A 57,671-nucleotide genomic window follows, 5' to 3' on the forward strand; every position below is an offset into this window, starting at 1 on the left:
AGAGCCGGCGCCGAGGGCGACGGCGCGGGGACCGAGAGCGATGGCGCGGGGGCCGGGGTGTCCGTGGCGGTCGGCTCCGAGCCGGGGTCGGCGGTGGGCGACGGCGAGCGGAACGGGTTCGCCTGCGGGCAGTGCGGGTAGCCACGCTGCCAGCTGGTCCACGACTCGCCGGTCTCCGGGTCGGTGCAGTTCGAGCCGCCGAGCTGCAGCGGGGCGCCGTTCTGGTCGTAGAGCTGGGCGTCCTCGACGAGGTGCCCCTGCGAGTCGTAGACGAAGACGTCCCGGATGTTGTCGTACTGACTGTTGCCCGTGTAGGTGGCGTCGAAGGACGGCGCGAACCGGGCGCTGCTGTCGGCGCCGACGAAACCGGCCAGCGAGATCAGGATCAGGACCGCGGTGCCGGACCACAGGGCGTACCGCGGCCAGGGCTTGTCGGGCAGGTCGCGGCGGCCCAACCAGATGGACCCGACGACGCACCCGGCGAGCAGGAGCAGGGCGACCACGTCGCTGCCACCGACCCGGGGCAGCAGGCCGATCGGCGCGGAGCCGCCGTCCAGCAGGTGCGCGAGCAGCATGGCGACCAGGTAACCGCGCAGCACCCACCAGGCCGGGCGCAGCAGGACCAGGAACTGGCTCGCCCGCTCGTAGCCGAGGACCGGGCCGACCCGGGCGTCCGCGACCCGCAGCCACGGCAGGACCCGGTCGCGCAGCTCCTCCCGGGTGACCCAGGGCGACGGCGGCTTCGCCGATCCGGGCAGGCCGGCCGCGGCGAGCAGCTCGGCGGCGTACGCCGACGGGGAGCCCAGCCGCTCCTGGAGGGTGCCGGCCCCCTCGGCGAGCACCTCGGCCAGGTGCTCCGGGAGATCGTCGAGCAGCTCCTCCCGGGTGGCCTCGGGTATGTCGCCGAGGGCCAGCCGCACCTCGGCGACATACCCGGTGATCTCGTCCGCTGCGATGTCGTTCACGCGGTCCCCCGCTCGCGAGTCAAATCGTCCATGATCGATGCGAATGCGCGCCAGGTCTTGCCGTTGCGGTCGAGCTCGGCCCGGCCGGCGGCGTTGAGCGCGTAGTACTTGCGGTGCGGGCCCTCGTCGCTGGGCACCACGTAGGTGTTCAGGAAGCCGTTGGCGTAGAGCCGGCGCAGCGTGCCGTACACCGAGGCGTCGCCGACCTCCTGCAGGCCTGACGCGCGGAGCCGGCGCAGGATGTCGTAGCCATAGCCGTCCTCGTCGCGCAGGACGGCCAGCACGGCGAGATCCAGTACGCCCTTGAGGAGCTGGGTCGTATCCACGCACGGCACAGTACTGCGCAGTGCGAAGTACCGTCAACGCCGTCGTACCGTTCGCCCGAAGTCCGCTGGTCGCGGGGTCTGGGGCTGCTGCTGCCGCGACCCGGGGCCCGGTGGCTGGTCGGGGTCCGCAGGCGACCAGGGTGGTGCCAGCTCCCGGCATGCCGTCGGAAACCCACGGCTGGTCCTGGTGGTGGTGTCCGGGCTCGGGAGACCACCGCCACGACCAGCCGAGACCGACCGGCTGGCACTCACGGTGGTCTCACCGGCCCGGACACCACCGCCACGACCAGCCAGCACCGACCGGCTGGCACTCACGGTGGTCTCACCGGCCCGGAGAGCACCACCACGACCAGCCGGGCCCCCCGATCGTGGCAGGCGTGGGGACTTGACGTCGACGAAGTCGCGGGCGGCGGCGGGTGAGCGGGAGCAGAACGGGCAGCGCCGCGGGTGACCGGGGAGCAGGACGGGCGCGGGAGTGGGTGGTCGGGAAGCAGGACGGGCGGCGCCGCGGGTGCGGCGCCGCCCGGGTGGGTCAGGTCGGAACGGTGGGCTGGAGGGGAGCGGTGGTCACACCGAGGCGGGTTCGGCGGCGCGGGCCGCCTTACGCTCCAGGGCCGCACCCTCGACGTCGAGCTCCGGCAGCCACCGCAGCCAGCGCGGCAGCCACCACGCCGAGCGGCCGAGCAGGGCGAGGGCCGCCGGGACGGCGATCATGCGGATCACGAAGGCGTCGAAGGCGATGCCCACCGCCAGCGCGAAGGCGATCGGCTTGACCGTGTCGTTGCCCTGTGGCACGAACGCGGCGAAGACCGCGAACATGATCGTCGCGGCGGCCACCACGACCGGGGCGGCCTGCCGGAAGCCGGTGACGATGGCGTCCCGCGGCGCCGCGCCGTGTGCGTGCGCCTCGTGCATCCGGGACACCAGGAAGACCTGGTAGTCCATGGCCAGGCCGAACAGGATGCCGACGATGATGATCGGCGCGAGGCTGATGATCGGGCCGGTCGAGCCGGCGTTCACCACGTCGGCCAGCCAGCCCCACTGGAAGACGGCGACGGTGGCACCGAACGCCGAGCCGATGGTGAGCAGGAAGCCGAGCACGCCGACGACCGGCACCAGCAGCGACCGGAACACCAGCACCAGCAGCACGAACGCCAGGCCGACGACGAGCGCCAGGTAGACCGGGAGCGCGTCGTTGAGCTTCTGCGAGACGTCGATGCTGATCGCGGTCTGGCCGGTGACGTACACCGTGGCGCCGTCCTCGTCGGCGACCTTGTCCCGGATCGCGTGCACCAGGTCGACGGTCTTCTGGTCCTCCGCGCCGGAGGCCGGGATGACGGTGATCAGCGCGGCCGTCTGCCGCTGGTCCGGGCGCGGCGGCTGGGCCAGCGCGACGCCCGGCAGCGCGGCGATCTGCTTCTGCACGGTGGCCGCGTACGCCACCGACTTCGGCCCGTCGATCAGGATCAGCAGCGGGGCGGAGACGCCGGGGCCGAACCGCTGGTCGATGATCGCGTCGGCCCGGGCCTGGGTGCTGCCCTCCGGCGAGCGCTGCGCCAGCGTGGTCTGCATCTTGAAGAACGGCAGCGCGACCACGGCGAGCGCGAGCACCGCCAGGACCAGGCTGATCACCCGCTGGTGGGTGACCATGGCGGCCCAGCCGCGGATGAAGCCCCGGCCCTCGGCGATGGTCTCGTCGCTGGGCGCGGCCGAGCGGAGCTTGCGGGGCAGCGCCTTGCGGCCGATGAAGCCGAGGATCGCCGGGACCAGGGTGATCGCGACGAGCACGGCGACCACGATGGTGGCCGAGGCGGCCAGGCCCATCTCGGTGAGGAACGGGATGCCGACCACCGCGAGGCCGGCCAGCGCGATCACCACGGTGAGGCCGGCGGTGACCACTGCCGAGCCGGCGGTGCCCACCGCGTACGCCGCTGCCGACTCGACGTCCTTGCCGGCGCGCAGTTCGTGCCGGAACCGGGTGACGATGAACAGCGCGTAGTCGATGCCGACCGCCAGGCCGAGCATCACCGCCAGGATCGGGGTGGTCGACTGGAGCTGGACGAAGCCGGACAGCGTGGTGATGCCGGCGACGCCGATGCCGACCCCGACGATCGCGGTCAGCAGGTTCATCCCGGCGGCCACCAGCGAGCCGTAACTGAGGGCCAGCACGATCAGGGCGACCAGCACGCCGACGCCCTCCGAGGCCCCGCCGACGTCGGCCGCGTTGCTCAGCGCCTCGCCGCGCGCCTCGACGGTCACGCCGCCCTTGCCGGCCTGCTCCAGCGCGCCGGTGATCGCGGCGCGCTCGTCGTCGGTCACCTCGGACGGCTGCACCCCGTAGGTGACGGTGACCAGCGCGGTGCTCAGGTCCCGGGAGACCGAGGGCGCCCGCTTGTCGAACGGGTCGTTGGCCGCCACCACGCCGGGCAGCTTGCCGAACGTGGCCACCGCCTGCGCGACCTGGCCGGCCACCGCCGGGTCGGTGATCTTCTGCCCGGCCGGCGCCTGGAACACCACCTGCACGTTGGCACCGGCCGAGGCGTCGCCGAACCGCTGCTTCATCAGGTCGAGCGCGGTGGTGGACTCCTGACCCGGAATCCGGAACGTGTTGACGGTCTCGCCGGACAGCTTGACCGCGCCGAAGGCCACGGCCAGCAGGGCGAGCAACCAGGCGACGGTGACGATGATGCGATGCCGGACGGCCCCGAGGCCGAGGCGATGCAGCAGCGTTGCCATGAGGGGGTTCCCTTGTTCAGTGGGTGTGAGAATGCCCGAGAGCGTCGTAGGCGACGTCGACGAGCGTGGTGACCGCGTCCGGGGTGAAGCAGTCGCGCAGCGCGACGCTGGCCACCGCGAGGGCGCCGAGCGCGCCGGTCACCCGGATCGCCCGCTCCGGCTTGGTGAGCTGCCCGGAGCCGAAGGTGTCGCCGGTGAACGGCTGGTCGCCGAAGGCGTCGGCCACCTCGTCGCCGATCGTCTGCAGCGCCGAGCCGAATTCGCTCTCCGGCTCGGCCAGCAGACAGGACAGCATCAGCGCCACGACGCCGGGCTGCCCGAGGGCCAGCCGGGCCATGCCGTCGATCACCGACCGGTCGCGGTCCGGGCCGGGCGGCAGCGGCGCGGCGGCCGCCGCGACCTCCCGGATCTGCCCCACGCAGCGCCCGATGACCGCCTCCTGCAGCGCCTCCTTGGTCGGGAAGCGGTGTAGCAGGCCGGTCTTGGAGTAACCCACCGCGTCGGCGATGCGCTGCACCGAGGTCTCCCGGAAGCCGTGCCGGGCGAAGAGGCCGGCCGCGGCGTCGAGGATCTCGTCGTCGATCTGCTGCTTGGTGGGGCGGGGCATAGGACCACCGTAGACCGTAATGGACCAGACCGGTCCGTCAGGGACCGTGTTAGTCCCCACAACTCTCCGGGGTTTGATCTCCGGTTGGCACGAGAACCCCGCCGAACCGCAGTGTCCCGAACTCCCGCCGGCGGCAGGCGGGATTCGGCAAAGGTCGGACGTCACGTGCCTCGCGTGCCCACCGTTCGTCTGCCCCGCCCAGAAGATCTTCCGGCGGTTGACAGGGGGTGGCGGAGCCGGGAAACACCAGCGGGAAAACGCCCGCGACTTGCCACATGTGCCCGGAGCTGGACGAGACCGCGACCCGCGCGGTCGCCGACCGGTCGGTTGACTTTCTGCTGGCTCACGCCCCGTGGACGGGCACGCCGTCCACGAAGGTCATCGCGACAGTGGCGTCCCCGATCTCGGCGGCCGGGGCCCGGAACGGGTCCCGGTCCAGCACCACCAGGTCGGCGCGGAAGCCGGGGCGGATGCTGCCGGTGTCGTCGAGGTGGTTCACGAACGCCGACCCGGCGGTGTACGCGGTCAGCGCCGCCGCCAGGTCCAGCCGCTGCGCGGGCAGGAACGCGGGGTACCCGCTGCCGTGGTGTGCCCGGTTCACCGCGACGTGGACGCCCTGCAGCGGATCCGGCGTGGTGACCGGCCAGTCGCTGCCGGCCGCCAGGTGCACCCCGGCCCGCAGCAGGTCACCGAACGGGTACTGCCGCTCGGCGAGGGCCGGCTCCAGGAACGGGATGGTCAGCTCGTCCATCTGCGGCTCGTGCGACGCCCAGAACGGCTGCAGGTTCGCGCTCGCTCGCAGTTGCCGGAAGCGCGGGATGTCGTCGGGGTGGACGACCTGCAGATGTGCCAGGTGCGGCCGGGTGTCCCGGAACCCGTTGGCGGTGCGAGCCGCCGCGACCGCGTCCAGCGCCTCCCGGACCGCCCGGTCGCCGAGCGCGTGGAAGTGCGTCTGGAAGCCGTGCGCGTCCAGCTCGGTGACGTAGCCGCGCAGCGCGGCCGGGTCGATGAACGAGAGGCCGGCGTTCGTCGTCGCGCAGCCGCACGCGTCGCGGTACGGCCGGGTCATCGCCGCGGTGAAGTTCTCCGCGACGCCGTCCAGCATCAGTTTCACGCTGTCCGCGCGCAGCCGGCCGACGGTGTGCTTGTCCCGCTTGGCCAGCAGCTCCGGGATCTGCTCGGCGCCGCGGTCGCGGTCCCACCACAGCGCGCCGACCACGGTGGCGGTGAGCCGGCCGGTGCCGGCCGCCTCCAGATAGGCGTCGGCGACGTCCGGGTAGCCGTTCGTGGCGCACAGCATGGCGTCCTGCCAGGCGGTGACGCCCAGCGAGTGCAACAGGGCCTGCGCGCGGAGCAGCCCGGCCAGCCGCTCGGCCCGGGTGACCTCGGGCAGCAGCCGCGCCACCAGTCGCATGGCGCCCTCCTGCAGGCCGCCGGCCGGGACACCGTCGGGGCGGCGGTCGATCCGGCCGTCGACCGGATCCGGGGTGCCCGCGTCGATGCCGGCCAGCTCCAGCGCGCGGCTGTTCACCCACGCGCCGTGATGGTCCCGGTTGATCAGGTAGACCGGGCGGTCCGGGACGACCCGGTCGAGCAGCTCCCGGCCGGGCACCCCGCCGGGGAAGACCTCCATGGCCCAGCCGCCGCCGCTGATCCACGCGAGGCCCGGGTGGGCGTCGGCGTAGTCGCGCACCCGGCGCAGGTAGTCGTCGAGGTCGGGGGCGCCGGTCAGGTCGCACTGGCCGAGTTCCACGCCACCCATGACGGCGTGCACGTGCGCGTCCTGGAAGCCGGGCAGCAGCAGCCGCCCGGCCAGGTCGATCGTCTCGGCGCCGGGACGGGCGAGGTCGCGTACGTCGTCGGCGCCGACAGCGAGAATCCGCCCGTCCCGGACCACCACCGTGGTCGTGGCCCCGCGCAGCGGGTCGGCGGTGAAGACGGAGCCGTTGGTGAAGACCAGATCTCCCGACATCCGCCCATGCAATCACGCCCCGAGCGCCACCAGGGGGTCACCCGCCGCACCGATCGGCGCGCGGCCGGCGGCGGCCGGGGCGGACCGCCGGGAACCCGCGGCCAGCAGGGCCGCCAGCACCACGAGACAGGCCGCCGCGCCCGGGACCTGCCGGCCGGCCAGCCCGGCGAGGACCGCCGCGTAGCCCAGCAGCAGCGCCAGCAGCTGCCGCCGGGAACCCTCGGTGCTCAGCGCGAACGCCAGCAGGGTGGCCACCGCGACCGGCCCCCAGTAGTACTGCAACGTCACCGGGTCGACGAACATCCGCACCAGCAGGGCGGTGGCCGGCGCCGCCGCGTGGACGACCCGCTGCCCGCGGCACCGCCAGGCGACCGCCGCGCAGCCACCCGCCACCAGCACCGCCTGCACCAGCCGCAGCGGCCAGCTCACCGCCGCCAGGTCCGGCAGGATCAGGTGCACCAGGCTGTCCGGATCCACGTTCCACACGTGGCGGAACATCCCGAAGTGCCCGGCAGCCACGAACGGCAGGTACCCCGCCACCCCGATCAGCCCGGCCGGCACCCCGGTCCGCAGCGCCCGGCGCAGCCCGCCCGACGCCAGCAGGCAGGGGAAACCCAGAATCGCCCAGGGGGCGATGGCGACCGAGACACCCAGGAGCGCGGCGGCCGTCCCGGTTCGCCCACGGCTGTGCCAGAGACTTGCGTACGCCCACAGCGCCGGGATCGCGAGCTCGACCGGATGCCCCCACCACGGCACGGGTACCTCAAGCCAGATCAGGGCGAGATGGCCGGCCGCCACCTCGCGCAGCGCCGCCAGTTGCCAGCCCGCTCCGGGTCGCCCGTCCGGTCCGGTCCCCTGACGGCCTCCGCCGGGCCGACCGTCCGGTCCGGTCCCCTGACGGCTTGCTCCGGGCCGACCGTTTGCTTCGGTCCCCCGCCGGCCGGCCGGGCCGAATCGGCGGCACAGCGCCATCGCGCCGAGCACCAGGCCCACGTTCACCGCCACGCGGACCGGCAGGGCCGGCGTGTAGTCGTGGCCGCCGATCATCAACACCCGGCTGAGCAGTAACTGCAGCGGCCCGGCCTGGTTCCACCCGGAGTCGTAGACACCGTCGAGATGCCCGTCGAGGATCCGCTGCCCGGCGGCGGCGAACTCCATCATGTCCAGCGGCTCGGCCGGCAGCAGCACGGCGAACCCGGCGGCGAGCAGCGCCACGGCGACCCAGCGAGCCCGCAGCAACGGCTCCACCCAGCGAGGGAGAGTCATGACCGTCTGATCGGCAGCGGCCCGGCCCAGCCGGTTGCGCTTCCGGGGCCGCTCCGGAGCCGATCAGGTGCGAGGCCGGGAACACATCCCCAGCCCCCATCGTCGGGGAACTGGGTGAAGAGGGGTGCGTCCTGTTGGTCATTCGCGGGCCAGTACAGCACCTTCCTGGATGGCGCTCGCAAGATCCGACTCGACGGCGACCGTGGTGTGCGACGACGCCGCGTGAAGTTCGATGGATCGCACGACCGCGAGGCCGGCGGCGACACCGCCATCCCAGACAGTCAGCTCGTCACCGATCCGCAAAGCCTCCCCTTCCAGACGCCCCGTGACGAATAGCCACGGGCGGCTCGAAAGGTGGTGGACTCTCTCCACGATGAGCCGAGTCATGTCCGGTTCCTCCTCCAAGTCTCGACGAATCGCTCCTCCGCTTGGTAGGCCTCATCCTCCAACGGCCCGGTCATGGTCGTGATCCGGCCCTCCTCGTGTTGACGGACGTGCACACTCTCATGCCCAAGAGTCCGGACCAGGGTCTCCTCGTCCTGGAACGCCGCAGGGCCCAACTGGACCCCGAGCGAGTCGGTCCTGGCCACCGCACCCTGAAAGTCGAGGTAGGCGACGTCGTCGGCGCTCTCGACGACCTCGACCGGAACTCCCCGGAAATCGACGCCCGCGAGTTCGCCGTAGGTTTGCACGGTCTCCGCCGTTCGCGGCAACCCGACGCCCTGATCGAGAACCTCACGATTCGACAAGGCGCCGGAACGCGAGTACAGGCCAGTGCCACGCCGCGGTGCCGGATTCGCCGGATCGGCTCGGCTCAACCGACCGAGCAACTGCTTGAGACGGTCCAGAATGCCGGCGAGTTCGGCGAGCCTGCCGTTCAGGCGGCGCAAGCTGTTCAGCAGGGCCCGGATGAAGCGCTGGATCCGGTTGGCCCAGGTGGCGACCAGGGCAGCGACCTGCCCGGCTACCACCGGGGTGGCCAGACCAAGCGTGACGCCTTCCTCAGCCAGCCACTGCGGCAACCGAACCGCAAGCGTCGCCACGAACTGCGCGATCAGGTCACGAACGATCTCGCGGACCATTCCCACCAGGAGGCCGGCGCCTTCGACCGCGTACGAGATCGCGTTCGTCGCGGTTGCGATGCCCTCGATCGCAGCGAGGTGCTCGGCGGCATGAGCGCGGTAGGCGTCACCGGACGCGCCATCCCAGCCGGCGACCTGTGTCCGGATCGCTGCCGCGTACTGCTGATGGGTCTGCGTCGCAGCGGCTGAGACGTTACGCCAAGTCGCCGCGTGCGCGGCGATCTCACCGGGCCTGCCGGCCAGCCAGTCGAGCGCGTCTTTCAGCGGCTGGACATGCTCCATCAGCCAGCCGACACCCCAGGCGAACAGCGAGCCGAACGGATCGACCGCCACCGCCAGAGCGTCGAGACTCCCGCCGACACCGCCCAGAGCGGCATCGACCCAACTGTTGCTCTGAATGCCATCGCTGATCTGCCGGACATCCTCGGCCAGCCCCAGGCCGGTGGACCAGGTGGTCGTGCTTTGCGCCGGCGCGACCAGCGGATCGTGGCTCACTACGGCGACCCGGGACCACGGGCCGATTCGGTCAAATGCCGGGCGCTCTCGAAATCAGCATTCTCGATGACCTCTGCGGCCGCGCGAAGCTTGAAGGCCGTCTCGGACAGCGCGTCCACCGCGCCGTTCAACACCTCGACCGCGCCACCGAACAAAGGACTCAACAGGCCGGGGAGGAATCGACACACCTCCCCGTACGCCTGGCTGTCCATGGTGACCTCACGCACCGTGGATCTGGCCAGCTCCAGCTGCCCGGCAGCCTCGCTGACCGCGGCAGCGTGCTGCCGGACCGCCTCGGCCGGGAACCGCATCCCGGCGGTCATCGGTCTTCCCGCCTGCCCGAGGACGGGAAACGGGAGCCGAACGAGCCGATCACCGCCCGGCCGGTCTCACTGTCCGACCCGACCGTGACCCGCACCGCCTCGTCACAACCGGTCGCCGATCCGGTCGACGTCGCCACCCGCCGAGCCAGGTCAACACTGCGCTCGGCCTGAACGTTCACTTGCGAAACCCACGAATCCAGCCACTGCTCCGCAGCACCGAGATCACTCACCAGGCGGCCCGCTTTCATCGATGTCCATCGACACCCTAGCGGCCACCGGCCCGTCAATAAAGGAATCGCGCCGCCACCGGGTCCGCCCTCCGGCTCGTCGACGAGCAGGGTGGGCTGGGGGCCCGTTCAACGCGATGTTGCTGCAGCCCGCGCCGGGTGGCGCCCTGCAGGAGCTGGGCAGCGCGGTGCGCTGACCACCCGGGCCCGGGAGGCGGAAGGTGAACTGGTCGCACCCGGTGCACAAGGGCATCGGCCCGGAAGGGCTGACCAGGGAGCTGGAGCTGGCCGTGATCATCGGCGGGTCCGGGGACTGGTTGGGGCCGGCGGAGGCCGGTGCCACATCGCCGGGTTCACCGTGCTCAGCCAGGTGGACGGGATCGGGGAGATCCGCCGGCGGTTCGTGCGACCAGGGCGTACCGGAAAAGCGCAACGGTCCGGACCAGCGGCGGTCCGGACCGTTGTGAGGCGAGTCAGTCCTCGTCGTCGGCCTCGGCGTGGCCGTGCCGGGGGGCGGCCTCGATCTCCTCGGCGATCGGCTCCTCGTCGATCACCTCGGCGGTGACCTGCGGCGCGTCGGCCCAGAGGGCGCGCAGCTGGCCCTGCATGAACTGGGTGAGCCGGCCCCGGTACTCGCGGTCGAAGTTCTCCAGCGCCTCGATCTGCTGCTGGAGCGCCTCGCGCTTGGCGCCCAGGCTGCCCACCACGTCGTCGTAACGCTGCTGGGCCTGCAGCTTCAGCTGCTCGGCGCCGTGCAGCGCGTCGGCGCCGATGGTCTCGGCCCGCTGCCGGGCGTCGGCCACGATCTTGTCGGCGGCGCGGCGGGCCTCCTCCGCCCGGGCCTGCGCCTCGCGGGCCATCTGCTCCGCCGCGGCACGCGCCTCGGTGAGCACCCGGTCGGCCTCCTGGCGCACGTTGCTGGCGTGTGCCTGGGCGTCGCGGGCGATCTGCTCGGCGGCCGCCAGCGCGTCGGTGCGGATCTTGTCCGCGTGGTGCTGAGCGCTCGCGACGTGCTCCTCCGCGGTGCGCTGGGCCAGCGCCAGCACCTGCAGTGCCTGGTTGGGCAGTCCGGGGTTGGGTGCGATCACCTTGTGCTCCGAGGTCTCACCATCGGTCCCATTGAGCAGCACTTCGACACGTTCCTTATCTGATTGTCGGTGTTCCCACGGACCGGTCCCGCTGCGGCCGCCGAGGGGTCGTCAGCCATGATCGGCGGGATGCTACCAAGGTTGGCGAGGCTCGGAGAAGACCCCGCGGACGGGGATTTGCCTGGTTGATGGCTTATGAGGGTTTTCTGGCCATTAGTCTCATAAGGATTCCGTCCCGAAACCCCTCAAGGACCGCCATGCGACGTCGTTTCGCGCTGCTCAGCCTCCTGACCACGGCATCTCTGCTGACCGTCGCACCGATGCCGGCCCGCGCCGCGTACCCTTCCGACCTCGCCTCCTGGGCGATGGACGAGTCACCCGGCGCCCATTGGATGTCCGACAGCAGCGGAAACGGACTTGACGGGCAGATCGGCGGCGAGGTCGGCACCGGCCTGACGCTGAACGGCGCGACCGGCTACCGCTTCGACCGACTGCAGCCGGACACTCCGCCGGCGCACCCGGGCCACCTGGTCGTGGTTCCGGACGCTTCGGCGCTCAATCCCGGCGACCGGGACTACGCGGTGACGCTGCGGCTGCGCACCGTCAACCACTTCGGCAACATCATCCAGAAGGGCCAGGCCACCACCGGCGGCGGCAGCTTCAAGCTGGAGATCCCGAACGGGCGGGTGACCTGCTCGTTCCGCGGCGACCGGGGCATGCTGAAGGCGATCGCGCCGTCCGCCATCAACGACGGCGCCTGGCACGTGGTGACCTGCGTGCGGGTCAGCACCGGGGTGGCGCTGGCGATCGACGGGCGACGGGTGGCCGGGCGGCAGGGGTGGACCGGCACGATCCGCAACAACTGGCCGTTGACGATCGGCGGGAAGCTGGACTGCGACCAGCGGACGGTCGGGTGCGACTACTTCGCCGGCGACCTGGACTACGCGAAGATCCAAACCGCTTAGACCCGATCTTTCGTACGCCCTGAGCACCCGCCCGCGAGGCCGGGCCGGAACCCCGGACCGGCCTCGCGTCGTACCAGGTCAGCGGCCGAAGCCGCGCGCCAGCCGGTGGTACGCCTGGTTCCAGCGCACCTCCTTGGTGAACTGCCGGGTCGTCGTGTTCTCGTCGATCAGCAGCAGCTCGGTGCCCACCATGTCGGCCAGGTCGGCCAGCTCCTCCGCGCCGACCGCGGCGGAGAGCACGGTGTGGTGCGGTCCGCCGGCGGTCAGCCAGCACTCGGCCGACGTGGACAGCGACGGGGCCGGCTTCCAGACCGCCCGGGCGACCGGCAGCTTCGGCAGCGGCGCTGTCGGCGGGACCACCTCGACCTCGTTGGCGACCAGGCGGAACCGCTCACCCAGATCGGCCAGGCCGAGCACTATCGCCTTGCCCGGCTTCGCGTCGAAGACCAGGCGGACCGGGTCCTCGCGGCCGCCGATGCCGAGCGGGTGGATCTCCAGCTTCGGCTTGTCGGCCGCGATCGAGGGGCAGACCTCCAGCATGTGGGCGCCGAGGATGACCTCGTTGCCCGGCGTGAGGTCGTAGGTGTAGTCCTCCATGAACGAGGTGGCGCCGCCCGGGACCATCGCCTTGAGCGTGTGCACCAGCACCGAGGTCTTCCAGTCGCCCTCGCCGCCGAAGCCGTAGCCGTCGGCCATCAGGCGCTGCACGGCCAGGCCGGGAAGCTGCCGGAGCCCGCCGAGGTCCTCGAAGTTGCTGGTGAACGCCTTGAAGCCGCCCTCGGTGAGGAACTGCCGCAGCCCGAGCTCGATCTTCGCCCCGTAGCGGAGCGACTCCTTCCGGTCCGCCTTCAGCTCTTCCGAGATCTCGTAGGTGTCCGCGTATTCGGACACCAGCTTGTCGATCTCCGCATCGCCGACCTGGTCGACCACCGCGACCAGGTCGTTGACGCCGTAGGTGTTGACCGAGACGCCGAACTTGAGCTGCGCCTCGACCTTGTCCCCCTCGGTCACCGCGACGTCGCGCATGTTGTCGCCGAACCGGGCCAGCTTCAGGTTGCGCATCGCGGAGTAGCCGCGCGCCGCCCGCACCCAGGTCGCGATCCGGGCGACCACCGCCGGGTTGCTGACGTGCCCGGCCACCGTCTTGCGCGGTACGCCGAGCCGGCTCTCGATGAACCCGAACTCCCGGTCGCCGTGCGCGGCCTGGTTCAGGTTCATGAAATCCATGTCGATCTCGGACCAGGGCAGCGCCACGTTGTGCTGGGTGTGCAGGTGCAGCAGCGGGGCGCGCAGCGCGTCCAGGCCGGCGATCCACATCTTGGCCGGCGAGAACGTGTGCATCCAGGTGATCACGCCGAGCACGCCGGGCGTCGACGAGGCCCGGCGGCAGACGTCCAGGATCTGCTCGGCGCTGGTCAGCACGGGCTGCCAGACGACGTCGGCGTCGAGGTTGCGGTCCAGCTGTGACGCGATCTCCCGGGACTGCGAGGCGACCTGCTCCAGGGTCTCCGGCCCGTAGAGTCCCTGACTGCCGGTCAGGAACCAGATTTCCCCGTTGCTCATCGAGCCCTCCGTGTAACCAGTCGCTGCAGAACAATGAAGCCGAAGAGCAGGATGCCGACCACGATCCGGGTCCAGGCCGAGTTCAGGTTGCCCTGGAAGTTGATGATGGTCGAGATCAGGCCGAAGACCATCACGCCGAGCAGGGTGCCGAAGACGTAACCGGAACCGCCGGTCAGCAGCACCCCGCCGATGACGCAGGCGGCGATCGCGTCCAGCTCGGTGCCGGCGCCCTGCAGCGCGTGGCCCGAGGTGGAGTTGATCGTGTACAGCAGACCACCGAGCGCCGCGCAGAAGCCGCTGATCGTGTAGACCAGGACCCGGGTGCGGGCCACCGGCAGGCCCATCAGCAGCGCCGAGTCGGCGCTGCCGCCGATCGCGTAGACGTTGCGGCCGAACCGGGTCCAGGCCAGCACGCCGGCCGCGATCAGCACCGACACCAGCGCCACGACGGCGATCGGGGTGGTCTTGACCCCCTCGGCGAGCGGGATCCGCATGTCGGACAGCGTCCGCCACAGTTCGTCGCGGATCGGGATGGACTCCTGGTTGATGAACAGCGCCAGGCCCCGGGCCAGGAACAGCCCGGCCAGCGTGGCGATGAACGGCTCCACCTTGAAGTAGTGGATCACCGCGCCCATGCCGGCGCCGAGCAGCGCGCCGAGCACCAGCACCAGCGGCAGGACCACCAGCGGCGGCCAGCCGCCCTGCAACAGTGTCGCGGTGAGCGTGGTGGTGAGCGAGATGACCGCCCCGACCGACAGGTCGATGCCGCCGGTGAGGATCACGAAGGTCATCCCCACCGCGACGACCAGCAGCACCGCGTTGTCGCGGAACAGGTTGACCACCACGCTGGGCTCGTCGAAGTGCGCCAGGTTCGCCACCCCGCCGAGGTACATGGCGACCAGCAGGATCAGCGTCGCGAGGATCGGGATGTACTTGGTGTTCGGCCGGTAGACGCGGCGGCGCGGGTTGACCGGCGCGTTCTGCGCGACCTCCGGCGACACGTCGATGGTGGTTTTCATGCGGGAACCTCGGCTCGCACGGCGGGACGCGACTTGAATCGCCCGAACACCTTCTCGCGGAAGACAGGCGACTGGGACAGGCAGAGCGCGACCACGATGACCGCCTTGAACAGCAGTGTCGCCTTGGCCGGCACGCCGATGCCGACCACGGTGACCGTCAGGGTCTGGATCAGGATCGCGCCGATCACCGTGCCGATGATGGAGAACCGGCCGCCGATCAACGCGGTGCCCCCGATCACCACGGCCAGGATGGCGTCCAGCTCGATCAGGTTGCCGGCGTGGATGCTGTCGGCGCTCTTGATGTCCGCGGAGACGATCAGGCCGGCCAGCCCGGCGAAGGCGCCGGACACGATGTACACCATGACGGTGATCCGCCGGGCCCGGATGCCGGCCAGGCGGCTGGCGCTCGGGCTGCCACCGACCGACTCCAGCAGCAGGCCCAGCGCGGTCCGCCGGGTCAGCACCGTGGTCAGCGCGACCGCTGCCATGGCGATCAGGAAGGCCACCGGGAGGGTGAGGAAGAAGCCGGTGGCGATGGTCGCGTACGGGCTGGACTGCACGTTGATGATCTGCCCGTCGGTGATCAGCTGGGCCAGACCGCGGCCGGCCACCATGAGGATCAGCGTGGCGATGATCGGCTGGATGCCGACGACCGCCACCAGCGCGCCGTTCCAGAGGCCGAGCAGGGCCGAGACGGCGATCGCGACGAGCACGATGAGCAGCACCGCGCCGATCGCGTTCTGGTCGCTCAGGTCCTTGATCAGCAGACAGGCCACCGCACCGGAGATCGCCATCACCGAGCCGACCGACAGGTCGATGCCGCCGGTCGAGATGACCAGCGTCATGCCGAGCGCGACAAGCATCAGCGGGGCGCTGCCCCGGATGATGTCGATCAGCGTCCCGAACAGGTGCCCGTCGTGGATGGTGAGGAACTGGTGTGACGTGAACACGTTGACGATCAGCATCGCCACCAGGATGGCGATCGGCCAGAACAGCCGGTTCTTCAGGATGGTCATGAGCTTGCTCCGCTGGCGATGGTCTGCATGATGCGGTCGGCGTCGACCTCGGCGGTGTTCTCCAGCTCCTCGATCAGCCGCCGGTCTCGCAGCACCTCGATCTTGTGGCTGAGCCGGAGCACCTCCTCCAGCTCGGCGCTGACGAAGAGCACCGCCATGCCGCCGTCGGAGAGCTCGGCGACCAGTTTCTGGATCTCCGCCTTGGCGCCGACGTCGATGCCCCGGGTCGGCTCGTCGATGATCAGCAGCCGCGGCTCGGTGATCAGCCAGCGGGCCAGCAGCACCTTCTGCTGGTTGCCGCCGGACAGGTTGCGGACCGGGCGCTCCGGGTCGGCCGGGCGGATCTGCAGCGCCTTGATGTACTTGTCGACGATCTCGTCCTGCCGGCGACGCGGGATCGGCCGGGTCCAGCCGCGCGACGCCTGCAGCGCCAGGATGATGTTCTCCCGGACGCTGAGGTCGCCGATGATGCCCTCGGTGCGGCGGTTCTCCGAGGAGAAGGCGATCCCCCGCTTCATCGCCACCTGCGGGTCGCGCAGCGTGACGGGCTTGCCGTCCACGCGGAGCTCGCCCTGGTCCGGCTTGTCCGCGCCGAAGAGCAGCCGGGCCAGCTCGGTGCGGCCGGAGCCGAGCAGGCCGGCCAGGCCGACCACCTCGCCCTCGTGGATGGTCAGGTCGAACGGGGCGATCGCGCCCGTCCGGCCGACACCCTTGGCCTGCAGGACCGGCTCCGCGCCGGCGCTCCTGGTGCGGGACCGCTGGGCCTTGTCCTCCAGGCCCTCCAGCGTCGCGAGCTCCTTGCCGATCATCTTCTCGACCAGCTGCACCTGGGACAGCTCGGCGGTCTTGTACTCGCCGATCAGCTGGCCGTTGCGCAGCACGGTGAGCCGGTCGGAGATCTCGTAGATCTGGTCGAGGAAGTGCGAGACGAACAGGATCGCCACGCCCTCGCCCTTGAGCCGGCGCATCACCCGGAACAGCTGCTCGACCTCGGAGGCGTCCAGGCTGGAGGTCGGCTCGTCGAGGATCAGCACCCGGGCCTCGATGTCGACGGCCCGGGCGATCGCCACCATCTGCTGGATGGCCAGCGAGTAGGTGCTCAGCGGCGCGGACACGTCCAGGTCCAGGTCGAGCCGCTTGAGCAGCTCGGCGGCCCGGCGGCGCATCTGGCCCCAGCGGATCTTGCCGAAGGTCCGCGGCTCCCGGCCGATGAAGATGTTCTCCGCGACGGTGAGGTTGGTGCAGAGGTTGACCTCTTGGTAGACGGTGCTGATCCCGGCCTTCTGGGCGGCCAGCGGCCCGGTGATCCGGACCTGCTTCCCGCTCAGCGCGATGTCGCCGCCGTCGATCTCGTAGACGCCGGTGAGCACCTTGATCAGCGTGGATTTGCCGGCGCCGTTCTCGCCCATCAGGGCGTGCACCTCGCCGGGGAACAGACGGAAGTCGACGCCGTCCAGGGCGACGACGCCGGGGAAGACCTTGCGGATGCCGGTCATCTCGAGGACCGGTTTTGTGGTGGGTTCGCCCATCGTGCGCTCCGTTCCGCGCGGTGCGGTCCACCCCGAGAGCCCCGGGGTGGACCGCACCTGCCGTGAATCAGTACTTGCGGTCCGGGAGGGCGGCCTTGGCCTGCTCCTGGGTGAAGGTGGTCTCCTCGGTGAGGACCCGCTGCGGGACCTCCTCCTTGTTCTTCACCTTCTTGGCCAGGTCCATCAGCTGCGGGCCGAGGAGCGGGCTGCACTCCACGATGTAGTTGATCTTGCCCTCGGAGAGGGCGGTCATGCCGTCCTTGACCGCGTCCACCGTGATGATCTTGATGTCCTTGCCCGGCTTCTTGCCGGCCGCCTCGATCGCCTCGATGGCGCCGAGACCCATGTCGTCATTGTGCGCGTAGAGAACGTCGATGTCCGGGGTGGACTGCAGGATGCTCTCCATCGTCGTCTTGCCCTCGGCCCGGGTGAAGTTACCGGACTGCGACTTGACGACCTTGATGTTCGGGTTCGCCTTGATCGCCTCGGCGAAGCCCTTCTGCCGGTCGATGGCCGGCGCCGCGCCGACGGTGCCCTGCAGCTCGACGACGTTGACCGGCTCGTTCTTGCCCTCGTACTGCTTGACCAGCCAGTCGCCGGCCTCCTTGCCCTCCTTGATGAAGTCCGAGCCGAGGAAGCTCTTGTAGAGCGAGGTGTCCTGCGAGTCGACGGCGCGGTCGGTCAGGATCACCGGGATGCCGGCGTCCTTCGCGTCCTTGAGCACCGAGTCCCAGCCCGAGGTGACCACCGGCGAGAAGGCGATGACGTCGACCTTCTGCGTGATGAAGCCGCGGATGGCCTCGATCTGCTTCTCCTGCTTGCCCTGGGCGTCCGAGAACTTCAGCTCGATGCCCTTTTCCTTGGCGGCGTCCTGGATCGACTTGGTGTTCGCGGTCCGCCAGCCACTCTCGGCACCGACCTGGGAGAAGCCCATGACCAGCTTGCCGTCGCTGGAACCGGAGCCGCCCGAGCCGGCGTCGTCGCTCTTGCTGCCACAGCCGGCGAGCGCCGACACGGCCAGCAGGCCCGTCAGCGCCGCCGCCATCATCTTCACGCGCACCATTACCTCCGTAACTGTTACCGTTAACAAACAAGCCAGCGAACGACAGCACGTGACGTCGCTGGGGAGATTGCCGAGTAGCTGCGACCGCTGTCACAGCTTGCGTTTCGTGAGTGTTACCGTTCTCAACGTGCCCGTCAAGAGATCAGGTTCGCTGTTTCAGACAGATTGCAAGAACGGCGTTATCACTCGCAGCCATCACCCGGTCACCTGGTAGACACGTCCAATGCCGACCTCGGACCACGCACCGGACCTCGAACCGGCTGCCCAGATGCCCTCACCCGCCCTTCGGCCGCGATCCGGCAAGGAGCGGGGAAGCGTCATGCGGGACGTCGCGAAGCTGGCCGGCGTGTCCCACCAGACCGTCTCCCGGGTGATCAACGATCATCCCAACGTCCGGGCGGAGACCAGGGAACGCGTGCTCGCCGCGATGCGCTCGCTCAACTACCGGCGCAACCTCGCGGCCCGCACCCTGGCCACCCGGGAGTCACGCACGCTCGGCATCATCGGCTTCGAGACCACACTCTTCGGTCCCGAGTCGATGCTTTACGGCATCGAGAGCGCCGCCCGCGCCGCCGGATACCTGGTCAGCGTCGCCACCGTCCGCGAACTGGCGCACCGCCCGGTCCTCGAGGCGGTCGACCGCCTCGCCCAGCACGACGTCGACGGCATCATCGCGATCGCCCCGAAACCCGCCGTCACCACCGCCCTCACCCACGCCCCGACCGGTCTGGCGTGCGTCGCGGTGGGCGGCGCCGGTTCCGGCGCCGATCCCTTTCCCACGGTACGCGTGGACAACGCGGCCGGGGCTCGCATCGCCACCCAGCACCTGCTCGACCTCGGCCACGCCACCGTGCACCACGCGGCCGGGCCACCCGACTGGCCGGAGGCGCAGGCCCGGGTCGACGGCTGGCGGGAGACGCTCTACGCGGCCGGGGCCGTGGTGCCGCCGGTGACGCCGGGGTGGTGGGACGCCGCTGCCGGTTACGAGCAGGGGCGCCGGCTGGCCGCCGACCCGTCGGTGACCGCGGTGTTCTGCGCCAACGACCGGATCGCGCTGGGCATGCTGCGGGCGCTGCACGAGGCCGGGCGGCGGGTGCCGGAGGAGGTGAGCGTGGTCGGTTTCGACGACATGCCGGACTCGGGGTATTTCCTGCCGCCGCTGACCACTGTGCACCAGGACTTCGCCGAGATGGGGCGGCGGGCGCTGGCCCTCCTGCTGCACCACATGGCCCACGCGGACGGCGAAAGCCCGCCGTCGAACGTCATCGTCGCCCCGGAGCTGGTCCGGCGCGCGAGCACCGCTGCCCGCTCCTGATCCATCCCGGTCACCGCCCCGGCTGCCGGTCACCTCGGCGTGTTCTCACGTGGTCACGCGACTGCGGGCAGGGGTTGATCCGCCTCACCCGCAGTGGTGAATGAACCCGCCTCGCCGCACTCATCGCCGTTACAGTCCGAGAGGTGTTCGACGGCGACACAGGATCATCGATCCACCCGGCACACCGCCGGGCTCACCGAGCGCGCCGGTTGTCCGCTATCGTCGGCCCCTACGCCACTCGCTCGCCGTCCTCGCCTCACCTGACGGCTCCCCCGGCGGCGCGCCTCGTCCCCGCGTCGGGTTTCGCCGTTTCCGGCCGCACCCCGGCCAGCGCCCCGTCAGTTCCGACCATCCCCGCCGGACCCGGCCGGCGTCTCCGACCCGGCGAGCCACTGGCTCACGCCGCGCACCGGGCGGCATTCGTCACCACCCGGAGATATCCGGACATCAGCACCGGCCGCCGATTCCGAGGGTGGACCAGAGACCGCTGAACTGCCTGCGTAGAGCTGATCTGTCGTAGGGAGCGACGAAAGGACAGGTGATCGGATTGGGAACGCGATCCGGGTTCTCCGGAAACGTCCCGGGATGGCTGCGCCGCCGACGGCACCCCCGGCTCTCCGGCACTCTCCGCATCCGTGACGCCGTCGGCCGCGACCTCACCATCCCGCTCCGCGGCCGAGCCGCCGTCCTCACCACCGGCGGCACCGGCCTGACCGGCCACGGCGAAGTCTGGGCCGTACACACCGACCCGGACGCCACAGTGACCAGCTTGATGATCTGCTACGGCCGGACCGACTCCCCCGGCGACCGCGAATCCGGCCTCTGTCCATCCGGCGCCACCGTCACGCTCGCCGGAACCCAGTTCACCTGGCACTGCCCCACCACCAGCCCGGAACCCGGCCCGGCAGCCGCGAGCATCCCGCACCCCCGCCCAGCCGCCACAGCGCCCAGGCCCGACGGCGCGACCGCCGAAGTCAGCGACACGGCCGACGCCGCAGCCGGCGGGACGGTGAACGCGGCGACCACGGGCAGCCACCGCGCAGCGAGCAGCGGCGCGGACGGCGGGAGCCGCGACACGGACAGCACCACGACCAACCGGAGGCGCGACACCGACAGCGCCGCGACCAACCAGAGCCGGGACACGGGCAACATCGCCCCGTCGGCCGGGCGGGATCCTGGTTCGGGTCGCAACGTACGGCCACCGCTTCCCCGCACCGGTAACAGCCGGGTCACCCCGTCCGGGCTGCGCCAGCCCTCGCCGGAGACATAGTGCCTTCCGGCCGGAGCGCCGGAGATCGCCCGACCCACCGTGAGCCACGGAGCCGGCCCGTCCCGCCACCCGCGGGCGTGGTGCGGGAGACGGGGCGAGCGCTCCGCGGCGTACCGAAAGGGTGGAGTGCTTGGCGCGGCCTGGGACGGTGGGCGGACCTCGGGCCGAGCGGACCTGAGCGACTCGCGTGCGACGAAGCGACCGCGACGGAGCGGCACGGGTGGTCAGGCGAGTTGCGCGATGAGGTCGCGGAAGGTGGCGAAGGCCGGCTTCGGGGTGTAGTCGTCGCGGAGGATACCCAGCTGGAAGAGCGGGTCGGGGGTGGCGGAGTTGGCGTCGCGGAGAGCGTGGTGCTCGTAGGTGTCGATGTTGAGGGTGGTGGCGTGGGCCGACACCAGGTCGACGACGAGGGCCAGCACCTCGGCCTGGCGGGACTCGGGACGGTCCGGACCGGTGCCCCAGCCGTGCTCGCAGATGTGGATCGGGAGCGTGCCGGGCAGGCCGGCGGCGGCCAGGCTCTGGGTGCGGAAACCGGTCAGCGCGGCGGCGACGACCTCGGACAGATCGCCGGGCGCGATGGGGCGGAAGACATCCGGGAAGAAGTCGAGGCCGGCGTAATCGAGGGCGTCCCGGAACTCGTCGCCGCCACGTTTGCCGAGATCGGTCCAGAACTCCTGGGCGGGGTCGAAGTCCAGGGTGGAGTTGCAGCCGATGCGCACGTCGAGCCCGAGACGGCCCGCCTCGCGTCTGGCCTCGATGACGCCGGCGACCACAGCGTCCCGGACGACCGGCGAGCCGCCGTCACCGCCCAGACCGGCATGGTTCGGCTCCTCGGCGATCTGCAGGCAGGCCAGACGGTCGCCGTGCCGGCGCAGCTGGGTGCGGAGGAATTCGAGCCAGCCGGTGAGATCCGGGTTGTCCGAGCGGAAGCAGGTGACCAGGTCCAGGCGGCGGTGACCGGTGGCGAACTGGACCGGCTCGGGCGGGGCCTCGGGCACCCGGGGCGGCTCGTCGGCGTAGTGCACATAGCCACGGACCAGGGAGACCCCCAGCTCGTCGAGGGCGGCCACGATCCTGGCGGGATCGTCGGGCGGGCCCTGGGTCTCCGGGTCGTCGGTGAGGTGGCCGCCCGGGTAGATGCCGAAGGTGAGAGTCATGCCGACACCATAGGCGATTCTTGGTGTCACACCAAGTTTTAAGTGACGCTAGGATTCGCTCCATGGGACTGCGCGAGGAGAAGAAGCGTGCGACGCGGACCGCGATCGCCGACGTCGCACTGGGGCTGTTCCTGGAGCGCGGATTCGACCGCGTGACGGTGGCCGACGTGGCACGGGCGGTTCCGGTCTCGGTGAATACGGTGTTCAACTACTTCCCGACCAAGGAAGATCTCTTCTTCGACCGACAGGACGAGGTCGTCCAGCGGCTTCCGGCGGCGATCCGCGCACGGGCCGCCGGCGAGTCCGTGGCGGCCGCGGCACGGCGGGCGTTCCTGGCCGAGATCGATCGCGAGGACCCGACGCTCGGGCTGCAACCGGGCATCGCCGAGTTCTGGCGGGTGATCGACGAGAGTCCGGCGCTGCAGGCACGACTGCGGCACCTGCGGGACCGGACGGAGTCAGCACTGGCGGAGGCGTTGCGTGCGGTGACCGGCACCGGCGCTGACGATCCGATGCCGCGTGTTGCCGCCGCCTTGCTGGCCGCGGCGGATGCCACCCTGCATGCCGAGGTGCGCCGGCGGGTTCGCGCGGGAGACGATCCCACGTCCATTCGGGATCACCTGCGGCAGATGGCCGGGCTGACCTTCGACGCGGTGGAACGTGGCCTGCCGATCTGAAGCCGTAAGGCTGGAAGTACACCGGCGAGGGACGACCCACATTGACGGAGAGGATCTGCGAGATAACGTTCAGTGAACGTAGCTGACGAGAGGACGACGATGGATCCCACAGCATTGGCGTTCGCGACCGCGCTGGTATCAGCGATGGCCACCCAGACCTGGTCGGACGCTCGGGCCGCCGCTCTCGGCGTGTGGCGGCGGCGTAACGCGGCTGCCGGCACCGAGTCCATCGCCACCGACCTCGACGTCACCCGTGAGCGAGTGGTGACCGCGGGCGAGGCCGGCGACCCGGACACCGTTGACGCTGTCGTCGACGTGTGGCGGGGCCGGGTGCAGGAGCTCCTGCTCGACCACCCGGAACTCGCCACCGACCTGCAGGACGTCCTCACCACGACGCTGCTGCCGATGCTGACAGACACCCAGACTTCTCGCGTGCGGAGCATCATCATGACCGGCACCTCGCGCGACACCAGCACCTTCCATCAAATCGCCGGCAATCAGTACAACCATCGCTGATGACCGGACCCGAGGGGCGGCAATACGGCACCGCCGCCGATCGCAGCACCTTCAACCAGGTCCACGGTGATCAGTTCATCCTGCGAGACGGTCCCGACACCACCACCACCTTCCACCCGGTTCGCTCGCTGCGAGCAGACACGGTGTCGTTCACCGGCCGGGCCGACCAGGTGGCGATCCTGGTGCGTGACGCCGAGGCCAGCCGCGGCGTCACGATCTATGCCATCGACGGCATGCCCGGAGTGGGGAAGACGACGCTCGCGATCCATGTCGGGCACCTGCTGAGCACCCGGTTTCCGGACGCCCAATTCTTCATCGAGTTGCACGCGCACACGCCAGGCCGCTCACCGGCGCGTCCCGAGGATCTGCTGACCGACCTGCTGCTGGCAACCGGCATGACCGCGGAGCAGATCCCGGAAAGCCTCGATGAGCGAGCGGCGCGATGGCGGGATCGCATGGCAGGACGCCGTTTCCTGCTGATTCTGGACAACGCCGCCGCAACAGACCAGGTGGCGCCGCTGATTCCCGGCGCATCCGACTGTCTCGTGCTCGTCACCAGCCGGCGCCGCCTGACCGGGCTCCGGCGCACGTTCGGCGCCTCGCTGCTGCCACTCACGGTCTTCTCCGAGGCGGAGGCGACAGATCTTTATGCTCGCTTGCGCGGACCGGCGGCGGACGAGGCGGAGGAGACGGCCACCGTCCAGATCGTTCGCCTGTGCGGCTACCTTCCGCTCGCCATCACCATCCTCGCCGCCGGTCTGGAAACAGCGAACGCGCCCGGCACCGCGGAGGTGCTGACGGATCTGGAAACAGCACAGGATCACCTTTCCGCCATCGACTCGCGGCTCGACGACCAGGAACTCGGCGTGGCCGCCGCGTTCGACCTCTCCTACCAGCGATTGCCGGCCACCGAGCAAAGGGCGCTACGCCTGCTCAGCCTCTCGCTGGGCGATGACTTCGATACTCACGCCGCCGCCGCGCTGGTCGACGTCTCCCTCACCGACGCACGGCGGCTCCTGCGCGGCTTGCTGACCCAACGCCTGCTGAGCCAGCCGACCTCCGGCCGGTTCCGTCTCCATGATCTGATCGCCACCTACTCCCGGAGCCGGACGACCGGCGAAGAACGGACGCCGGCAGTTCACCGCCTCTTCGACTACTACCTGCACATGACGGCACGCTGCGACCCATGGCTGCCGCAGCACAGCGGCCGGCGCTCGGCGGCAGTCCCACCGGCGCGGCCGCTGACCACGCCGGCGCCGGCGATCACCACCCGAGCCGAGGCGGTGCGATGGCTCCGCGTCGAGCGCACGAGCATCCTGGCATCGCTGGAGTACGCCCGCGCCGAGCAGGAGGACGAACGTGTCGTCGAGTTGACCCGGTCCATCATCGCCCTCCTGCACATGGACGGGCCATGGTCCCAGGCCATCCACCTACTGGACGCCACGCTCGACATCCTGTCGGGGCGGAACGACCTGGCCGGGATCGCCTGGACATATGGCGAGACCGGCGTCTTCGCGCAACGGACCGGTGACTATCGCCTGGCCGCGGAGTTGCAAGAAAACTCCCTGCGGCTTTGCCGCGAACTCGGCGACCGCCACGGTGAAGCCGCCGCCCTCGTCGAAATCGGCATCCTGAAATTGCTCACCGCCGACTTCGCCGGCGCCGAGGCAGCCGAGGAGCAAGCGGTGATCGTCTATCACGACATCGGCTACTCCCGCGGCGAGGCATGGGCACTCGCGCAACTCGGCGTGCTCCGGCGTATCGCCGGTGACTGGCCGGCGTCCGAGGAATTCCAGGAGAGGGCCGCGGGCTTGCTCGAGCTCGCGGGCGATCTGTACGGCACCGCCTGGACCAGTGCCGAACTGGGTGTCATCCGGGGTAGATGGAAGAAATATCCGCAGGCCACGGAACTGACGGAACGCGCCATGTCGATCTACCGAGAACTCGGCGATCGCCGGGGCGAGGCTTATGGCTTCAATCAGATGGCCAGCATCCGTATCTGCACCAGGGATTTCGAGCATGCCGCCGGCCTGCTGGACCGTGGCCTGACGATATTCCTGGAGTTCGGCGACCGCCACGGCGAAGCCGAGGCGTACAACATCCAGGGCGCGCTGTTCCTGAAGACCCACCGGGCCGGCGAGGCCCGGGCCGCATTCGAGCGAGCCATGATCATCGCGCAGGAGATCGGGAATCCGTGGGAGCGAGCCAAAGCACTCGCCGGAACCGCCCTGTGCGGCTTCGCCCTGGGCCGGGTCGACGAGGAACGGTTTCAGCAGGCCGTCACCATGTGCCGGCAGGTCGGTGCGACCGCCCGGGTGGAGAAGCTTCTCGCCGAGCGCGGCAAGGTCCGGCAGGGACTCACGGCCGGCTTCGACGATGACGACTGGTGGCAATGAGTGGGGCGGGTTTTTGCCGGCCCGGGCGATGCTCCCAGCCACGCCCGGGCCGGCGGGTCACGCGATCCCCGCCAACTCAGCAGAAGTCGGGGAACGGTGGCCCGAGAGGCCCACCCAGAGACGCACCGCGTTCTGTTCGGTGCTCGCCGGTCGCTGCCGCGACGACGGGCAACGGGTGCGTCCGGGGTGGGTCAGGACTTGGTGGACGGGTTGCCGTAATAGGCGCCCGGGCCGTGCTTGCGCTTGAAGTGGCGCTCCTGGAGGTGCTGCGGCGTGGCGGCGGCCGGGTTCAGCGCCAGCGTCTTGATCGCCATGTCGGCGACCGCTTCGACGATGATGGCGTGCTCGACCGACTTCTTCGGCGAGACGCCCCAGGTGAACGGGCCGTGGTTGGCGACCAGGGCGGCCGGCATGGCGGCGGCGGCCTCGTCGTCACCGATCAGTTCGATGATCACCTGGCCGGTGTTGAACTCGTAGTCGGTGGCGCACTCCTCCGGGGTCAGCCCCCGGGTCACCGGCACCGGGCCGTTGAAGGTGTCGGCGTGCGTCGTGCCGAGCACCGGGATGTCCCGGTTGGCCTGGGCGAACGCGACAGCGTTGGCGGAGTGGGTGTGGGTGATGCCGCCGATCGACGGCCAGGCCAGGTAGAACGCGCGGTGCGACTCGGTGTCGACCGACGGGCGCAGGTCACCGTCGAGCACCTTGCCGGTCGCCAGGTCGACGGGGACCAGCATGTCCGGGGTGAGGTCGTCGTACGACACGCCGGAGGGCTTGATCAGGAAGTAGCCGCCGGCACGGTCGACGCCGCTGACGTTTCCCCAGGTGAGCTGGGCCAAGCCGGCCTTCGGGATCACCTGGTTGGCCAGCCACACGTCCTGGCGCAGGGCATCCGACCCGATCGTCACGTCGCGCTTCCTCTCCCGAATGTTAGCGCTCACCATACTGGATCGTGGCTGCGGAGGTAATGCCTTGACAATCACCTTGTGAGCGCCAACACCCAGGGTCAGCCCAGGTGGGCGGCCGCCGCGAAGACCCGCTCACGCAGCGTATCCGGGAGCGGCGCGAACCCGGCACCGGACACGGCGCGCTGGCCGGCCGGGCTGGCGGCGTAGGAGAGGAAGCCGCGGGTGACCGCCGAGGCGCCCCGCCGGCAGACGATCTCGTAGGTCACCTGCACCAGCGGGTAGGCGCCGCCGGGCAGGTCGTAGTCGAGGTCGAGGCGTAGATCGTTGTCGCCGGTGATCCCGGCTGAGGCGATCGCGGCGGTGGCGGCCTCGTCCGTGGCCGGGACGAAATCGCCGTGGGAGTTGCCGACATGTGCCATCGCCAGCTCGTTGACCCGGGCATAGGACGCCTCGACGTAACCGATCGCGCCGTCGGTGCGGGCGATCGCGGCGGCCAGCCGATCGCTGCCCCGGACCGCGAGGGCACCCGGCACCGGCCAGGTGGCGCCTGCGGGGAAGGGCCAGTCGGCGGTCGCGGCCAGGAACCGGGTGAAGTTCGCCGTGGTGCCGGAGTTGTCCTCGCGGTGGACCGTTCGGATCGGGGTGGCGGGCAGCGCCGTCCGCGGATTGTCGGCCGCGATCGCCTTGTCGTTCCAGGTGGTGACCTTGCCGGCGAAGATCTTCGCGATGGTCGCCGGGGCCAGGCGCAGGTCGCTGACGCCGGCCACGTTGTAGGCGAGCGCGATCGGCCCGATCACCAGCGGCAGGTGCACCGGCGGCGCGCCGCCGCACCGGGTGGTCGCGGCCGCCTGGTCGGCATCGCTGAGCACCGCGTCGGTACCGGCGAAATCACCCGTCCCGGACGTGAACGCCTTGACCCCCGCGCCGGAGCCGTTGCTGGTGTAGGCGACGGCCGCTCCGGCGCAGGCGATCTGGTACTGCTCGATCCACTCGTTGACGGCGTTGGCCTGCGCGGACGAGCCCTGCCCGCCGGCCTCCCCGGACGCGCAGGACACCGGGTCGTCGGCCCGTCGCGGTCCCTCGCAGGCGGTCAGCAGCAGGAGGCCGGCGAGCGCGGCCGCCGCCACCGGCAACGTCCGCGCGGCGCGGACGGGCACCGCCGCGAGAGACTTCTTCATCGCCGGGCTCCTCATCGGTACTCCGCCAACCGGCGCCGCACGCCGAGCGGCACCAGCAGGATGACCAGGGCCAGGACCAGCACGGGAAGCACCACCCAGCCGCGCAGCGTGCGCTCCGCGGCACGCAGTTCACGAGCGAAACCCTGCTTTCGTACGTCGGTGACAGCGCCCACCGCCGCGTCGAAGTAGGCGAAGTCGAAAGCCGCGTCGCCACGCCGGATGCCGGTCAGGGCGTCGACCGCCGCGCCGGTCCGGCCCGCCTCGGCCAGCGACAGCACCTTCTGGTGATCGCGCCGGTAGGCCTCCCAGCGCCGCAGCGCCTCGGAGCCGGCCAGCCATGTCAGGCCGTGCCCGCACCGGTACTCCACCTCGAACGTCGGGGAGGTCAGGCACTCCGACTTGCCGGTGAAGTCGTCCCGGTAGAGGGCCAGGTTCGCGGAGACGACGTAGCGGCTGGTGTCGGCGGCGGCGTCGTATCCGACCGCGCGCAGACGGGACAGTTCGAGGTACGGCGTCAGGTGCTCCTCCCGCGCGGCGGACATCCGCCCGGCCTGGCTGCCGAGCACCACCATCGCGGCGAGGGCGAGCACCAGGCTGAGCGCCGTGGCGCCGAGCAGTGCCGGGTTCATCGCGCGGCGGAACCGGCGGGCCAGCCAGATCTGGAGCATGATCAGCAGGGCGATCAGGGCCCCGCCGAGCAGCACGATCAGCGTGTAGCCGGTGGCCTCGGTGGCGTGCTTGCCGGAGTAGGCCCGGTCGAGCCGGGCGGTGGCCGCGTCCCGCAGGTGCTGGGCCGCCGGGAGCAGGCGCTGGTGCAGCACGTTCGTCGCCTGGGTGTAATAACCGAGCGCCTCGGCGGGAAGCCGGCCGGCCGGCCGCCGCTCGACCCGGTCGGCCGCGGTGATCGTCTGCCCGATCCGCTGGTGGTAGACGGCCAGGCCGTTCAGCAGGTCGACGACGACGGTCCGGTCGGCGGCGCCGGCCGCGAGCACCTGCTCCAGGTCGGCGTCGACCTGGTGGGACCGCTCGCGGTAGGCGCCCAGGGCGTCGACCCGGGTACCCGCGAGGGCGTCCGCGTCGCCGGTCAGCAGCAGGCGGGTGGCCTGCGCGTCCATGTCGCTGAGGGCGAAGTAGAGGTCGGCGGCGGTGGCCGCCTGCGGGGCCGCCTCCCGGCCGATGACCCGGATCTCGCCCCGCACCCGGGCCATCACCAGGCTGGTCGCCGCGAGCAGGGCGGTGGCCGCGAGGACCACCAGCACCGACCACAGGCGCAGGCGGGCGGGGGTTTCCTTCCGGACCAGATTACGTGCGGTATTTCTGGTCGCTTCCAAAACCGCTGGCACATCGGCCACGGTAACCCATGGCCGCAAAATTCCTGGCGTTTACCTGGCGTTCATTCAAATGACGTTTTCGCAGGTCAGCAGCATATCGGCCGATTTCCGGAATTGCCTTTCATGGGATTCGCGAGACGCATCGGAAAAGGGATCAAGGGTGGCGGCCAAGGGCCTGTCGGGGCCGCGCCGGCAACGGACCGCGGCGGAGGCCGGAAGGTGACGAGAGCGGCGGGAGCGGCGTGGACGACCGGACCGGAGCGGTGCTCAGGCGGCGGCGAGGGCCGCGTAGATGACCGGGTCGTGGGCGGAGAGGAGGGTCAGGTCCGGTTCGGCGCGCTGGTGCAGGGCGGCCAGGCGGGCGTGGTTGGCGCGGACCTGGGAACGGTCGAAGGCCACAGCGGTCTCGGCGATCCGCAGGCCGAGCGGGACCCGGGTGCCGTCCAGGGTGCCGCGGTGGTAGAACGCGTCACCGCAGTGCAGCAGCCAGCGGGAACCCGCGTCGACCGCCACGCAGGCGTGCCCGCGGGTGTGCCCGGGCAGCGCGATCAGCACGATGCCGGGGGCGATCCCGGTCAGCTCCTTGGCCGCCGCGAAACCCCGCCAGCTCTCGCCCTGCGGGGTGTGCTCGACCAGGTGGGGGCCGTGCGACCACTGGGCGCTGCGGAACCGGCGGCGCTCGCCACGGGTCGGCGGGCGCAGGGCCCCCTCGGCCTCCGCGGCGGTGACGTGGACCTGGGCGTGCGGGAAGTCGGCCAGGCCACCGATGTGGTCGATGTCGAAGTGGGTGACGACGATGTGGCGTACGTCGGAAGGCCGGAAACCGAGCCGCTCCACCTGGACCACAGCGGTCTCCTCGCGGTCCAGGGCGGGACGCAGCAGGTGCCGGGGCGGGCCGAGGCGGGTCGCCGGGTCGGCCAGGTCGCCGAGGCCGAACCCGGTGTCGACCAGGACCAGGCCGTTGTCGGTCTCGGCCAGCAGCACGTGGCAGACCAGGGCGCCGCCGGGGGCGCGCATGGTGCCGCAGTTGAGGTGATGAACACGCACGCCGCGAAGGTACGCCGAAGCGCGCCGGAAAGCGATCACCCCGGACCGCCGAGCGGAGGGACCTGGTCGATGGCGGACAGGCGGCGCAGCGGACAGGCGGCCGGGCGGCCGGGTGGATCAGTGGCGGTCAGTGATGGGTGGGATGGTGAGCCAGGCGGCGGGCCGAGTCGTGGTGCGGGAGCGACGTCGCGTCAGGGAGGCCGTGCGCCGCGGAGAGGCCGTCCGGCTGCTGCACCAGGTGCCCCTCGGCGACCAGATCGGCGAGCAGACCGGTGAGCCGGGCGTCGAGTTCGGTCGACCGGCGGGTGGACCAGCCGTAGAGCCTGGTGACGGCGGCCAGCACCTCGTCCACCGACAGCATGCCGCCGTCGATCACCAGGTTCTCGCAGGCCACCGCCAACTCGGCGTCGGCGATCTGGTCGGCCTTGCGGGCCACCCCGTCGGCCCGGTAGCGGACCACCGGGAACTCCTGGTCCGGGTCGCCGAGGAAGGTGCCGTCCCAGGCCACCCCGGCCTGCTCGATGGCGTCCTCGATGGCGCCCCGGGCGTTCCGGGCGATCCGCGGCAGGCCCCACTCCTCGCGCATGCGCTGCAGCGCCACGCTGATGTGCACCGGGCCCTCGATCTCCGCGAGGCGCCGCACGGCGGCGATCAGGTGCGGACGCAGGGCCGGGTCGGTGAGGACGGCGCCGGGCGGCAGCGGGTCCAGGGCCGCTTTCTGGTACGGGTGAGCCCACTCGCCACTGCGCTCCACCCGGGCGGCCACCTCGAACCCCGCCGCCTCCGCCGGGCTGGTCGCCGGCCACGTCTCGGCGTGGTGGGTCCAGCCGGGCGGCGCGGCCATCGTCTCCTCGAACTCGGCCACCGCGGCGGCCATGTCCGGCTGCCCCTCGATCGACTGGTACCAGGCCGGCCGGTGGCTCTCCGGGAGGGGCGAGGTCAGCGCCGAGCGCACGGACTGCTCGGCCACCGTGGCGGCGGCGTCGGCTAGGTCCGGGTCCAGGCCGGCGGACTCCGTCAGCTCGGTACGCAACTGGTAGATGGCACCCAGCCGGTCGGCGGGCTCGGCGGTCTCGTGCAGGCCGGCCAGGAACTGCGCGGCGGCCGCGGCCAGTTCCTCGGTGCCGACGCCGAACCGGGCGGCGACCTCGGCGAGATCCTCCCGGCTGGCGACGGCCGGCTCCGGCGACCGAGCCGCCTCCACGAACGGCTCCGGCGGCTGAACGACCTCCGCGAACGACTCCGGCGACCGGACGGCCTCCGCGAACGACTCCGGCGACCGGACGGCCTCCGCGAACGACTCCGGCGACCGGACGGCCTCCGCGAACGACTCCGGCGACGGGACGGCTTCCGGGGCCGGCTCCTCGGCACGACCGGCCGACGGCCATTCGACGCGCCGCGGCGCGGGTTCGCCGGGGCGGCTCGCGGACGGCCACTCGACCGACGAGACCTGCCGTTCGTCGGCGGACGACACGGACGGCCGCCTGGTGGCGCCGAGCCGGGCCGCCAGCTCCGACTCGCTGGCCGAGGGCCAGGTCACCGACGCGACCTGCCGGTCCCGCTCGCCGGCGAGGGCGGACCGGCCGGTGGACCGGTGGACGGTCGCCGACGTCTCGTCCCGGCTGGCCGTCGGCCACCGCACCGCCGAGACCGGCTTGCCCTCGGCGGTCTGCTCGGCCACCTGCTCCGGCCGGGCGGCGGCCGGCCAGTCGACCCGCTCCGGGACCTCGGCCCGGCTGGCGAACGGCCATTCGGCCCGGATCGTGTTCTCCCCCGCCGGGGCGGACCGGTCGGGCTCCGCCACCGGCTCCTCGGGCGCCGCGTGCCGGCCCGGCTCGGCGCTACCGGCCGACCAGCCGGCCTCCTCGTGCGAGGGCCACGCGACCCGCTCCGGAACCTCGGCGCGGCTGGCGAACGGCCAGTCCGCCCGCACGGTGTCCTCGGCCGCCGGGTTCGGCCAGGCGTCCGGCTCGGCGTGCGACGGCGCCTCGGGAACCGCCGGTTCGGCCGGTGCCGGGGCGGCCGCCGCCAGCTCGTCGCCGAGGTAGGCCTCGACCACGGCGAGTTCCTCGGCGCCGGCCTGCGCCGCGGCGAACCGGGCCGCGATCCGCGACACGTCGGACGGATCGGCGGTGGCCGGCGCGGCGGTGGCGAACGACGGCGCGGGCGAGCCGGCGACCGGCTCGCCGAAGACCGGCGCCGGCTCCCCGGCGTGTGACACCTCAGCGAACTCGGTCAGCGGCGCGTCGTAGTCGAAGGTGGCCATGACCGCGTCGTGGATCCGGGTGTCGTCAGTCTCGTGGGCGTCCGCCAGCTCGGCCTCGGCGGCTGCCTCGGCCTCGGCCAGCCCGATGTCACCGGCATCGTGCCAGGCGAGCACGATCTCCGGTTCGACCACGCCGTCCCCGACCTCAACCTGGGCTTCGGTGAAGGCGGAGACGGGTCCGTTGGCGGGCGCGGTGGCGGAGGCGGCGGCGTAGGCGGCCGCGGGCGCCGAGGTGGCGACCGAGGCCGAGGCGGGACCGGAGACCGGTCCGGAGGCGGGGACCGGCCCGGCGGCCGAGACCCCGGCGACGGCCGCGGCGAGTTCCTCGGCGGACACCCGTTCCCGTTCCACCCCCGGCTCGGCGAGCCCGGCCCCGCTCCCGTCGTACCCGAATCGCTCCTGATCCGTGTCGGTGTAACCGGCGGCGTAGCCCGCCGCACCCTCCGCGACCGGCTGTTCCGGCGCGCCGAGCTGGGGTGCCGGCGCCTCCTCCGGCAGCAGCGCGAACGCGTCCTCGATGGCGGCCCGCAGCCGCGTCTCCTCCCGCTCCCGGTCCAGGTACCAGGCGGTCCCCCAGACCCGGTGCAGCTTCCAGCCCAGCCCCTCGAGCACCTGCTCGCGGATCCGGTCCCGGTCGCGCGCGGTCGGCGCCGAGTCGTAGGTGGTCCCGTCGCACTCGATGCCCAGGGCGTAGGGCGCGTTGCGGCGGGCCGAGCGGCGCACCGCGATGTCGATCCGGTACGCGCCGGCGCCGACCCGGGTGTTCACCCGGTAACCCCAGCCGCGGATCACGTCGCGCACCGAGTCCTCGAACGGGGTCTGCGACTCCAGCGGCTCCGGCTCGGTGTCCAGGTTGAGCGCGGGGATGCCACGGGCCGCGTAGTCCAGGAAGTCGGCCAGCCGGGAGTCGTCGGCCGGCAGATCGCGGGAGCGGACCGCGGTGACCACCTCGAGGCGGCGGCGGGCCCGGGTGGTGGCCACGTTGAGCCGCCGCCAGCCGTCCGGGCCGGTCAGCCCGCCCAGGTCGGCGCCGATCGCGAAGATCACCACGTCGCGCTCGTCGCCCTGCACCGCGTCCAGGTCCTTGATGAAGAAGCCGCGCAGCCGGTCGTCCTCGGGCGGGACGACCATGTCGGCGACCGCGGCCTCGATCTCGGCGGCGTCCGCGGCCGTGCAGACCACCACGCCGAGGCTGAGCTCCGGCCGGGTGACCAGGTGGTGGGCGACCCGGGTGGCGACCAGGCCGGCCATCGACAGGTCACCGCCGGCCGGGTAGAGCTGCACGCCGGCGTCCGGCCCGGCCGGCGCGAACGCCGGGAACGTGGTGAGCCGGCCCTGGTAGAACGCGTGGTTGGCGAACGCGATCAGCGACTCGTCCCGGCTGCGGTAGTGGGTGAGCAGGTCGAGGACCCGGAACGCGCCGCAGCTCACCGCGAGCTCCAGGATCGAGCGCGGGTCGCCGCCGGGGATCGGTGCGACGGTCAGCTGCCGGTCGTCGCCGCAGACCACCAGGGCGTTGCCGCGGTAGGCGCAGGTGATCGCGTCCGGCACCGGCACCCGGGACGCCTCGTCGATGATCACGACGTCGAAGGCCAGGTCGGGCGGGAGCAGCCGGCTCACGTCGGCCGGGGACATCACCAGGCACGGCTTGACCGCCATCGCGGCGTGCGTGGTGCGGGCGAACAGGTCCCGGACCGGCAGCCGGCGGCCCTGCTGGGCGGCGGTGGCGCGGAGCAGCGCGGCCTCGCCGGCCGCCGACTCGGCCGGCTGCAGCGCGTCGACAGCGTTCATCACCTCGGCGGCGGCGGCCCGCTGCAGGTGGTCGTCCCAGAGCCGGAACTCCTCGACCAGCCGGTCCCGGGAGACCGCGTCGAGCGGGGCGAGCCGGTCGTCCTCCCGGATGATCGCGTCCGCCCACGACTGGAAGAGGGCCCGGCCCAGCACCGGCAGGATCTGCTCGACCGGCAGGTCCTCGCGGGCGCAGAAGTCGACCACCGGGTCGAGGCCGTGCTCGGCGAGGACCGCGCGGGCCGCCTGGTGGTCGAACCACTCCTGCTGGCCGCGGCTGTCCTCGAGCAGTTCACGGAGCAGCTCGCGGGCGGATTCCCGCTCCTCCAGGGCGATGCCGAGGGCGGGGTGCCGGGCCGGCGCGAACGCGCGGAGGATCCAGTCGCGGGCGGACTGCCACTCGGCGACCCGGGACGGCAGGGTGTCGCTGGGCCTGACCCGGCCGAGGATCTCGGCCTGCTCGGCGGTGAACGCGACGTCCGCGCCGTTGCGGATCCGGCGCGCCTCGGAGGTCCAGGCCATCGCGGCGGCCAGCGCCTCCACGTCGGTCTGGGTGCCGCGATAGGCGGCGCCGAGGATCCGGGCGTACTCCTTGGCGTTGCTCGTCAGCGCGGTAGCGGCATCCGAGGCGCTCTCCCGGAGCAGCCCGATCGCGGCCGCCTCGGCCAGCGTGAAGTCCCGGCCGGCCGCCACGCTGTACGCGTGCACCAGCTCGGCCACCGAGGTCAACGGCTCGACGTGCGCGCGCAGCCAGGTGACCGCGTCGTGGATCGGGCCGGCGGCCAGCTGCGGGCGGGGTGCCGGCTCCGGCGGCGTACGCAGCGCCGCGGTCCACCTGTCGAACTCCTTGCCGGCCTCACCGACGATCCGGATGATCGCGCTGTTCGGGGTGGCCGCGCAGATCCGCTCGATCAGGGTGGGCAGCGCCTCGGGCGGGGTGACCTTCAGGGTCTCCTCGGCGGTGACCAGCGCCCGCTCGATCGCGTCGAAGTCGGTGTCGGTGCCCGCCCAGTGCTTGCCGAGGATGGCGGCGTGCTCCTGCTCGGCCTCGGCCAGCTCCTGCAGGGCGCGTTTCCAGGCGGCCGCCGCGGTCAGGTTGGCGACCGCCTGCGACCGCTTGACGTCCGGCCGGGCGATGCCGGCGGCGGCCTTCTTGTCCCGCCGGGACTGCGCGCTCAGCTTGCGCAGCCCCTTGTGCTGGTGGGCGAACCGCTGCGCCAGCTCGTCCACCGGCTCGGCCAGCGCGTTGTCGCTGAAGTGTTCCCGGGCCCGGGCCTCGGCGGCCTTCACCACGTTGACCACGCGCCGCAGGTTGCGCATCGCGGCGTGCGCGGCGTTCATGCCCATCGCGTCGAACCAGCCGGGTTCCGGCTTGTCCGGGCGGGACAGCAGGTCGACGATGGCGGCCAGCCGGGGCAGGTCGGTGAAGGCGACCACGTTGGGCAGGCCGAGCCGGGCGGTGACCCGGTCCAGGCTGTGCTGGTGCTGTTCGAGCCGGTCGGCCTCGTCGGCGAACCGGCGGGCCAGGCCGCGGGCCTGCGCCGCGGTGAGCGGGAGCAACTCCACGGCGGGCGGCTTGAGGTGCCCGAGACTCGGGATGATCGGCAGCTTGGCGGGGGACGGCAGCGCGCTCCAGGTGGCGCCGGACTTGGCCCGTACCGCGTCCTCGGCCTGGTGCAGCGTCTTGAGGTGGCGCGCCAGGCCCTCGGCGGCCCGGGCCACCGGTTCCAGGCTGGCCATGGTGAGCCACTCGTCGGCGGCCTCCGGCGGGCGCCGGGTGGCATGCCCGATCAGGGTGGTCAGGGTGATCGCCTCGCCGATCGAGCCGATCAGGAACGCCTCGGCGATCGGGTCCCGTTCGATCGCCTCGGTCAGGTGGTCGAGGGCGGCCTGCGCCTGGTGCAGCCGGGCGTCGAGCCGGTTGTGGTCGATCACGTCGCGCCAGAGGAAGTTCTCGCCCTCACGGGCCGGGCGCCAGGACCGGCCGAGGCGTTCGGCGGCGTCCCGGACCCGCTGCAGCGACTGGGTGGTGAGCGGGATCGGCAGTTCGGCCAGCGTCGGCGCCTGCGGTACGTCGGTCATCTGCGCGCACATGCCGAGCACGTCGTGCAGCCGGTGGCCGAGCGGCTCGCGGACCTCGTTCATCGCCTCGGCGTACGCGTTGAGCCGCTGCCGGTGTTCCCGCAACGCCGCCCGTTCGTCGGTGGACAGGTCCGGCGGCGGCAGCGGGATGAAGTCGAGCGCGGCGGCCAGCGCGGCGGCCACCTCCTCCCGGCCGGTCCGCCCGCTGTGCAGTTCGAGCAGGTAGTCGTGCAGCCCGACGGCGGCGAGCCGGTCCCGGACGGTGTCCAGGGCGGCGGCCTTCTCGGCGACCAGCAGCACCCGGCGGCCGGCGTGCAGCAGCACACCGATCATGTTGGCGATGGTCTGCGACTTGCCGGTGCCGGGCGCGCCGCGCATCACGAACGAGCGGCCGTGCAGCGCGGCGGTGACGCAGGACCGCTGGGCGGCGTCGGCGTCGAGGACCAGCGGCACGTCGTCGGGGGTGGCCACCTCGTCGATCCGGCGGCCGGCGATCACGTCGAACTTGAACGCGTCCGGCTGCCCCTCCGGGTGGCCGGCCAGCGCGCGGATCACCGGGTGGGCCAGCACCTTGCGTTCGTGGTCGAGCAGGTCGGTGTACATCACCTCGCGGTGCACGGCGAATCGGGCCAGCACTATCGCCTCGTCGGAGTGCCAGTCCGGGTGGTCGCCGAGGGCGGCGTCCAGGCGGGCCCAGAAGACCGTGACGTCCAGCCCGGCCAGGCTGTCCACCGCGGGCAGCTCGATGTTGTGCCGGCGCAGGCAGATGTCCAGGGCCGGGTTGACGATCGGGTCCTCGGCCCGGGGCCGCAGCCGCGGGTAGTCCTCCGGGTCCGGGCAGACCAGGTCGACCGGGATCAGCAGGATCGGGCTGCAGTGCCGGCTGTCGCCGCCGGGAGTCGGGGCCGTGTCCGCCCAGCGCACCGTGCCGAGACCCAGGTAGAGCGTGGCGACGCCCTGTTCGAGCAGGTCACGGTGGGCGGCCCGGCGCAGGGCGCGCAGCGTGCCGTCCATCTCCGCGTCGGTCATCGCGGTCTGGAAGACGTGCGCGGCGCGTGGCCGCGGGCCCTCCGCCTGCTCCTCGACGCCCAGGAAGCCGCACTCGCGGCCCTGCTGGAGCGCCTCGACGACGCTACGCGGCGAGGGACTGACGATCTCCACCACACCGGGCGCCGTGGTCCGCACGTCGATCAGCGGATTGGCGCCGCTGAGGTCGAGCAGCCCGTCCCGCCACGACTCCAGCGTCGCCCGTACCCGGGCATCAGGCCGCCCCGTGAACCCGTCCGACTGATCCCACCGCATTTTCCCATTGCAGCAAGGCGACGGGCCGCATGGTGGCGTTTTTTCGGGTTAATCCGACGTTCCGCACGGATCGGGCCAACTGGCCGCCACACCCGTCACAGCGGCACCGTCAGTCCCAGGTCGGAACCCACCACTGCCAGCCGGCCGGGGCGAGCGGCCAGGCGGCGTCCGGTCGCCAGCCCTCCGGCGGGTACCAGCCCTCCGGCGGAACCGGCCAGCCCGGCGGCACCTGGAACTTGATGCCGGTGGGCGCCGGCGGGATCGGCGGGTGCCGGTTCGGCTCCGGGGCGGGCGAGACCGGTGCGGTGCCGGTCGCGGCGGCCTGCTGGTTCGCCATCACCGCGCTGAGGGCCGGGATGACGGTGGTCTCGGCGATCTCGCCGGTGCCGCCGAAGAGCGAGGTGCCCGGCGGCGGGGAGGTCGGCACGCCGGGGATCTGGTGGGCCGGCACGCCGGGGACCACCGGCTCCTCGGCCTGGGTCCGCCCGGCGATCGTCGGCACCGGGCCGCTGACCGAAGCCGCCCAGCTCGGCACCTGGCCGCTGGGCTGCACCCAGGCCGGCACCAGCTCGCTGCGGTCCATCCAGGTGGGGTGCGCGTCGCTGCCCTGGGCGGCCCAGGCCGGCACGGCGTCGCTGCCGGCCATCCAGCTGGGCACCGCCGAGGTGCCGGCGGCCGGCAGGCCCGGCGCGCCGCTGGACGGCGCCACCGGCGCGGTGGCCGGCGGCGGCGAGACCGGCGCGGCCCGGCCCGCGGTGCCGCGCCCGGCCGGGCCGGTCCAGCTCTCCGGCAGGTCCTGGACCCGGGCCACGTAGAGCAGCAGCTCGGTCTTGATCGCGTTGCTCTTGACGATCGCGCGGGCGGCCACCACCAGGCCACGCTCGGCCTGGTAGCGCAGCACCGGGGTGAGCTCGTAGCTCATCTTGGGGCTCAGGTCGCCGACCCGGGCGTCGCCGAGCCGGACCTCGACCAGGTGCCCGGCCATCTCGTGCAGGGTCACGTACGCCCAGCACTCGCCCTCCGGCCGATGGAAGCGGGCCAGCGCGTCGAGGTGCTGCTCCTGGCCGTAGACCTGCAGCGCCGAACCGGTGGGCAGCAGCCGGTGCTCCTGCCGCGGCGGCTCGTTGGCCGGCACGATCATGTGCGGCTCGGCGAGGTCGAGGCGGATGGTGCCGACGAAGGCCGGCGGGCGGCCGTCGTACTCCCCCCACTCGCGGCCGTGGATCTGGGCGTTGACCTCGGGGATGAGGTTGCGCTTGGTCAGCTCGGTCAGGACGCCGACGTAGCGGGCGGCCTCCGGGCGTGGCAGGTGGCCGAGCAGGGCGTTGTCGGACCAGACTCCGACGGCGTTGCGGTCGTGGCGGTTGCTGCGGTCGGGTATCAGCTGGACCGGGACGGTTATGTCGGTTCCCTGCGGATCGAAGTTCGCCCCGAAGAGCGCACGGATCGCTTTCGCGTAGTGCGTCTCACCGACGACCTCGGCGCTAGCCCAGCCCGCTTGACCCCAGAGTTGGAACCGATTTGCCACACGGGAACGCTAGTGTCTGCTTTCCGTCAGTGACGTCGTCCTTACGGATGAGTGGCCTCAGCCGGACGGTCCGTATCCAAAAGATCAACTCTCCGCGTCGAGCGCTCGGTCCAGGTTCGCGAGCTGTTCACCCACCGTTCCGATGGAGATCATCCCGGTTCCGGCACCCGCCCACTCACCGGCCGCCGGCCGCAGGGCGGTCCGGGCGCGCTCCATCATCTGACGATCGCCGCTGGTCACGGCCACTCTCGCCAGCAGGCACCAGAGCGCGTCGGCGAGCAGGCCGGGCGGCGGGTCCGGGAGATCCCGCAGCGCACTGTGGTCCCACAGGGGGACGACCCATCTAACGTACGACCCGAAGCCCTCGGGCTCGCCGAGCTCGCGATCCCGCCGCAGCCTGGCCCCGAGCAGCGCCAGGGCGACGAGGCCGTCCCGGAGGCCGGGCATCTCGGCGGCGTCCAGCCGGTCGCCGAGGTCCCGATAGGCCCGCTCCACCGCGTCGTACCCGGCTCCGCCCAGGTCCAGCCGCAGCGCCGCGTACCCGGCGGTGAACACCTCGACCAGCGGCAGCTCGTAGCGGGCGCCCAGCTCCCCGGCCGCCGCCGCGTGCCGGTCGGCGCCGGGCAGGTCGCCGAGCGCGGACCGCGCCTGCACCCGGATCAGGTGCCCCAGCACCTCCGCGGTCACCAGGCCGTGCCGGGCGGCCAGCCCGATCAGCTCGGCGCCGGTCGCGTCCCGCGCCGGGGCCGTACCGATCCGCTGGCAGCACTGCATCCAGCTGGCGTTCAGCGCGAACGCCAGCAGCCCCGGATCGTCCAGCCCGCGGGCGATCTCCTCGGCCTCCCGGGCGCACTCCCCCGGCCACCGGTCGGTGGTGCCGCGTGCCTCCAGGGCGATGGTGCTCAGCAGCCGGGCGCGGGCCGCCGGGTGCCCGGCCGGCAGCGCGGCGAGCGTGCGCCCGGCGGCGGCGACGAGGCCGGCCGCCCGGTCCGGGTCGTCGGAGCGGGGCCAGACGGCCGGCACGTCGTACGCCCCGATCACCCGGGCGGTCAGCTCCGGGTCGCCGAGCTGCTCGGCCGCCGCCACCGCCGCGCTCCGCTGCTCCCGGGCCGCGCGCAGGCCACCGGCCCCGGTCACCGCCAGGTTCCGCAACAGCCCGGCCGCCGACTCCAGCCGCGCCCGCGCGCCCCCGGCCACCCGGTCGTACGCCGCTGCCGCCCGGGCCAGCGGATCCGCGCCGGTGTCGAGCGCGGGCGCCTGGCGCAGCACGTCCTGCTCGAGGCGGCGCAGGGCCGGCCCCGGATCGACGCCGAGCTGCTCGACGAGCAGGGCGCGGGCGCGGCGCAGCACGGCGAGGGCGTCGCCCTGGCGGCCGGCCCGATACAGGGCGAGGGCGAGCAGGCGCCAGCCCTCCTCCCGCCACGGATGCGCCGTGACGTGCGCGTCCAGGTCGGCGATCGCCGTGGCGTCCAGGCGGGCGGCGGCCCGGCGTTCGACGGCGTGCAGGCGCAGCTCGGTGAGGCGGGCCCGGTCGGCGGCGGCCCACGGCGCGTCCGGGAAGTCGGCGTGGGCGGGACCGCGCCACCAGCCCAGCGCCTCGTCCAGCCGGTCCGGGTCGTCCGAGTGCGCCGCGACCTCGAACCGCCAGGCGTCGACGGCCTGCGGGGCGGGGCGCAGGGCGTACCCCAAACCCTCGGTGACCAGCAGCGACGCCGGCGCTCTCGGGCGTCGGTCCGGTTCCAGGGCGCGCCGCAACGCGGCGACGAACGTCCGCACCGCGGCGACCGCGCCGTCCGGCGGCGCCACCCAGAGGTCGGCGACCAGGTCACCGACCGGGACCACCCGCCGCCTCGCCACTAGCAGCCGGGCCACCACCGCGCGGTGCATCGGCCCCTTCAGCCCGATCGGGCGGCCGGCGGCATCGGTGGCGGTCATCGGCCCGAGGACCCCGAAGCGGATCTCGCTCATCGGTTGCTCATCCACCCTCCGCAGGCTCGTCCCCAGGTCACCACGAAAGGATCACCCATGGTCGAGTACCACCGCGTCCCGGTCGCCGACGGTGTCGCCCTGCACACCGCTGTCGCCGGGTCGGGCAGCCCGGTCGTGCTGCTGCACGGCTTCCCGCAGACCCACCTGATGTGGCGGCACGTCGCCGCCGAGCTCGCCGCCGGCCACACCGTCATCTGCCCGGACCTGCGCGGGTACGGCGCCAGCGACAAGCCGGCCGAGACCGGTCCGGACGTCTACAGCAAACGGACGATGGCCGCCGACGTCGTGGCGCTGGCCCGGCAGCTGGGACACGAGCGGTTCGCGCTGGTGGGACACGACCGCGGCGCGCTGGTCGCCTTCCGGGCCGCGCTGGACCACCCGGCGAACGTCACCCAGCTGGCCGTCCTGGACGTGCTGCCGACGCTGGACATGTGGGACGTGATGCGCGGGGCGAGCGCCGCGGTCGGCTTCCACCTGTACCTGATGGCCCAGCCGCCCGGGCTGCCGGAACGGATGATCGCGGCCAGCGCCGACGAGTTCTTCGGCCACTTCCTGGACGTCTGGACGCGGGATCCGGCGGCGATCCCGGCCGGCGTGCGGCGGGCCTACCTGGACGCGAGCCGGGCCGCGGTGCCGTCGATCGTCGCCGACTACCGCGCCACGGCCGGCATCGACCTGGCCCACGACCGGGCCGACCGGGCCGCCGGGAACCGGCTGGCCATGCCGGTGACAGTGCTCCAGCAGGACTGGGGCTCGCTGCTCGGCTTCGACGCGGCGGCGCTGTGGGCGGCGTGGGCGCCGGACCTGCGGCACGTGCCGGTGCGGGCCGGGCACTTCATGGCCGAGGAGGCCCCGGACCTCGTCACCGGCGAGATCCGGGACCTGCTGGTCCGAGCCTGATCACCGTTACCCGCCGAAGACGTACTCCAGCGTGTAGGCGCTGGCGTCCAGCACCATCTCGTTGACCTCCACGCACCGTCGCGCGCCGGTGTACGCGAACCGGGTGACGGCAACCACCGGCGTACCCCGGGGCAGGGCCATCACCTCGGACTCGGCCGACGTCGGCATCCGGCACACGAGCGTCTCCCGGAACGTCTCCGGCCCCAGACCGGCATCGGTCATGCGCGCGTAGATCCCGCCCGGCCCCGGCCCGGTGTAACCGACCGCCGGGGCCGCAGCCACCACGTCCAGGGGAAGGTGGCTGGTAGCGGTCTGCACGATGCGATCCTCGACGGCGAAGCGGCGCGCGCGGGTCAGGACCGCCGCACCGGCCGGCACGCCGAGCGCCTCCGCGATCTCGGCGGAGGCGGGCGCCTCCTCGACGACGATGTCGACGACGCGAAGCCGGCCGTTCGTGTCGTGGTCCTGGATCGACTTGCCCTCACCCCACCAGGACCGCGAGAGGCGTCCAGGTGACGAGCGGACGACCCGCCCGAACGTACGGACGTAGAGGCCACGGCCATGCTTGGCGACGATCACGCCGTCCGCGCGCAGGATGTCGACGGCCTTGGCGACGGTGCCGGTGGGCACCCCGTAGCGCTGCGCGAGGTCCCGCACGGTCGGCAGCCGGTCGCCCTCCACCAGGCGGCGCTCTTCGATGTCCGCGCGGATCGCCTTGGCGACATCTCGATATGCGGGTTCACCCATGTGTTCACGCTACCCGTGTTCACCGTGAACACACCTTCAGTGTTCACCGTCCTCTGCTCAGACTGAGGCGGGATACGGCTCGGCGATCGGGAGGTCCCGGACCTCGTCACCGGCGAGATCCGGGACCCGCCGGTCAGAGCTTGATCACCATCTTGCCGGTGTTCTCCCCGCGCATCAGGCCGAGGAACGCCTCGGGCGCGTTCGCCAGGCCCTCGACCACCGTCTCCTGGGCGGAGATCTGACCGGCCCGCAGCCAGCCGCCGACCTCGGCGACGAACTCCGGCATCCGCTTGCTGTGGTTGCCGACGATGAAGCCGCGCAGGGTGAGCTCCTTGCCGATGGCCAGGGCCAGGTTGCGCGGCGCGGCCGGCGGGGCGGTGTCGTTGTACTGGGCGATGGCACCGCAGAGCGCGACCCGGCCGAACTTGTTCAACGACTTGATGGCGGCCTCCAGGTGGTCGCCGCCGACGTTGTCGAAGTAGACGTCGATGCCGTCCGGGGCGGCCGCCGCCAGCTGCTCCTTGACCGGGGCGTCCTTGTAGTTGAACGCGGCGTCGAAGCCCAGCTCGCCGACCAGGTAGCCGACCTTCTCGGCGGAACCGGCGCTGCCGATCACCCGCTTGGCGCCGCGCAGCTTGGCGATCTGACCGACCACGCTGCCGACCGCGCCGGCCGCGCCGGAGACGAAGACCGTGTCGCCCTCGCGGAACTGGGCGATGTCGAGCAGCCCGACGTACGCCGTGAGCCCGGTCATGCCGAGCAGCCCCAGGTACGCCGACGGCGTGGGCGCGGCGGCCGGGTCGACGACGCGGACGTGCCCGGAGTCCAGCACGGCGTGGTCGCGCCAGCCGAGGCCGTGCAGGACGGTGGCGCCGACCGGGACGTCGGGGGCGTTCGAGGCGACGACCTCACCGACCGCCGCGCCGTCCAGGGCCTTGCCGAGCTGGAACGGGGCGACGTACGACTCGACGTCGTTCATCCGGCCGCGCATGTACGGGTCCACCGACATGAACTGGTTGCGCACCAGCACCTGTCCGGGGCCGGGCTCCGGGGTGGGCAGCTCCACCAGCTCGAAGTTGTCGGCGGTCGGCCAGCCACTGGGCCGGCTGGCGAGACGGATCTCCTGCATCGGATCCTCCACAGTTCGTCGTTGGTAATCGACAGTATGTCGAAAAAGTCGACGCCGCGTACTGTGATCGCCATGACGACCGTCCCGGCCGGCCGCCGGCGCGGCCCCAGCAAGGGTGACCTGCGCGAACGGGCGATCCTGGAAACCGCCCGTGAACTGCTGTCCGGCAAGCCGCTGGCCGACATCACCATCGACGAGCTGGCCGCCGGCGCGCGGATCTCCCGCTCCAGCTTCTACTTCTACTTCGAGTCGAAACTGGCTGTCGTCGTCGCACTGCTCCGCGGGCTGGCCGGCGAGCTGGGCCGGGACGCCGAGCCGTGGCTGGCCGGCACCGGGCCGGACGTGCCGGCGCTGCGCGCGTCACTGGTCGCGCTCGCCACCCTCTGGCGCGACCAGGGCCGGCTGCTGGCCGGGGCGCTCGCCGCCGCACCCGGCTGCCCGCCGATCGCCGAGTGGCGGGCCGGCCTGCGCGAGGCGCACGTGGCCCGGCTGGCCGCCCGGATCGAGCGGGACCGGGCGGCCGGCCTGGCCCCGGACGGCCCGGCCCCACGGGTGCTCGCCGCGCTCGTCGACGACCTGCGGACCGCCGCGTTCGCCGCCGCACCGGACCCGGAGGCGCTGGTCGACGACCTGGTCACCGTGGAACTGCGGATGCTCTACGGGGATTTCCCGGTTCCCGGCTCGCGACCCTGATCGGCGAGGCACCCTGAGGGCATGCGTATCGGTGTCATTGGGGCAGGGCAGCTCGGCGGCACGCTTGCCACGTGGTGCGCCGAGAGTGGGCACGAGGTGGCGGTCACCTCCCGGCATCCGGACCGGCTGACCGACCTGGTCGAGCACGGCGAGGGGCACATCCGCGCGATGTCCATCCCGGAGGCGGCGGCGTTCGGCGAGATCGCCTTCTTCGCGCCGAACTGGGAGTCGGCCCACGAGGCGGTGGACCTCGCCCACGACGCGCTGTCCGGCAAGGTGGTCATCGACGCCACCAACCCGGCGATGGCGGTCGTGCCGCCGACGCCCGGGGCCCAGCCGGGCGCGCCCGGGCCGGGTGGTCTCGGCGCGTTCGCGCCGGGATTCCCGTCGGCACTGGAGATCCCGGCGTTCGTCCGGGTGCCGGACGCGCCGGGCACCAGCCGGGCGATGGGCGCCACCGCCATGAGCGGCCTGGAAACGCTGATCTCCTGGGCGCCCGACGTGCACTGGGTGAAGGCGTTCAACACCATCTCGACCGACGTGCTGGGCCGGCGGCGCGGGCACGATCCGCTGCTCGCCGAATTCGTCTGCACCGACCAGCGGGACGCCCGGGAGGCGGCCTGCCGGATCATCCAGGAGCTGGGGTTCGCGCCGTTCTTCGCGGGCGGCGCGGAGGCGGCCCGGCTGACCGAGACCGGCGGACCGCTCCAGATGCGCGAGGTCGACGTCCAGGACGCCAAAGACGTGCTGGCCGAAGCCCTCGCCGCCATCCACTGACCCCTCGCGCCCTCCACCGGCCCCTCCACCGCACCTTCTCCACCGCCCCCCGCCGCGCCTTCTCCACCGGCTTCTCCATCGGCCTCTCCACCGCGCCTTCTCCCCCAGCTTCTCCATCGGCCTCTCCACCGCGCCTTCTCCACCGGCCCCTCCACCGGCCTCTCCACCGCGCCTTCTCCCCCAGCTTCTCCATCGGCCCGCCCCTCCACCCACGGCCTCTCCACTGACCGGTTCTCCACTCACGGCCCGCCCGCACTCACGGCCCGTCACAACCCTTTCCGGTACGACCTCCGAGTCCCCACCCGCACAGCCCCGTCCCGCCCTCGACGCCAGGCCGCCGCCACCTCACGACCGCGAGGCCGCATCCGGGCCGAACCACCCCTAACGGTGGTCCGCCCAAACCCCACCCCGCCGGCTGGTCGTCACGGTGGTCTCCAGGCCCGTGACACCACCGTGAGCACCAGCCCGCCGGACTCATTGGTCACGGCTGGTCCTGACGGTGGTCTCCGGGCTCAGGACACCACCGTGAGCACCAGCCCGTTGGAGACCGCTGGTCGTCACGGTGGTCTCCAAGCCCGTGACACCACCGTGAGCACCAGCCCGCCGTGGACGGCTGGCCGTCACGGTGGTCTCCGAGCCCGGGACACCACCACGAGCACCAGCCCGCCCACCCCACCGGTCACGGCTGGCCGTCACGGTGGCCTCCAGGCCCGGGACACCACCGTGAGCACCAGCCCGTTGAGGACGGCTGGCCGTCACGGTGGTCTCCGGGCTCGGGACACCGCCGTGGGCACCAGCCCGCCCACCCCACCGGTCACGGCTGGTCGTCACGGTGGCCTCCAGGCCCGGGACACCATCACGAGCACCAGCCCGTTGGAGACGGCTGGTCATGACGGTGGCCTCCAAGCCCGGGACACCACCACGAGCACCAGCCCGTTGGAGACGGCTGGTCATAACGGTGGTCTCCCGGGGCGGGACACCACCGTGAGCGCCAGCCCGTTGGGGACGGCTGGTCGTGACGGTGGTCTCCCGGGGCGGGGCGCGGTTGGGGTGCGATTAGGGGTGGGGTGGGGTTGGCGGGTCGGTACCGGCTGCGGGCGTCGCCCTGGAGGGGTGGGCGTTCTGGACGCGCCAGCGTCCTGCCCGGCCCGGAAGGGTCCCTGGCGGGAGCGACGATCAGTGATCAGCGCGGATCCGAGTCATGAATCTCCGAACTTGAACTTGATCGGCTCCAGTCCGGAATGCTCAGAGTGTTCGGTAACCCGCCGATAAGACCGTGTCGGAGGGAGAAGGCATGTACCGGCGAGCGCTCGCCCGGACCGCGCTCTTCACCCTCCTGTACGCCGCCGCGGTCTATGCCGGGCGCAAGACCGCGATGGTCGCCGACGGCGTCAGTCTGGTCTGGCCGGCGGCCGGTGTCGCCGTCGTCTGGTACTGCGCGATCCGCGGCGCGCCCACCCGCCACCTGGACATGCTGCTGCTCGCGGTGATCCTCGGCGTCGGCAACTGGCGGACCGGCGCGTCGGCGGCGGTCGGCGTGGTCGCCGGGCTGGTCGGCCTGATCCAGGTCGGGATCTTCCGGTGGACGCTGCGCCGCTGGCGGCCCCACCTGTGGGGCGCCGGCGGCACCGACTGCCTGCGCTCGCCGCCCGACCTGTGGGCGCTCTTCGGCGCCGGGCTGGCCTGCAGCATCGGCGCCAACGTCGCCAGCCTGCTCGGCCGTTGGCTGGTCACCGGCTCGATACCGGTGGCGCTCTCGGTCATGTCGGTGGCCCGGCACATGGCCAGCATCCTGATCTTCGGGGCGGTCGGGATCTTCATCGGCGCGGCGCTGTCCGCGCCGTCGCGACCGCCAGAACAGCGGCCCCCGGGAGCAGGGCCGCTGGGAGCAGGGCCGCTGGGAGCAGAGCCGCTGGAAGCAGAGCCGCTGGAAGCAGAGCCGCTGGAAGCACGCGCCCCGGAAACACGGCCGTCGGAAGCAAAAGCACCGGAAACACGGCCGTCAGAAACAGGGCCGTCAGAAGCACGGCCCCCGGAAGCACGCGCGCCGGAACAGCGGACACCGGAACCCCGGCACGCCGCGATCTGGCGGGCGGCGGAGACCGCGACCATCCTGACGTTGAGCATTCTCGGACAGGTCGCCGCGTTCACCCTCGAACACCGGTTGCCGCTCTCGTTCATGCTGCTGGGCTTCACCGTGGTGGTCGGCGCCCGGCTGCGCACCCCGTGGGTCCTGCTGCACAGCCTGGTGGTCAGTCTCGTGGCGATCGAGTACACGTTGCTCGGCTCCGGACCGTTCGCGCAGGTGGGCGACGTGAGCCAGCGGGCCGTGATCGTGCAGCTGTTCTGCATCCTGGCCACCCTGGTCGGGCTCTCGCTGTCACTGGCCCGGGACGAGCGGCGGGTGCTGCTGGCCGCGCTCGCCCAGGAGAAGGCGGAACTGGAGACGCAACGGCGGCAGGCGGCCCACCACGCCGACCTGCTCACCGCGATCATCGACTCGATGGCCGACGGGCTCGCGGTGATCGGCCCGGACCGGCGGGTGGTGCTGCACAATCCGGCAGTGGTCACGCTACTCGGCAGCGCCTCGGGGTGGCAGGGGCTCTACCATCCGGACGGAACGCCGTTCGACCCGCGGGCGCTCGCCGGGGAGGAGGTGACCGGCGTCGACCTGCTGGTCCGCAATCCGGCGGTGCCCGACGGCCGGGTGGTCCGGGTGACCGCCACGTCGCTGCTGCACCCGGACGGGACGCGCAGCGCGGTGGTGCTCTTCCACGATGTCACGGCGGAACGGCGGCACCGCGACGAGCTGACCAACTTCGCCGGGGTGGTGGCGCACGATCTGCTCAACCCGCTCGCCAGCATCGAGGGGTGGACGGCGGCGGCTCAGGACGTGCTCGGTGACGTGCCCGAGGACCCCAACCTGGATCAGGGGCTGGCCTACCTGGCCCGGCTGTCGCGGGCGTCGGCACGGATGCGGGGGCTGATCGACGGGTTGCTGGCGTACACGACGGCCCGGGAGGCGGCCGTCGCGCCGGTCCGGGTGGAGCTGAACGACGTGGTCGCGGACATCTGCCTGGCCCGGACGGACGCGGCGGTGGCGGCGGGGAAACCGGAACCGGTCTTCGACATCGGCACGCTGCCGCCGGTCCAGGCCGATCCGGTTCTGGTACGCCAGTTGCTGGACAACCTGATCGGGAATGCGATCAAGTACACCGCTCCCGGCGTGATCCCCACGTTGCGGATCAGCGCGGTTCTGTCCTCCGTCGGTTCGTCGTCCGATCGCTCCTCCTCTCTCGTGGGTGCCGCTGCGCCGCCGGGCGGGATGGTGACCGTGCGGATCGCCGACAACGGCATCGGGATCCCGGAAGGTCAGCACGACGCCATCTTCGGCAACTTCCACCGGGCACACGCCGGGGGCGGCTATCTGGGCACCGGCCTCGGCCTGGCCATCTGCAAACGGATCGTGGAACGCCACGGCGGTGCCATCGCCGCCACCGACAACCCGGACGGCGGTTCCTGCTTCGCCTTCACCCTTCCCGCCGCCGTCACGCCGGCCACCGCGACTCCTCCGGTCCTCTCCCCAGCCTGACCTCCCTTCCCTCTCGCGCCGCACCCATCCCGTCGGCCTCCGTCCGCCTCCGCGCTGTCCGTCCACTCGGGCGGCCGGGCTACAGCAGGATGGTGACCGCCCGGCTCTGCTCCAGCCGGGCGATCGCCTCGCGGCCGGCCGGCACCGCGGCCCGGTCCTCGTCCTGATCCGCCCGGCCGGCCCGGTCCCGCGCGTGCCCGACGAGTTGCTGGCAGTCCTCCCGCAGCCGCAACCAGGCGGCGTGCGTCTCCCGGGCGGACGACGGCGTCGACGTACCGATGCTGATGCTCATCCCAGCTCCTTGATCGTTCGGACGGCCCCGACCATCGGCCGCCATCCCGGAACCTGAGGAATCCGCCACACTTTCTCGCCCCGGCGACCGGGAGTTCACGAGGAGCCCGGGTCAGGCATGCGGCCAGGCGGGCAAAGCGCACACGGCGGACAGTCCGGTCGGGTAGCGTCGGAAAAGTCTTCGCATTCCGAGCCTGGATGGGAGGGACCGTGGTCCTGTCGGCGAATCCCGGCTTCGAGAGCACCGCCCGCTCCGAGAGCGCCGCCCAGTCCGCCCACAAGACCGCCGGGTACGGCGTCGACGCGCTGGTGTGATGCCGGTGTGGCTGGTCCTGATCGGGGTTCTGGTCGTGGTGGGCGCCGGGGCCGCCGTCGCCCTCCGGCAGCGGGCGGCGCGAGCCACCGCGGCTGAGGCGGACGGCGGGCCGGCGACGCTGGCCGAGGCGCGGCGGACGATCGCCGCGTTGTCGGAGGCGTTGCGGGACCGGGACGCCGAGCTGGAGCAGTTGCAGGCGGACCGGGCAGTGCAGCTGCAGTCCACCGCCCTGCAGCAGAAACAGCAGCAGCAGACGCTGCGGCGGCGGGCCAAGGAGGCGATCGACAGCACCGCCGCGGTGATCGGCGCCAAGCTGGAGGACGTGGTCGTGCAGGTCGGGGCGGCCCGGGACGCCGCGTCCGCCACGCACGAGGGCGTCTCGCTGACCAACGACGCGGCCGCGGCGCTGGTCCAGCGGGCGCACAGCGCGGACGAGGCGGCTACCGCACTCAACGCCAGCCTGCGACAGGTCGCCGGGATCGCCAGCGTGATCTCCGGAATCGCCTCGCAGACGCGGTTGCTCGCGCTGAACGCGACCATCGAGGCGGTCCGGGCGGGCGCCGCGGGCAGCGGGTTCGCGGTGGTCGCCGACGAGGTGAAGAGCCTGGCCGACACCACGGCGGACTCGACCGAGCAGATCACCAGCACGATCGCGACGCTGGAGGCGGACGTGGCGCAGATGGGCCAGACGCTCAGCGCGATCATCCACGACGTCGGCGACATCGAGAACGCGATGCGCCAGCTCGACGGGATCGCCGACCAGCAGCACGACATCGTGATGCGGCTGCACCGCAGCGTGGACGCCACGATGGCACAGATCGGCGACCTGTCCGATGTGGCCGAGCGGCTGGAGCGCCGCCGCCACGACCGGCTCGCCATCGAGGGTACGGTCCGGGTGTCGGTCCCGTCCCGGCCGCAGCCGATCACCGCGCAGATGGTCGACCTCAGCTCGGACGGCCTCGGCTGCACCATCCCGCCGGACGTGCCGGTGTCGGCCGGCGACCTGGTCCGCACCGAGTTCACCCTGCCCGGCCTGACCGGCACGGTCGACGCCAAGGTCATGCGCCGCACCGCGCGGGACGGCGTCATCGAGATCGGCCTGCAGTTCCAGGACCTGCCCGCCGCCACCCGCAACCAGATCGACACCTATCTGACCGGGCTCAACGCCGCCACGGACTGACCGCCACGCCGCCGGCCGGCGGGGGGCGACGGGACGCTAGGCCGGCGGTGTGGCGCTCTCCGCGAGGTCGAAGACGCCGGGCAGCGGATCCATCAGGTACCGCTGGAGCGACGGCCCGATCGCCGCCACTATCGCCTCGGCCGGCGCCGAGGCCAGCGGTTCCACCTTGATCACATAGCGCGCCAAGGCGATCCCGGCCATGTGGCCGGCGACCAGGCTGACCCGCAGCGGCCCCTCCGCCTCGTCCAGGCCGAGCCGCGGCACCGCCCGGCGCAGGATCTGGCTGACCACGAACTCCCGGAACAGCTTGGCGGTCCACTCGGTGCCGACGGCGGAGCGCAGCAGCGCCACCCCGGCCGCGCCGCCCGGTCCGTCCCAGATCCGCAGGAACACCCTGACGAACCGGGCGCCCACCTCGGCGCGATCCCCCTCGGCCGCCGCCTCGATCACGTCGAGCGGGTCCATCGGCGCCTGCATGGCGGCCAGGAACAGTTTGTCCTTGGTGCCGAAATAGTGGTGCACCAGCGCCGGGTCGACCCCGGCGCCGGTGGCGATGGCCCGGATCGACGCACCGTCGTAGCCCTTGTCCGCGAACGCCGCCCGCGCGGCGTCGAGGATGGATTCGCGGGTGTCCGGGTTGCCGGGCCGCCGCCCGGTCCGCCGTGCCATCACCAAGACCCCTTTTTCCGTACGATCAACGCCCGCGCCAGTCGTACCAGATCATGCCGTCCGGCGCCGCAGCGTCGCGGCGCCCACCGCGAGCGCGACGATCACCGCGCCCAGCACTATCGCCAGGTCCCGCCACATCGTGCCGGTCGGATCGGCGTGCATCCCGACCTCGTTGAGCGCCTCCACGGAGTAGGACATCGGCAGCACGTCGCTGACCGCCTGCAACCAGCCGACCATCGCCTCCCGGGGCACGAACAGCCCACAGAGGAACAGCTGCGGCGCCACCACGAGCGGCATGAACTGCACCGCCTGGAACTCGGTCCGGGCGAACGCGCTGCACAGCAGCCCCAGGGCAACCCCGAGCACCGCGTTGGCCACCGCGATCAGCACGACCAGCCCGACCGCGCCGGCGGTGCGCATGTCCAGCACCCAGTACGCGAAGCCGGCCGCGACCGCCGCCTGCGCCGCGGCCGCCAGCCCGAACGCGATGCCGTAGCCGAAGAGCAGGTCGAGCTTGCCGACCGGCGTGGTGAACAGCCGCTCCAGGGTGCCGGTGGTGCGCTCCCGGAGCATGGCGATCGAGGTGATCAGGAACATCACGATGAACGGGAACACCCCGAGCATGGTGAGCGCGATCCGGTCGAAGGCCCGGGGCTGGTCGTCGTACATGAAGTAGATCAGGGTCATCAGCAGCGTCGGCACCACGATGATCAGTGCGATGGTCCGCGGGTCGTGCCGCAGCTGGGTGAGGATGCGCTTGATGGTGCTCAGCAGGATCATGCGGTGCCTCCCTGGGCATGTCCTCGCGGCCCGCGCGGGCGCGGTGCACCGGCGGGTGCGGGTGAGTCCGGCTGGACGCGGGCGGTCATGCCGCCACCGCCTCGTGCGCCCGGATCAGATTGAGGAAGGCCTGGTCGAGGTCGTCGGCGCCGGCCGACCGTTTCACCGCGGCCGGGGTGTCGTCGGCGATCAGCAGGCCCTCGCGGATCAGCAGCAGCCGGTCGCACCGGTTCGCCTCATCCATCACGTGGCTGGAGACCAGCACCGTGGCGCCGTCGGCGGCCATCCGCCGGAAGTGCGCCCACAGCTCGTCGCGCAGCACCGGGTCCTGCCCGACGGTCGGCTCGTCGAGCACCAGCAGCTCGGGACGGCTGACGATGGCACAGGCCAGCGACGCGCGGCTGCGCTGCCCGCCGGAGAGGTCACTGACCAGCTGGCCGGCCGCGCCGGTCAGCCCGACGGTCTCGATCGCCCGGTCGGCGGCGTCCTTGCCGAGGCGGTAGAGCGAGGCGAAGTAGCGCGCGTTCTCCCGGACGGTGAGGTCGGCGTAGACGCTCGGCGCCTGGGTGAGATAGCCGATCCGGCTGCGCAGCGCGGGGGAACCGGCCGGGCTGCCGAGCACGGTGACGGTGCCGCCGGCGACCACCTGGACGCCGACGATGGCCCGCATCAGGGTGGTCTTGCCGCTGCCGCTCGGGCCGAGCAGGCCGGTGACGCTGCCGCGCGGCACGGCACAGGAGAAGCGGTCGAGCACGGTGCGCTTGCCCCGCTTGACGACGAGGTCGGTGACCTCGATCGCGGTGTCCATGGTTCCTCCCGGGAACTCATCAGGTGTTGAACTCAACGCTAGATGAATTCTCCCGACAGGTCGAGTGGCTACTTCAACGCATGACGAAATCGCTGCAGGACGTCGTCCACGTCGTCGTCGGAGAGCTGGCCGAAGTCGTGGTACCAGCGGCCCACGGCGAGAAACTCGGATGGCGCGCTCAGGCAGATCACCCCGTCGGTCTCCGGGGCGAGCAGGTCACGGGCCTGTGGCGAGCAGACCGGCACGGCGAGCAGCACCCGGGCCGGGCCCCGGCCGGCGATCCAGCGCAGTGCGGCGTGCGCGGTCACCCCGGTGGCCAGGCCGTCGTCGACCAGGATCACCAGCCGGCCGGCGACCGGTGGGGCCGGGCGGCCGCCCCGGTACCGGCGCACCCGCCGGGCGAGTTCCTCGCGCTCGGCGGCCAGGATGTCCGACATGTCCTCCTCGATGACCCCGGCGTACCGGAGGTTGTCCTGGTCGTATACCGGTGGCCCGTCCTCGGCGATGGCACCCAGCCCGAACTCCGGATGGCCCGGCGCGCCGAGCTTGCGGACCACCACGATGTCCAGGTCGGCGCCGAGCCGCTCGGCGATCGGCGCCGCCACCGGCAGCCCGCCACGCGGCAGCGCCAGCACGATCGGCCGGGCCGCGGCCGTCGGGACGACCGTCCCCGGTTCCCACCTGCCCGCCGACGAGGTCGCCGCAGCGGCCTCCCGCTCACCGGCCGGTGCGGCCGCCGGCCGGGCGACCGAGGCGACCGCCGCGGCCACCCGGGCGGCGAGCGCCCGGCCCGCCTCGGACCGATTGGCGAAAATCACCAGCGATCACCCCCAGCGCCGGGCGGCTGCCACGTGATCGAGAGCCGGATGCCGGCGCGGCGGCACCGTGGCCAGGAACGCGCCGAACCACTCCCCCGCCTCCTCCGCCACCGTCTCGAGCGTCCCCGGCTCCTCGAACAGGTGCGTGGCGCCCGGCACGATCCGCAACTCGGCGTGCGCCCGCATGGTGTTCCGGGCCTCCTCGTTGAGTTCCAGCACGTCGTCGTCCCGCTCGCCGACGATCAGCAGGGTCGGCACCCGCACCTCGATCAGACCCGGCCCGGCCAGGTCGGGACGGCCGCCACGGGACACCACGGTGCGTACGCTGTCCGGCCGGGCCACCGCCGCGAGCAGCGCCGCCGCCGCGCCGGTGCTGGCGCCGAACAGCCCGAGCGGCAGTCCGGCTGTCGACGGTTGCACGCGGAGCCAGTCGACCAGGCCGACCACCCGGTCGGCGAGCAGTCCGATGTCGAACCGCCGCGCCCGGGTGTCCTCCTCCGGCGCGAGCAGGTCGGCCAGCAGGGTGGCGAACCCGCGCTTGGTGAGCTGCCGGGCCACGAACTGGTTGCGCGGACTGTGCCGGGAACTGCCGCTGCCGTGGGCGAAGAGGACCACACCCGTGGCGTGCTCGGCGAGGGTGAGATCGCCGTCGATGACGGCATCGCCGAGGGTGATCCGTTCCGTAGTGGTCCAGGTCGTCATGTCCGTCCCTTTCTGCTCGACCATGTCGGGGCGTGCATTCCGGGGAGGCAGTTCTCACCGTACGCGTCCTCAGTTGCTCCGGAGGCCAGCCGATCTGGAGGAAGACGAGTGCCCAGGAGGTTTACCCCCGATGTCCGTTTCCCGGCTGAATCGCACCCAGCAGCCGTCAACGGTGAACCCGGTCCGGCCGTCCGCCCGGGAACGCCATCAGCACGCCCGCGACGACGCCGCCTCGCTCACCGACCGGGATCGTGAGCTGATCTACCAGGCCACCGGCCAGCGCATCGGGGACGGTCAGCCGAACGCCGGCTGGATCAACTCGCTCGCCGCCGCGATCGCGGCGGACCGCACCGCCGGCCGGCTCGCCCCCGGCCAGGAGGTCACGCCGGCCTATCTGAAGGATCTCTCCCGGCGCTGGGACCAGGCCGCGCCGGGGCGCAACCCGGTGGCCGGCTACCTCGAGCCGGCTCTGCGGTACCTCTCCCAGCGCGGGGACGGCAATCGGCTCGACGTCAGCGTGTGACGCTCCTGGCGTACCGAAGCGATGCCGGACCTCAGCCGCGCTGGGTCCGCTCGACGAGAGCGGCGGCGACGTCGCGCAGTTTCCGGTTGGTGTCCTGGGAGACCCTGGTCAGGATGGCGAAGGCGTCGTCGGCGCTGCACCGCCGCTCGCCCATGATGATGCCCTTGGCCTGCTCGATCACCGCGCGGCTCTCCATCGCGGCCTGCATGTGGTGCGCGAGGGTCGCGGTGGTGTCGTAGAGATGGGCGTTGGCCAGGGCGACCGCGGCGTACCTGACGAAGGTCTGGGCCAGGGCGATCACGTCGTCGTCGAAGGCGCCCGGCCGCCGGCCGTAGATGTTCAGCGCGCCGTTGACGTTCTCCACGATCGGCAGGCCGACCGAGAGCATGCTGCCGATGCCGGAGTTCGCGGCCAGCTCGGACCAGCCGTCCCAGCGGGCGTCGGCACCGGCGTCCGGCACGTGCACCGTGGTCTTGGCGGCGGCCGCCTCCAGGGACGGGCCGCGGTCCTGTTCGTACTGCCATTCGTCGAGCCGCAGGGCGATCTCGCCGGTGTGCGCCGGGGTGTACGCGGCGCCGTCCCTGATCAGGGTGATGGAAACCTGCTCGGCACCCGGCAGGGTGCGCTGGGCCAGATCGGCGACTCGATCGAGGACACCGTTCAGGTCGGTCTCACCGAGCTTGATGCGGCCGAGTTCCGCGAAGGCCGCGGCCTGCTCGGCGGGGTCGTGCGCCATCAACGTGAGTGTTTCCCCGCAGCGAAGCGGCGCGCCGTCCGACGGACGACTCGCGCTGGGTGAGTGGGTGTCGCTGCCCGGAAGGCCGGAACGACCCTCGGACCCGCGCCGCTGCTTGACGCTGGTTCGCCGGTGTCGATATAGGTGCCCGACATCGGCCGCAGGACGCCGATAATACCCAAACTCAGCCGGGAAGCGGCAGCATGGTGCCGAGTCCGGCGATCAGCGGGGCCTCGCGGGCGCGGGTGTGCACTCCGGACAACGGTTCGCCGGCGCCGCGCGGCGCGCGACGAACCGCCGGCCGCACGACTGCTCGCCGGGCGGCGCGGCGGGAAACCGACGGCCGGCCGGCCGACTGCTCGCCGGGCGGATTCGCCGTCCGGCGCGGCGCGAAAGCGGGTAAGAAGGGAGACCATGACGCCCGAACCGATGGACCCCACCGCCGCGTTCCGCGAGCTCGGCCGGATCAACCTGGGTGAGACCGATCTGGAGGGCGTCCTGGCCACCGTCGCCGATCTCGCCAAACGCACCATCCCGGGCGCGTTCGAGGTGTCCGTGACGCTGATCCGCGACCGTGGCCCGCACACCGTGGCCAGTACCGGCGAGGCCGCCGACCGGGTCGACAAGTGGCAGTACGAGAACGGCTCCGGCCCCTGCCTGGACGCCTCCCGGCAGCGCACCACGCTGCTCGTCGACGACGTCGCCACGGAACGCCGCTGGCCCGGCTGGCAGACGAACACCATCGAGGCCGGGGTGGGCAGCACGCTCAGCGTCGGCCTGCCGATCCGGGAGCGGGTGTCCGGGGCGCTCAACATCTACGCCGAGCCGGCCGGTGCCTTCGACGAGGACGCGGTGGTGCTGGCCGAGACGTTCGCCGGGTACGCCGCCGTCGCCCTGGCCAACGCGCACCTCTACAACACCACGATGGTGCTGGCCCAGCACATGCAGACGGCGATGGAGAGCCGCGCGGTGATCGAGCAGGCCAAGGGCATCATCATGGGTCAGCGGCGGTGCGGCCCCGACGAGGCGTTCGGCATCCTGTCCCGGGCCTCGCAGGAGTCCAACCGCAAGCTCCGCGAGGTGGCCGCCGACCTGGTCGAGCGCGCCCAGCGGCCGATCGGTCAGTGAGGGCCCGGGCCGGCACCCGCACTCCACTGCGGACCGCGCCGCCGAGCGCCGGCACGCTGGGCACCACCGCGGCGTCAGGTCGTCGTCGGAGCCGGCGCCGCGGTGGCATCCCCACCTCGTCGAGAGCCTCGACCCCACCTCGTCGAGAGCCTCGACGGCGGCGGCCGTCTCCGCCCGGTCACCGGGAAGCCGCGCGGCCATCGCGGGTGCCGCCGGCCGCGCCGGTCAGGGCGTGTGGTCGAGCAGGTGCCGCCAGTGCCGGATGAGCGGGGCCGGGCAGGTCAGGTCGCGGACGCCGGCCAGCCGGAGCTGGTCCAGCAGCTGCGGGCCGGGCCGCAGGTCGAGGGCCACCTGGCAGGGGATGTCGTGGGTGGCGCCGACCGACGCGGACCACTCGACCAACTGGAGGATCACCAGCGGGAGGTGGCCGGGCGGGACCAGCACGTCGTTGCGGACGGTGCGGTCCCAGACCATGGTGTGCTGGGTCAGGTCGGCGGTGTTGACGTGCAGCAGGTGGCAGTCGTCGACCAGGTCGGCGATGCCCAGGGCGGCGGCCGGCGTGGCCACGTCGAGGCCGAGGCGCCAGCGCGCGCCGGTCGCGGCCCGGAACGCGTCGATCTCCTCGCGCGCGGCCACCATCGGGACGACGACCACCGGATCGTCGTCCGGGGACTGCTCGACGAGCGTACCGAAGGCATCCAGCGCGTCCGGCGGCAAGGAGCGGACCCCGCGCCGGCCGAAGGATGCCGCGTGCGGACCGCCGACCGGCTCGTCGAAGTACCGGATGGCCGGCAGCGGACGGCCCGACTCGGCCAGGAAGTGCCACAGGTCGGCACGGTCCCGATCGGACAGCGCCCGCAGGTCCTCGGCCCGCAGCGGTGCCCAGCCGTCGG

General features: G+C 72.3%; 47 protein-coding genes (2 of these 47 only partly in view). 13 read left to right on the forward strand and 34 right to left on the reverse strand.

What is annotated here, in order from left to right; genetic code table 11:
* The 11 genes from Actob_RS29950 to Actob_RS30000 form a co-directional block, all read right to left on the reverse strand.
* A protein-coding gene (locus Actob_RS29950) for an HAAS signaling domain-containing protein (protein WP_284915193.1) crosses the window boundary here: on the reverse strand, nucleotides 1-965 show its 5' portion. The gene continues 34 nt to the left of window position 1, outside the view; 965 of the gene's 999 nt are visible here — the first part of the coding sequence; it begins with the start codon at nucleotides 963-965; its stop codon lies beyond the left edge, outside the window.
* Nucleotides 962-1,291: a PadR family transcriptional regulator gene (locus Actob_RS29955; RefSeq protein WP_284915194.1), complete on the reverse strand. Its 330-nt coding sequence runs from the start codon at nucleotides 1,289-1,291 to the stop codon at nucleotides 962-964. Before Actob_RS29955 ends, Actob_RS29950 begins: the two co-directional genes overlap by 4 nt.
* 567 nt (nucleotides 1,292-1,858) lie before the next feature.
* Nucleotides 1,859-4,027 carry an MMPL family transporter gene (locus tag Actob_RS29960; protein ID WP_284915195.1) on the reverse strand — a complete coding sequence of 723 codons (2,169 nt, stop codon included), beginning with the start codon at nucleotides 4,025-4,027 and terminating at the stop codon, nucleotides 1,859-1,861.
* A gap of 16 nt (nucleotides 4,028-4,043) precedes the next feature.
* On the reverse strand, nucleotides 4,044-4,634 hold the full coding sequence (locus Actob_RS29965; RefSeq protein WP_284915196.1) for a TetR/AcrR family transcriptional regulator: 591 nt from the start codon (nucleotides 4,632-4,634) through the stop codon (nucleotides 4,044-4,046).
* Between the two features lie 343 nt (nucleotides 4,635-4,977).
* Nucleotides 4,978-6,606, reverse strand: coding sequence for an amidohydrolase (locus Actob_RS29970; protein ID WP_284915197.1), 1,629 nt, complete (start codon nucleotides 6,604-6,606; stop codon nucleotides 4,978-4,980).
* Between the two features lie 12 nt (nucleotides 6,607-6,618).
* A complete protein-coding gene (locus Actob_RS29975) occupies nucleotides 6,619-7,872 on the reverse strand; it encodes a hypothetical protein (protein WP_284915198.1) in 1,254 nt (417 codons plus the stop codon).
* A 138-nt stretch (nucleotides 7,873-8,010) separates the two neighbouring features.
* Nucleotides 8,011-8,259, reverse strand: a complete 249-nt coding sequence (locus tag Actob_RS29980; RefSeq protein WP_284915199.1) for a hypothetical protein — start codon at nucleotides 8,257-8,259, stop codon at nucleotides 8,011-8,013.
* Nucleotides 8,256-9,449, reverse strand: coding sequence for a WXG100 family type VII secretion target (locus Actob_RS29985; protein WP_284915200.1), 1,194 nt, complete (start codon nucleotides 9,447-9,449; stop codon nucleotides 8,256-8,258). The genes Actob_RS29980 and Actob_RS29985 overlap by 4 nt, the downstream gene beginning before the upstream one ends.
* A complete protein-coding gene (locus Actob_RS29990) occupies nucleotides 9,449-9,760 on the reverse strand; it encodes a type VII secretion target (RefSeq protein WP_284915201.1) in 312 nt (103 codons plus the stop codon). Before Actob_RS29990 ends, Actob_RS29985 begins: the two co-directional genes overlap by 1 nt.
* Before the next feature lie 8 nt (nucleotides 9,761-9,768).
* Entirely contained in the window at nucleotides 9,769-10,020 is a 252-nt protein-coding gene (locus Actob_RS29995; protein WP_284915202.1) for a hypothetical protein, read from the reverse strand.
* Between the two features lie 452 nt (nucleotides 10,021-10,472).
* Entirely contained in the window at nucleotides 10,473-11,087 is a 615-nt protein-coding gene (locus Actob_RS30000; protein WP_284915203.1) for a hypothetical protein, read from the reverse strand.
* Between the two features lie 257 nt (nucleotides 11,088-11,344).
* Between Actob_RS30000 and Actob_RS30005 the strand changes: the two genes are divergently transcribed.
* Nucleotides 11,345-12,052 carry a laminin G domain-containing protein gene (locus Actob_RS30005; RefSeq protein WP_284915204.1) on the forward strand — a complete coding sequence of 236 codons (708 nt, stop codon included), beginning with the start codon at nucleotides 11,345-11,347 and terminating at the stop codon, nucleotides 12,050-12,052.
* 78 nt (nucleotides 12,053-12,130) lie between these two features.
* Here the strand turns inward: Actob_RS30005 and araA are convergent, their stop codons facing one another.
* The 5 genes from araA to Actob_RS30030 all read right to left on the reverse strand — a co-directional run bounded on the left by araA (nucleotide 12,131) and on the right by Actob_RS30030 (nucleotide 18,242).
* The gene (gene araA, locus Actob_RS30010; protein WP_284915205.1) at nucleotides 12,131-13,615 is read right to left on the reverse strand and encodes an L-arabinose isomerase; all 1,485 of its coding nucleotides are present in this window, start codon (nucleotides 13,613-13,615) and stop codon (nucleotides 12,131-12,133) included.
* Nucleotides 13,612-14,634: a galactofuranose ABC transporter, permease protein YjfF gene (gene yjfF / locus Actob_RS30015; RefSeq protein WP_284915206.1), complete on the reverse strand. Its 1,023-nt coding sequence runs from the start codon at nucleotides 14,632-14,634 to the stop codon at nucleotides 13,612-13,614. The genes araA and yjfF overlap by 4 nt, the downstream gene beginning before the upstream one ends.
* On the reverse strand, nucleotides 14,631-15,650 hold the full coding sequence (locus tag Actob_RS30020) for an ABC transporter permease (protein ID WP_284915207.1): 1,020 nt from the start codon (nucleotides 15,648-15,650) through the stop codon (nucleotides 14,631-14,633). Before Actob_RS30020 ends, yjfF begins: the two co-directional genes overlap by 4 nt.
* Entirely contained in the window at nucleotides 15,647-17,179 is a 1,533-nt protein-coding gene (locus tag Actob_RS30025) for a sugar ABC transporter ATP-binding protein (protein WP_284915208.1), read from the reverse strand. Before Actob_RS30025 ends, Actob_RS30020 begins: the two co-directional genes overlap by 4 nt.
* 67 nt (nucleotides 17,180-17,246) lie before the next feature.
* Nucleotides 17,247-18,242, reverse strand: a complete 996-nt coding sequence (locus tag Actob_RS30030) for an ABC transporter substrate-binding protein (RefSeq protein WP_284915209.1) — start codon at nucleotides 18,240-18,242, stop codon at nucleotides 17,247-17,249.
* 319 nt (nucleotides 18,243-18,561) lie between these two features.
* Between Actob_RS30030 and Actob_RS30035 the strand changes: the two genes are divergently transcribed.
* Together Actob_RS30035 and Actob_RS30040 are read left to right on the forward strand one after the other, a co-directional pair.
* Nucleotides 18,562-19,557: a LacI family DNA-binding transcriptional regulator gene (locus Actob_RS30035; protein WP_284915210.1), complete on the forward strand. Its 996-nt coding sequence runs from the start codon at nucleotides 18,562-18,564 to the stop codon at nucleotides 19,555-19,557.
* A gap of 547 nt (nucleotides 19,558-20,104) precedes the next feature.
* Entirely contained in the window at nucleotides 20,105-20,827 is a 723-nt protein-coding gene (locus Actob_RS30040; RefSeq protein ID WP_284915211.1) for a hypothetical protein, read from the forward strand.
* A gap of 224 nt (nucleotides 20,828-21,051) precedes the next feature.
* On the opposite strand, the gene Actob_RS30045 is transcribed toward Actob_RS30040, so the two are convergent.
* A complete protein-coding gene (locus tag Actob_RS30045; protein ID WP_284915212.1) occupies nucleotides 21,052-21,984 on the reverse strand; it encodes a hypothetical protein in 933 nt (310 codons plus the stop codon).
* A 62-nt stretch (nucleotides 21,985-22,046) separates the two neighbouring features.
* Here Actob_RS30045 and Actob_RS30050 point away from each other — a divergent pair, with 62 nt between their 5' ends.
* From Actob_RS30050 to Actob_RS30060, 3 genes are all read left to right on the forward strand, one after another.
* Nucleotides 22,047-22,661 carry a TetR/AcrR family transcriptional regulator gene (locus Actob_RS30050; protein WP_284915213.1) on the forward strand — a complete coding sequence of 205 codons (615 nt, stop codon included), beginning with the start codon at nucleotides 22,047-22,049 and terminating at the stop codon, nucleotides 22,659-22,661.
* A 99-nt stretch (nucleotides 22,662-22,760) separates the two neighbouring features.
* Nucleotides 22,761-23,177 carry a hypothetical protein gene (locus tag Actob_RS30055; RefSeq protein ID WP_284915214.1) on the forward strand — a complete coding sequence of 139 codons (417 nt, stop codon included), beginning with the start codon at nucleotides 22,761-22,763 and terminating at the stop codon, nucleotides 23,175-23,177.
* On the forward strand, nucleotides 23,177-25,573 hold the full coding sequence (locus tag Actob_RS30060) for a tetratricopeptide repeat protein (protein WP_284915215.1): 2,397 nt from the start codon (nucleotides 23,177-23,179) through the stop codon (nucleotides 25,571-25,573). Before Actob_RS30055 ends, Actob_RS30060 begins: the two co-directional genes overlap by 1 nt.
* 191 nt (nucleotides 25,574-25,764) lie before the next feature.
* On the opposite strand, the gene araD is transcribed toward Actob_RS30060, so the two are convergent.
* The 7 genes from araD to Actob_RS30095 form a co-directional block, all read right to left on the reverse strand.
* A complete protein-coding gene (gene araD / locus Actob_RS30065) occupies nucleotides 25,765-26,478 on the reverse strand; it encodes an L-ribulose-5-phosphate 4-epimerase AraD (protein WP_284915216.1) in 714 nt (237 codons plus the stop codon).
* A 98-nt stretch (nucleotides 26,479-26,576) separates the two neighbouring features.
* Nucleotides 26,577-27,656 carry a phosphate ABC transporter substrate-binding protein PstS gene (gene pstS, locus Actob_RS30070; protein WP_284915217.1) on the reverse strand — a complete coding sequence of 360 codons (1,080 nt, stop codon included), beginning with the start codon at nucleotides 27,654-27,656 and terminating at the stop codon, nucleotides 26,577-26,579.
* A gap of 11 nt (nucleotides 27,657-27,667) precedes the next feature.
* Nucleotides 27,668-28,999, reverse strand: coding sequence for a hypothetical protein (locus Actob_RS30075; protein ID WP_284915218.1), 1,332 nt, complete (start codon nucleotides 28,997-28,999; stop codon nucleotides 27,668-27,670).
* Nucleotides 29,000-29,254: 255 nt separating this feature from the next.
* Nucleotides 29,255-30,034 carry an MBL fold metallo-hydrolase gene (locus tag Actob_RS30080; RefSeq protein ID WP_284915219.1) on the reverse strand — a complete coding sequence of 260 codons (780 nt, stop codon included), beginning with the start codon at nucleotides 30,032-30,034 and terminating at the stop codon, nucleotides 29,255-29,257.
* 127 nt (nucleotides 30,035-30,161) lie between these two features.
* On the reverse strand, nucleotides 30,162-37,472 hold the full coding sequence (locus tag Actob_RS30085) for a DUF4011 domain-containing protein (protein WP_284915220.1): 7,311 nt from the start codon (nucleotides 37,470-37,472) through the stop codon (nucleotides 30,162-30,164).
* 109 nt (nucleotides 37,473-37,581) lie between these two features.
* Nucleotides 37,582-39,000, reverse strand: coding sequence for a hypothetical protein (locus Actob_RS30090; RefSeq protein ID WP_284915221.1), 1,419 nt, complete (start codon nucleotides 38,998-39,000; stop codon nucleotides 37,582-37,584).
* An 84-nt stretch (nucleotides 39,001-39,084) separates the two neighbouring features.
* Nucleotides 39,085-40,968 (reverse strand): AfsR/SARP family transcriptional regulator, encoded by a 1,884-nt coding sequence (locus Actob_RS30095; protein WP_284915222.1) that lies wholly within the window; start codon nucleotides 40,966-40,968, stop codon nucleotides 39,085-39,087.
* A gap of 57 nt (nucleotides 40,969-41,025) precedes the next feature.
* On the opposite strand from Actob_RS30095, the gene Actob_RS30100 reads away from it, so the two are divergent.
* Nucleotides 41,026-41,889, forward strand: coding sequence for an alpha/beta fold hydrolase (locus Actob_RS30100; RefSeq protein WP_284915223.1), 864 nt, complete (start codon nucleotides 41,026-41,028; stop codon nucleotides 41,887-41,889).
* A gap of 6 nt (nucleotides 41,890-41,895) precedes the next feature.
* Here Actob_RS30100 and Actob_RS30105 read toward each other — a convergent pair whose 3' ends face one another.
* Both Actob_RS30105 and Actob_RS30110 read right to left on the reverse strand, forming a co-directional pair.
* Complete coding sequence (locus Actob_RS30105; protein WP_284915224.1) at nucleotides 41,896-42,636, reverse strand: GntR family transcriptional regulator; 741 nt, start codon at nucleotides 42,634-42,636, stop codon at nucleotides 41,896-41,898.
* A gap of 133 nt (nucleotides 42,637-42,769) precedes the next feature.
* Nucleotides 42,770-43,765, reverse strand: coding sequence for an NADP-dependent oxidoreductase (locus Actob_RS30110; RefSeq protein ID WP_284915225.1), 996 nt, complete (start codon nucleotides 43,763-43,765; stop codon nucleotides 42,770-42,772).
* Between the two features lie 72 nt (nucleotides 43,766-43,837).
* Here Actob_RS30110 and Actob_RS30115 point away from each other — a divergent pair, with 72 nt between their 5' ends.
* The 3 genes from Actob_RS30115 to Actob_RS30125 all read left to right on the forward strand — a co-directional run bounded on the left by Actob_RS30115 (nucleotide 43,838) and on the right by Actob_RS30125 (nucleotide 48,827).
* Entirely contained in the window at nucleotides 43,838-44,458 is a 621-nt protein-coding gene (locus Actob_RS30115; RefSeq protein ID WP_284915226.1) for a TetR/AcrR family transcriptional regulator, read from the forward strand.
* Nucleotides 44,459-44,479: 21 nt separating this feature from the next.
* Nucleotides 44,480-45,235, forward strand: a complete 756-nt coding sequence (locus tag Actob_RS30120) for an NADPH-dependent F420 reductase (protein ID WP_284915227.1) — start codon at nucleotides 44,480-44,482, stop codon at nucleotides 45,233-45,235.
* A gap of 1,294 nt (nucleotides 45,236-46,529) precedes the next feature.
* Nucleotides 46,530-48,827: a sensor histidine kinase gene (locus Actob_RS30125; protein ID WP_284915228.1), complete on the forward strand. Its 2,298-nt coding sequence runs from the start codon at nucleotides 46,530-46,532 to the stop codon at nucleotides 48,825-48,827.
* 79 nt (nucleotides 48,828-48,906) lie between these two features.
* On the opposite strand, the gene Actob_RS30130 is transcribed toward Actob_RS30125, so the two are convergent.
* A complete protein-coding gene (locus Actob_RS30130) occupies nucleotides 48,907-49,119 on the reverse strand; it encodes a hypothetical protein (protein ID WP_284915229.1) in 213 nt (70 codons plus the stop codon).
* Nucleotides 49,120-49,432: 313 nt separating this feature from the next.
* On the opposite strand from Actob_RS30130, the gene Actob_RS30135 reads away from it, so the two are divergent.
* A complete protein-coding gene (locus tag Actob_RS30135; protein WP_284915230.1) occupies nucleotides 49,433-50,614 on the forward strand; it encodes a methyl-accepting chemotaxis protein in 1,182 nt (393 codons plus the stop codon).
* Between the two features lie 36 nt (nucleotides 50,615-50,650).
* Here the strand turns inward: Actob_RS30135 and Actob_RS30140 are convergent, their stop codons facing one another.
* From Actob_RS30140 to Actob_RS30160, 5 genes are all read right to left on the reverse strand, one after another.
* Nucleotides 50,651-51,283: a TetR/AcrR family transcriptional regulator gene (locus Actob_RS30140; protein WP_284915231.1), complete on the reverse strand. Its 633-nt coding sequence runs from the start codon at nucleotides 51,281-51,283 to the stop codon at nucleotides 50,651-50,653.
* A 51-nt stretch (nucleotides 51,284-51,334) separates the two neighbouring features.
* Entirely contained in the window at nucleotides 51,335-52,063 is a 729-nt protein-coding gene (locus tag Actob_RS30145) for an ABC transporter permease (RefSeq protein WP_284915232.1), read from the reverse strand.
* Between the two features lie 85 nt (nucleotides 52,064-52,148).
* A complete protein-coding gene (locus tag Actob_RS30150) occupies nucleotides 52,149-52,871 on the reverse strand; it encodes an ABC transporter ATP-binding protein (protein WP_284915233.1) in 723 nt (240 codons plus the stop codon).
* A gap of 68 nt (nucleotides 52,872-52,939) precedes the next feature.
* The gene (locus tag Actob_RS30155; RefSeq protein WP_284915234.1) at nucleotides 52,940-53,689 is read right to left on the reverse strand and encodes a phosphoribosyltransferase; all 750 of its coding nucleotides are present in this window, start codon (nucleotides 53,687-53,689) and stop codon (nucleotides 52,940-52,942) included.
* Nucleotides 53,690-53,695: 6 nt separating this feature from the next.
* A complete protein-coding gene (locus tag Actob_RS30160) occupies nucleotides 53,696-54,391 on the reverse strand; it encodes a dienelactone hydrolase family protein (RefSeq protein ID WP_284915235.1) in 696 nt (231 codons plus the stop codon).
* A 130-nt stretch (nucleotides 54,392-54,521) separates the two neighbouring features.
* On the opposite strand from Actob_RS30160, the gene Actob_RS30165 reads away from it, so the two are divergent.
* Nucleotides 54,522-54,914 carry a hypothetical protein gene (locus tag Actob_RS30165; RefSeq protein WP_284915236.1) on the forward strand — a complete coding sequence of 131 codons (393 nt, stop codon included), beginning with the start codon at nucleotides 54,522-54,524 and terminating at the stop codon, nucleotides 54,912-54,914.
* 31 nt (nucleotides 54,915-54,945) lie between these two features.
* Here the strand turns inward: Actob_RS30165 and Actob_RS30170 are convergent, their stop codons facing one another.
* A complete protein-coding gene (locus tag Actob_RS30170; RefSeq protein ID WP_284915237.1) occupies nucleotides 54,946-55,650 on the reverse strand; it encodes a GAF and ANTAR domain-containing protein in 705 nt (234 codons plus the stop codon).
* Between the two features lie 414 nt (nucleotides 55,651-56,064).
* Here Actob_RS30170 and Actob_RS30175 point away from each other — a divergent pair, with 414 nt between their 5' ends.
* A complete protein-coding gene (locus Actob_RS30175; protein WP_284915238.1) occupies nucleotides 56,065-56,778 on the forward strand; it encodes a GAF and ANTAR domain-containing protein in 714 nt (237 codons plus the stop codon).
* 225 nt (nucleotides 56,779-57,003) lie between these two features.
* Here Actob_RS30175 and Actob_RS30180 read toward each other — a convergent pair whose 3' ends face one another.
* Nucleotides 57,004-57,671, reverse strand: partial view of a hypothetical protein gene (locus Actob_RS30180; protein WP_284915239.1) — the 3' portion only. Its footprint extends 391 nt past the window's final position; the window shows 668 of its 1,059 coding nt (coding positions 392-1,059); its start codon lies off the right edge, out of view; it ends in the stop codon at nucleotides 57,004-57,006.

The sequence above is a fragment of the Actinoplanes oblitus genome, assembly GCF_030252345.1.
Lineage (GTDB): Bacteria > Actinomycetota > Actinomycetes > Mycobacteriales > Micromonosporaceae > Actinoplanes > Actinoplanes oblitus.

Coding starts and splice junctions, on each gene's coding strand:
- Actob_RS30045 (WP_284915212.1), bottom strand. CDS start 21,984: ATGACTCTCACCTTCGGCATCTACCCGGGCGGCCACCTCACCGACGAC.
- Actob_RS30160 (WP_284915235.1), bottom strand. CDS start 54,391: ATGACGACCTGGACCACTACGGAACGGATCACCCTCGGCGATGCCGTC.
- Actob_RS30085 (WP_284915220.1), bottom strand. CDS start 37,472: ATGCGGTGGGATCAGTCGGACGGGTTCACGGGGCGGCCTGATGCCCGG.
- Actob_RS29970 (WP_284915197.1), bottom strand. CDS start 6,606: ATGTCGGGAGATCTGGTCTTCACCAACGGCTCCGTCTTCACCGCCGAC.
- Actob_RS30100 (WP_284915223.1), top strand. CDS start 41,026: ATGGTCGAGTACCACCGCGTCCCGGTCGCCGACGGTGTCGCCCTGCAC.
- Actob_RS30120 (WP_284915227.1), top strand. CDS start 44,480: ATGCGTATCGGTGTCATTGGGGCAGGGCAGCTCGGCGGCACGCTTGCC.
- Actob_RS30005 (WP_284915204.1), top strand. CDS start 11,345: ATGCGACGTCGTTTCGCGCTGCTCAGCCTCCTGACCACGGCATCTCTG.
- Actob_RS29980 (WP_284915199.1), bottom strand. CDS start 8,259: ATGACTCGGCTCATCGTGGAGAGAGTCCACCACCTTTCGAGCCGCCCG.
- Actob_RS29995 (WP_284915202.1), bottom strand. CDS start 10,020: ATGAAAGCGGGCCGCCTGGTGAGTGATCTCGGTGCTGCGGAGCAGTGG.
- Actob_RS30030 (WP_284915209.1), bottom strand. CDS start 18,242: ATGGTGCGCGTGAAGATGATGGCGGCGGCGCTGACGGGCCTGCTGGCC.
- Actob_RS30175 (WP_284915238.1), top strand. CDS start 56,065: ATGACGCCCGAACCGATGGACCCCACCGCCGCGTTCCGCGAGCTCGGC.
- Actob_RS29975 (WP_284915198.1), bottom strand. CDS start 7,872: ATGACTCTCCCTCGCTGGGTGGAGCCGTTGCTGCGGGCTCGCTGGGTC.
- Actob_RS30150 (WP_284915233.1), bottom strand. CDS start 52,871: ATGGACACCGCGATCGAGGTCACCGACCTCGTCGTCAAGCGGGGCAAG.
- Actob_RS30110 (WP_284915225.1), bottom strand. CDS start 43,765: ATGCAGGAGATCCGTCTCGCCAGCCGGCCCAGTGGCTGGCCGACCGCC.
- Actob_RS30135 (WP_284915230.1), top strand. CDS start 49,433: ATGCCGGTGTGGCTGGTCCTGATCGGGGTTCTGGTCGTGGTGGGCGCC.
- araA (WP_284915205.1), bottom strand. CDS start 13,615: ATGAGCAACGGGGAAATCTGGTTCCTGACCGGCAGTCAGGGACTCTAC.
- pstS (WP_284915217.1), bottom strand. CDS start 27,656: ATGAAGAAGTCTCTCGCGGCGGTGCCCGTCCGCGCCGCGCGGACGTTG.
- Actob_RS30050 (WP_284915213.1), top strand. CDS start 22,047: ATGGGACTGCGCGAGGAGAAGAAGCGTGCGACGCGGACCGCGATCGCC.
- Actob_RS30055 (WP_284915214.1), top strand. CDS start 22,761: ATGGATCCCACAGCATTGGCGTTCGCGACCGCGCTGGTATCAGCGATG.
- Actob_RS30130 (WP_284915229.1), bottom strand. CDS start 49,119: ATGAGCATCAGCATCGGTACGTCGACGCCGTCGTCCGCCCGGGAGACG.
- Actob_RS30095 (WP_284915222.1), bottom strand. CDS start 40,968: ATGAGCGAGATCCGCTTCGGGGTCCTCGGGCCGATGACCGCCACCGAT.
- Actob_RS30035 (WP_284915210.1), top strand. CDS start 18,562: ATGCGGGACGTCGCGAAGCTGGCCGGCGTGTCCCACCAGACCGTCTCC.
- Actob_RS30140 (WP_284915231.1), bottom strand. CDS start 51,283: ATGGCACGGCGGACCGGGCGGCGGCCCGGCAACCCGGACACCCGCGAA.
- Actob_RS30105 (WP_284915224.1), bottom strand. CDS start 42,636: ATGGGTGAACCCGCATATCGAGATGTCGCCAAGGCGATCCGCGCGGAC.
- Actob_RS30020 (WP_284915207.1), bottom strand. CDS start 15,650: ATGACCATCCTGAAGAACCGGCTGTTCTGGCCGATCGCCATCCTGGTG.
- Actob_RS30115 (WP_284915226.1), top strand. CDS start 43,838: ATGACGACCGTCCCGGCCGGCCGCCGGCGCGGCCCCAGCAAGGGTGAC.
- Actob_RS30165 (WP_284915236.1), top strand. CDS start 54,522: ATGTCCGTTTCCCGGCTGAATCGCACCCAGCAGCCGTCAACGGTGAAC.
- Actob_RS30145 (WP_284915232.1), bottom strand. CDS start 52,063: ATGATCCTGCTGAGCACCATCAAGCGCATCCTCACCCAGCTGCGGCAC.
- Actob_RS29965 (WP_284915196.1), bottom strand. CDS start 4,634: ATGCCCCGCCCCACCAAGCAGCAGATCGACGACGAGATCCTCGACGCC.
- Actob_RS29960 (WP_284915195.1), bottom strand. CDS start 4,027: ATGGCAACGCTGCTGCATCGCCTCGGCCTCGGGGCCGTCCGGCATCGC.
- yjfF (WP_284915206.1), bottom strand. CDS start 14,634: ATGAAAACCACCATCGACGTGTCGCCGGAGGTCGCGCAGAACGCGCCG.
- Actob_RS30025 (WP_284915208.1), bottom strand. CDS start 17,179: ATGGGCGAACCCACCACAAAACCGGTCCTCGAGATGACCGGCATCCGC.
- Actob_RS29990 (WP_284915201.1), bottom strand. CDS start 9,760: ATGCGGTTCCCGGCCGAGGCGGTCCGGCAGCACGCTGCCGCGGTCAGC.
- Actob_RS30170 (WP_284915237.1), bottom strand. CDS start 55,650: ATGGCGCACGACCCCGCCGAGCAGGCCGCGGCCTTCGCGGAACTCGGC.
- Actob_RS30060 (WP_284915215.1), top strand. CDS start 23,177: ATGACCGGACCCGAGGGGCGGCAATACGGCACCGCCGCCGATCGCAGC.
- Actob_RS30125 (WP_284915228.1), top strand. CDS start 46,530: ATGTACCGGCGAGCGCTCGCCCGGACCGCGCTCTTCACCCTCCTGTAC.